The sequence below is a fragment of the Stenotrophomonas sp. PAMC25021 genome, from assembly GCF_004795795.1.
Lineage (GTDB): Bacteria > Pseudomonadota > Gammaproteobacteria > Xanthomonadales > Xanthomonadaceae > Stenotrophomonas > Stenotrophomonas muris.
The window spans coordinates 3,567,367-3,624,249 of sequence record NZ_CP039255.1 but is presented as its reverse complement, the minus strand read 5'-3'; the positions used below and the strand labels follow the sequence as shown (position 1 = coordinate 3,624,249).

Here is a 56,883-nt window from a genome sequence, read left to right as displayed (position 1 = left end):
AGCCAGCCCACCTCCAGCCTGACCGTGTGGGATGCCTCGTCCAGCCACCTGACCCTGTGGATCATGCTGCTGGCCACGGCGGTGTTCCTGCCGATCATCCTCGCCTACACCACCTGGGTGTACCGCGTGCTGAAGGGCAAGACCACCACCGAAGAGATGGGCAACAACCCGAACGCGTATTGATTGCTTGCACGTGTGCCGACCAACGGTCGGCACCTACCCGGAATGAAGGAGACTGATCATGTGGTATTTCGCCTGGATTCTCGGTGCCGGCCTCGCCTCGACGGTGGCCATCCTCAACGGCATGTGGTTCGAAGCCCGCGAGCAGAACCGCATCGAGAAAGAAAATCGTCGCTGAGCTGTAAAAAAACCTTGCCGCCTTGGCCTTCACACGGTATCTTAGGCGGCTCCTTCGGGGTGTAGCTCAGTCTGGTAGAGCGCTACGTTCGGGACGTAGAGGTCGCAGGTTCGAATCCTGTCTCCCCGACCACTTCGGTGGTCGCATTGAAGCCTGGTGAAGTCGTCCAGGCTTTTTTGTTCCCTGAAGTGGCACTGCTTCGGCAGTGTGAAGAAAACAGCATTCACCCCTTGCCGCCATCGGGGTGAATCGCTAGAATAGGCGGCTCCCTTCGGGGTGTAGCTCAGTCTGGTAGAGCGCTACGTTCGGGACGTAGAGGTCGCAGGTTCGAATCCTGTCTCCCCGACCACTTGGGTGGTCACCAAGAAGCCTGGAAGACATCACTGTCCTCCGGGTTTTTTTGTATCAGGCACCTGGCCGCCCGCATGACGGGACCTTGCCGGAGCCCGCACGTACAATGGCCGCGCTGCCGGCCCGCCAGCAGCCCCTCCCCCACCTGCCGCTTCGGCGTAGACCGATGCCGGCGCTGCATGCCATTGCCCCGGCGTGCGACACCTGCAAGGACCACCGATGAGTTCCTCCCCTTCCGATTCGCCGTCGCTGCTGCACGGCCGCGTCCTCGCATTCGCCGCGATCCTGCTGGCAGCGATCAACCTGCGCACCGCGGTCACCTCGATCACTCCGCTGCTGGACGTGCTCGGCCAGCAGTTCGGTTTCGGTACCACCATGACCGGCGTGCTGGGCATGCTGCCGACCGCGTCGTTCGCACTGTTCGGCGTGGCCACGCCGGCACTGGCGCGGCGCCTCGGGCTGGAGCGCACCACGCTGCTGGCGATGGTGATGGCGATGGCCGGCCTGCTGCTGCGTTCCAGCGCCGGCAACGTCGGCACGCTGCTGTTGGGTTCGGTGGTGGCACTGGCCGGCATGGGCATCGGCAACGTGGTGGTGCCGCCGCTGGTGAAGCGCTATTTCGCCAACAAGGTCGGCACCATGAGCACGCTCTACATCAGCGTGCTGCAGCTGGGCACGATGCTGCCGGCACTGCTGGCGGTGCCGGTGGCCAACGCCGCAGGCTGGCGCGTGTCGCTGGGCATGTGGGCGCTGCTGGCGCTGGCTGCCGCACTGCCGTGGCTGGTGCTGGCCACGCGCGCGCCGAAGCCGCAGTCCGACGTGTCCGATCCGACCGCGCAGCCGCACGGCAAGGTCTGGCGCACGTCACTGGGCTGGAGCATGACGCTGATGTTCGGCATGACCTCGCTGATGACCTACTCGATGTTCACCTGGCTGCCGCGCATCGTGGTCGAGGCCGGCGGCACGCCCGCGTTCGGTGGCGTGATGGTCGCCGTGTTCTCGGCGCTGGGCCTGCTGCCATCGCTGGTCATTCCGTCGATGGCGGTGCGCATGCAGAACCCGTTCCCGCTGGTGCTGATTGGCTTCTTCTCGTTCGTGATCGCCTTCACCGGCCTGCTGCTGGCACCGATGAAGGCCCCCCTGCTGTGGGCCTGCCTGCTCGGCGTCGGCCCATCCACCTTCCCGCTGGCACTGACCCTGATCAACCTGCGCACCCGCACCCCGACCGGCTCGGCGGCGCTGTCCGGCTTCATGCAGGGCGTGGGCTACAGCTTCAGCTGCCTGGGCCCGTTCCTGGTCGGCTGGCTGCACACGGTCAGCGATGGCTGGACCCTCCCGTTCAGCTTCCTGTTCGGCTGCGCCGCCCTGATGCTGTGCGCCTCGTGGGTGGCCTGCAAGCCGCGCAAGCTGGAAGATCTCTGGTAAGCCACGTGGGGCCCGCAACCGGGCCCACCTACCATTCGTCAGCCCGTCTGCGCATTTTGACGCCGGGCTGACAATTCCGGGCGGATAGTGCCCACGAATGCCCATCCTTGCCGCGTGCCGGCATCGGGCATGGGGGCGGCAGCGCCGCCCGGGCCACCACTCGGTGTGCGGGGGACTTCGTTTCAGACAAGACATCGCAGGTCGCTGTCCGGGTTGTATCCGTCTTCGCTGGGCGGGAATGCACGAAGGGAGTGACGCGGGCCACGGCCACGCCAAAAGCTGGCATGTGATGTGCGTCACATTTTTCAGGTTGTCTGGTTCGGAAGCCAAGGGGGTCCCCAATGGTTGTCCACCGCCGGCTGGCGCTCTGCGTCGGCCTTGCCTGCACCGCCCTGGCCTGGGCGAGCAGCGCTGCCCCGCCCGACCGCGAAGCAGCGTTGGCCGAGATCGGCCGCTATCGAGACCAGGCGCGTTGGCTGGACGCCCTGGGCGCGATCGAGCGCGCCAGCCAACAGCAACCCAACGACGACCTGCTGTTCAAGCTGCGCGTATTGACGCTGGGCGACATCGGCAACGCCTGGCGTGCGTGGGAGCTGTACCAGCAGCGCCCGCAACTGTTCGACGCTGCGCAGAAACAGCGCCTGGAAGGCGACTACCTGGCCAAGCTGGTGGTCTGGAGCCTGGCCTACAGCAGCAGCGAGGACAGCCGCCTGGAAGAAGCCGAATCGACCCTGGCCCGCATGCAGCGCTACCTCGGCGGCGAAGGCACCCCGCCCTCGCAGGCACCACTGCGGATCCGCATGGACCGGCTGATCCTGCTCAACCGGCTGGGCCGCCATGCACAGGTCCGCGAGGAAGCGCGGGCACTGCAGGCCGAAGGCCACACCCTGCCCGACTACGTGCTGCCCGCAGTGGGCGATTCGTTGATGGGCACCCTGCACCCGGAAGAAGCCATCCCGGTGCTGCAGGCGGCCGTCGCTGGCGACCCGACGCGCGACGCCTCGCATTCGGAACTGGCTTACGCCTACCTGGAAAGCGAGCAGCAGGAAAAGGCCATCGACCTGCTGCAGGCATGGCGCGACAAGGAGCCGGCGTGGCGCTGGAGCAACGGCAAGTCGCCGTACGCGAACTGGTCGCGCTACGAGGCCGATCTCAACCTGGCGATGGTGCGCGCCTACAGCGGCGACCTGCACACCGCGCAGCACGACCTGGAGTCGATGGTCGAGATCGCACCCGGCAACGGCGGGCTGCAGAGTGCGCTGGGCAGCGTCTACATGATGCGCGGCTGGCCACGCCGGGCGCTGCAGCGCCAGCAGATGGCACACGCGCTCGATCCGCGGGACATCGAACCGCGGCTGGGCATGGAAGAGGCCTATGTCGCCCTGCAGCGCGACGACCTGGCGCGGCCGCTGCACGATGACCTGGTCGCACGCTACCCCACCCAGCCGGCAGTCGAACGCATGGACCAGGCCTGGCGCGCGCATCGCGGCTGGCAGCTGAAGGCATGGACCGACATCGGCCGCAGCTCCGGGGGCGGTGGTACTTCGCCCCTGGGCAACAACGACCGCCACTACGGCGTGGACGTGGAGACGCCGGTCCTTGATGACCGCTGGCGGTTGTTCGCCCTCGCCGACCGTCGCGTGACCGACTTCCAGGACCAGCGCATCGATCCCCTGTGGCTGGGTGCGGGCGTGCGTTACCGCTTCGGGCAGCTGGATGCGGAAGCGGCGGTCCTGCGCGCCAATGATCACATCGGCGACACCGGCCTGCGCGTCGGCGTCGGCTGGCAGTTCAACGATTCCTGGCACGCCGGCGTGGTGGTCGCACGCAATGACCCGGAGGCCTCGATGCAGGCGCGCGCGGCCGGCATCACCGCCGACAGCGTGAGCGCACAAGTGGACTACCGGCGCAGCGAGCTCACCCACTGGACGTTCGGCGCGAGCCGCTTCCGCTATGACGACGGCAACCACCGCGAGCTGTTCGGCACCAGCGTCCAACAGCGCCTGCTGACCCGCCCACGCTGGCTGGTCGATGGCCTGGCCAGTGCCTACACCAGTCGCGGCAGCCGCGATGATGCGCCCTACTTCAACCCGAAGCGCGACCGCATGGTCGAGATCGGCCTGCGCATCGACCAGCAGCTGTGGCGGCACTACGAGCGCCACTTCCGGCACCGGCTGACCGTCTCGCTGGGCGACTACTGGCAGGACGGCTTCGGCAGCGCGTTGGTGCCGTCGGTGTCCTACATGCACGAGTGGCAGCTGGGCCCTGGCCGCGTGTTCGAGTATGGCGTGCGGTGGTCACGACCGGTCTACGACGGCCATCGCGAGCGCCATATCGGCTTCGAAGCCGCATTGCGCTGGGGAGACTGACATGGCCCGCTTCCTGCGACTGATCGTGCTCCTGCTGCTGGCCTGCGTGCCACCGGCGTTCGCGCAGCAGCCCCTGCATCTTGATGCGATCGACAACGGCCTGCTGATCCTCAGCTACCACGACATCCGCGACAAGGTGGCCGCCAAGGGTGATGCCGATTCCTATGCGGTGAGCACGCAGAACTTCGCCGCGCACCTGGACTGGCTGGGCGCGCACGGCTACCACCCGGTTTCGCTGTCGCAGCTGATCGAGGCCTCGCAGGGCCGCGCCACGCTGCCTCCCAAGCCGGTGCTGCTGACCTTCGACGATGGCCTGCGCAGCGTCTACGACAAGGCCTTCCCGCTGCTGCAGGCCTACCACTACCCGGCCCTGGTGGCGGTGATCACCGATTACGTGGACATGGCACCGGGCCGCACCATCGACTACGGCTACCGCCCGTTCGGCCACGATGACTTCGTGACCTGGGCGCAGCTGAAGCAGATGCACGACAGTGGCCTGATCGAAGTGGCCAGCCATACCGACGACCTGCACCACGGCGTGCTTGCCAATCCGCAGGGAAACTCCACGCCCGCCGTGGTCACCCGCATCTACACCCCGGCCACGCGCAGCTACGAGAGCGGGACACAGTATGAGCAGCGCCTGCGCACTGATCTTTCGCGCAGCGTGCAGCGCATCCAGCAGCACCTGGGCGTGCGCCCGCGCGCCATCGTCTGGCCATATGCCGCGTACAACCAGTTGAGCAACGACATCGCCGAGCAGCTGGGCATGCCGGTTTCGTTCGACCTGGAAGGCCGTAGCACGCCAGTGGCCCGCGACCTGCACGGGCTGGCACGATTGCTGGTGAGCAACAACCCGACCGTGGAAGGCCTGGCCTACGAACTGCGCCGAGACGTGGCGCTCGATGGCATCCGCGCCCTGCAGATCGATCTGGATGATATGTATGACCCGGATCCAGCCCAGCAGGCACGCAATCTCGATGCATTGATCGAGCGGGTCAAGCGCATCGCGCCGACCCATGTCTATCTGCAGGCCTTTGCCGACCCGGACGGCAACAACACCGCCGATGCGCTGTATTTCCCGAACCGGCACATGCCGATGCGGGCGGACCTGTTCAGCCGCGTCGCCTGGCAGCTGAAATCCCGCGCGGGCGTGAAGGTCTACGCGTGGTTGCCAGTGCTCGGCTTCGAACTGCCCGACCCGGAGCAGCGCAAGGTGCTGGCGATCCGCAATGGGGATGCCGACGGCATGTACCGGTTGGATTTCACCAACCCGAAGGCCAGGCAGATCATGCTCGACATCTACGAGGACCTGGCGGTCAATTCCTACTTCGAAGGCCTGCTGTTCCATGACGACGGCTACCTGCGCGACACCGAGCTGCCCGCCCTGGCGGCCGGCGAAGATGGCAGCGCACGTACCCAGGCACTGATCGACTTCACCCTGGCCCTGCGCAACAGCGCGCAGCGCTGGCGGCCGAAACTGGCAACGGTGCGCAACCTGTATGCCGAGCCGGTACTCCGCCCGCAGAGCGAAGCCTGGTTCGCGCAGCGCCTGGACCTGTTCAACAAGGCCTACGACCAGACGGCGCTGATGGCGATGCCGTGGATGGAAGGCAGCAGGCACCCCGAGCGCTGGCTCGACCAGTTGCTGGCCGCGGTACGCGCGCACGACCCGCAGCTTCAGCACACGCTGTTCGAGCTGCAGACCGTCGATTGGCGCAGCGGGCAGCCGATTCCCGCCGGGCGCCTGCGTGCGCAGATCCGCCAGTTGCAGGCGCAGGGCGTGCACCACTTCGCCTGGTACCCCGATGACTTCATCGCCGACCAGCCCTCCACCCGCGATGCCCGCGCGGCAATGTCCGCCGGCAACTTCCCGTACCCGGAGAAGTGACGTGGACATGCATCCGCTGCTGCAGGTCCTGTTCCAGTTCGCCTTCTACTACCCGATGGTGATGGCGTTCTTCTGGATGTCCGGTGGCCTGTACTACTACTTCCGGCGCGAGCGTCACTCACGTCCGCGCAACGATCCGCCCTTGATGATCGCCCCTCCCTTCGCGACCTTGCTGGTGCCCTGCCACAACGAAGCAGAAAACCTGGACGACACGCTCACTGCGGCGCTGGCCCAGCGCTACCCCGCCGATTACGAAGTGATCGCCATCGACGATGGCAGCAGCGATGACACCGGCGCACGGCTGGATGCGCTGGCGGCAAGGCATCCACGGCTTCGCGTGCTGCACCTGGACCGCAACCTGGGCAAGGCCAATGCGCTGCGCATGGGCGCACTGGCCGCACGCTCGGAGTACCTGGTGTGCATCGATGGCGATGCGATGCTGGAAGAGCATGCACTGCACTGGATGGTCTGGCACCTGGTCAGTGGCAACCGGGTCGGTGCGGTCACCGGCAACCCGCGCATCCGCAACCGCTCCACCCTGCTCGGACGCCTGCAGGTGGCGGAATTCTCCTCGATCATCGGCATGATCAAGCGGGCACAGCGCGTGTATGGCCGCATCTTCACCATCTCCGGCGTGATCGCCGGCTTCCGCCGCACTGCCCTGCACCAGGTCGGCTGGTGGTCGGATGACATGGTGACCGAGGACATCGACATCAGCTGGCGCCTGCAGCGCGCGCACTGGGACATCCGCTACGAACCCAATGCGCTGTGCTTCATCCTGATGCCGGAGACGCTCAAGGGCCTCTGGCGGCAGCGCCTGCGCTGGGCCCAGGGCGGCGTGGAAGTGATGCTGCGCCACGCGCGCTCGCTGCTGCACTGGAAAGAGCGGCGCATGTGGGGCGTGCTGCTGGAGTACGTGTTGAGCGTGGTCTGGGCCTACACGATGCTGTTCATCGTGCTGCTGTGGGCACTGGGCAAGTACATCGAGCTGCCGCCGCAGCTGCATATCGCCAGCCTGCTGCCGGAGTGGCATGGCGTGATCCTGGCGCTGGTCTGCCTGCTGCAGTTCGCCAGCAGCCTGATCATCGACCGGCGTTACGAAACACAGATTGGACGCAATTACTTCTGGGTCATCTGGTACCCGATGGCGTACTGGCTGATCAGCCTTTCCACCACCCTGGTGGCGCTGCCCAAGACGCTGCTGCGCCGTCGCAGCAAGCGCGCCACCTGGACCAGCCCTGACCGGGGGATCCGATGAACGCGCAACGCCCGTCCAACCGCTTCGACTCGCGGATGATCCGCAAGCCGCATCGCCAGCCACACTTCCAGCGCACGGCCTGGGGCTTCGTCACCCTGGCGTTCTGGGGCTTCTACTTCTATCTGTGGGCCCCCCTGGTGACCCTGCTCTCGTGGTTGATCGGTGGCCAGCTGGCCTGGCGGCAGCTCTACGAACGGCAGAACCAGTTCGACCCGTACGTGCTGGTCGCGCTGCCATTGATGCTGCTGTGCGCCAGCGTGCTGCTGATCGCCTGGGCCGAGTACAACCGCGCCCGCTTCCGTGGCCGCGAACGCCGCCTGCCGCGGCCCCTGGCCAGCCTCAACGAAGTGGCCGCCGATCTGGGCGCCAGCACCGGGCTGGCCGAACGCCTGATGGGCTGCAAGGCCGCCACGCTGCACATGGATGATCACGCACGGCCGGTCGGCATCCGCCGCGAGGTGGTGTAGCTGCCGACCTGGGTCGGCGCTTGGGCCTGGTGGGTGCCGACCTTGGTCGGCACCGGGGTTTGCCGCGAAGAGCATCTACGCGCGGCGTGGATCCACTTATGTACGCGTCTGCCCTTCGCCGCGCACGACAAATCGTTCAACGGTGAGGGCTTCCAAGCCCATCGGGCCGTAGGCGTGCAGGCGCGTGGTGGAAATACCGATCTCACTGCCCAGGCCCAGCTGGCCACCATCGGAGAAGCGCGACGAAGCGTTGACCATCACCACCGCCGAGCGCAGCGCGTTGACGAAGCGCTCGGCGTGGCCGGTGTCCTCGGTGGCGATCACTTCGGTGTGGTCGGAGGTATAGGTGCGGATGTGCGCGATGGCTGCATCAAGATCATCGACCACGCGCACCGCCAGCACCAGATCGAGGAACTCGGCGGCGTAATCCTCCTCGGTCGCCGCCGTGCTGCCCGGCAGCAACGGCTGCGCCTGCGCATCGGCGCGCAGCTGCACCCCACGCTCACCCAGCGCCTTCGCCACGCGCGGCAGGAACGCGTCAGCCACGGCGCGGTGCACCAGCAGCGTCTCCAGCGAATTGCACGCCGCCGGCCGGCTGCACTTGCCGTCCACCAGCAGGTCGATGGCCTTGCCGAGGTCGGCGCTGGCGTCCACGAACAGGTGGCACACCCCCTTGTAATGCTTGATCACCGGCACGCGCGCGTGCTCGGCCACGAAACGGATCAGGCCTTCGCCGCCACGCGGAATGGCCAGGTCGATCAGCTCATGCAGCTGCAGCAGTTCCAGCATCGCCTCGCGGCGCAGGTCGGTGAGCACGGTCACCGCCGCCGGCGGTACGCCGTTGGCCTTCAATGCACCGGCCAGCGCCTGGGCGATGGCGGTATTGGAGTGGATCGCTTCGGAACCACCGCGCAGGATCACGCCATTGCCGGCCTTCAGGCACAGCGCGGCGGCTTCGGCCGTCACGTTCGGGCGCGCCTCATAGATCATCGCGATCACGCCCAGCGGCACGCGCACCTTCTGCACGCGGATGCCGTTGGGACGTACGTCGTCGCGCGTCACCTGGCCGACCGGGTCAGGCAGCGCGGCCACCTCGCGCACCGCCTCGGCCATCGCGAACAGCCGCGGCGGGTCCAGTGCGAGGCGGTCGAGCATGGCACTGCCAACGCCCTTGTCGCGCGCGGCGGCGAGGTCGCGTGCGTTGCCGGCCAGGATCAGTCCGGCATTTACTTCCAGGGCCTGCGCCATCGCCAGCAGCAGCATGCGTCGCGCCGCACTGTCCAGGCCGGCAACGATCTGCGCTGCATCACGGCAGGCGCGCGCCTGGGCTTCGATTTCGCTCATCGGGGTGTCCTTCAAACCGGTCATGGCAGCACCAGGTCGTCACGATGGACGACGCTACCACCGTAGTTGTAGCCCAGCACGGCCTGGATGTCGCGCGAATGATGGCCGGCGATCCGGCGCACGTCGTCGGCCGCGTACTGGCTGACGCCGCGGGCGACACAGACACGCCCCTGCGGTGCGATCCAGCACACCTGCACCATGTCGCCGCGGCGGAATGCCCCCTCGGCAGCGGTGATGCCGCCGGGCAGCAGCGAGGCGCCCTTCTCCCGCATCGCCTGTGCCGCACCGGCATCGACGACGATCGCGCCCTCGGCCAGCGGCGCGTGCCGCAGCCAGTGCTTGCGGGCAGCCTCGCGGCTGCGTGCGGCGTGGATGCGGGTGCCGAACAGGCGGTCCTGCGCCAGCGCGCGCACCACATCGCTGCTGCGGCCGTTGAACAGGTAGGTCTCGATGCCGAGGCGGCCCGCCTTGGCCGCCGCCTCCAGCTTGGTACGCATGCCGCCGGTGCCGGCGCGCGAGCCGGCGCCGCCGGCCATCGCCAGCACATCGTCACTCAGTTCCGGCACGTCGTGCAGTGGCCGCGCGTCGGCCACGGTGCGCGGATCTGCGCTGTACAGGCCGTCGATGTCGGTGGCGATGAACAGTGCATCGGCATCGACCAGCGCGGCCACGGTCGCGGCCAGGTTGTCGTTGTCACCGAGCTTGAGCTCGTCCACCGATACGGTGTCGTTCTCGTTGACCACCGGCAGCGCACCCAGCCGCAGCAGTTCGCTCAGCGTGGCGCGTGCATTGAGGTAGCGGCGGCGGTTGCGCAGGTCGTCGTGGGTCAGCAGCACCTGCGCCACCGGGCGCTCGAAGAAGCGCTGCCAGAGCCCGATCAGCTGCGCCTGGCCGAGCGCGGCCAGGGCCTGCCGCGCCGCCATCGCCGCACCGGGTTCATCGGCCCGCGGCAGGATCGCGCGCCCCGCCGCAACCGCGCCGGAGGAGACGATCACCACCTCGCGCCCAGCCAGTACGTTGGCGGATACAAACTGGGCCAGGCCCAGCGCGTGGCGTGGCGACAGGCCGCCACCATCGGCCGCCAGCAGGCTGCTGCCAACCTTCAGCACCGCACGCCGCCATGGCGGCAGCGCCTGTTGCGGGAACGGCGAAGCGACGGTGGCGGCGTGCAGGGTCATCGGTCAGGGCCTCAGCGGGTATTCCATTCGTGCACGGTCAGCTCGGAAGCGTGCATCGTCACCAGGGGATCGGTGGCGACGATGGCCCGCGCCTGTTCCAGGCTCTCGACATTGCACAGCACATAGGCGCCACCGCTGCCATCGGCGAAACCACCGGTCAGCTGCAGCTTTCCCTGTGCCTGCAACGCCTCGAGGAAATCGCGGTGCGGCTGCACCGCCGCATCGTTGAAGTCCGGCCGGCGCATCGCCATCACCAGATAGACAGTGCCCGCCATCAGGACAGCGCCTGCCAGCGTGCGCGCAGTTCGTCCAGGCGCAGATCGGCAGCCGAGCCCGGCGATACACGCGCAGCCAGGCTGCCTTCCGGGGTACGTCCCTGCCCTGCGCTGTCGGCACCGGCTGCAGCGGCCTTGTAGGCCTCGCGGAACGGCACACCGGCCACCGCCGCTTCCACGGCGACGTCGGTGGCATACATGCCCGAATCGATCGCTGCGCGCAGCCTGTCGTCACGCCACTCCAGATTGGCCAGCAGCGCCGGCAGCAGTTCCAGCGCGGCCAGGCCACGGCCGAAGCCGTGGAAGATGGCGCCCTTGGACGACTGCAGGTCACGGTGATAACCCGAAGGCAGCGACAGCAGCTGCTCGATCTCGGTGCGCGCGGCGGCGACGCTGGCGTGGGTCGCACGCATCAGCTCGATCACGTCCGGGTTGCGCTTGTTGGGCATGATCGAACTGCCGGTGGTGTACTGCGCCGGCAGCGCGACGAAGCCGAACTCGGCGCTGGTGAACAGCGACAGGTCCCAGGCGATGCGGCGCAGGTCCAGCGTAGCGCCACCGAGTGCTTCCAGCGCGGCCAGCTCGAACTTGCCGCGCGACAGCTGTGCGTAGATCGGCGAGATCTGCATGCGCGCGAAACCGAGCGCGGCCGTGGTGTGCTCGCGGTCCAGCGGCAGGTTCACCCCGTAGCCGGCGGCGGTGCCGAGCGGATTGGCGTCGACCAGCGCATGGGTGTCACGGGCTCGGATGGCGTTGTCGATGAAGGCCTCGGCCCATCCGGCCCACCACATGCCGGCCGAAGAGACCACGGCGCGCTGGATATGGGTATAGCCGGGAATCGGCAGGTCCTTCTCGGCCTGCGCACGGTCCAGCGCGATCTTGGCCACGTCGGTGCTGAGCCCGGCCACGCGCAGCAGCTTCTCCTTCAGCCACAGGCGGGTGGCGACCAGGATCTGGTCATTGCGGCTGCGGCCGGTGTGGATCTTGCGGCCAGCGTCGCCGAGGCGTTCGGTCAAACGCGCTTCGATTGCTGAGTGACCGTCTTCGTACTGCGTATCCAGCACGAAGCGGCCTTCACGGAAATCCTGCGCCAGCACGTCGAGCTCGCGCAGCAGGCCTGCCAGCTCGTCGGCGCTGAGGATGCCGATGTGCTGCAGGCCCTGCGCATGCGCGGCGCTGGCAGCGATGTCATGCAGGAAGAACTCGCGGTCGAGGATCACGTCGTCGCCGGCGAGGAAGGTCTGGATCTGGGCGTCGACAGCGACGCCGGGCTTCTGCCAAAGAAGGTCTGCCATGGGGGCTCCGGAAGGCGTGTTCAGTGCGGGATCGACGTCAGTTCGTCGATGCCCAGCGCAAGGTTGAGGTTCTGCATGGCCTGGGTGGCCGCGCCCTTGAGCAGGTTGTCCAGGGTCGCCACCACCACCACCCGCTTGCCGCCCGGGGCCAGGGTGAAGCCACCGACCTGGGCACCGTGGCGGCCGGCGATGCGGCTGACCCACGGCGCTTCATCCACCACTTCGATCAGGGGTTCGCCGGCATAGGCCTGCTGGAAGCGCTCGACGATCTGTTCGCGGGTCTGCACGCGGTTCAGCCACAGGTTGGCGGTCAGCGTGATGCCGCGGAAATGCGGCGCGACGTGCGGCATGAACTCGACGGCCACGCCCAGCTGCACCGACACCTCGCGCTCGTGCACGTGGTTGGTCAGCGCATACGGCATCAGGTTGTCGGCCAGCAGTTCGACGTTGTTCTTGTCCGACGGCGTGGTACCGGCACCGGAGTAGCCGGAGACACCGAAGCACTGCGGCGGGCCGGCCAGCAGGTCCAGCAGCGGATGCACCGCCAGCTGCATCGCCGTGGCATAGCAGCCCGGGTTGCTGATGTGCTTCTGGCCGTTGTAGCGGCCGCGGGTCAGCTCCGGCAGGCCGTAATACCAGCTGTTGTCGAAGCGGTAGTCGGCCGAGAGATCGACGATGACGGTGTCCGGCTTGGCGGCTTCAAGCGCGGCCACGAACGGTGCGGCCAGGCCGTTGGGCAGGGCCAGGATCACCGCGTCCACGCCTTTGGCGGCCACCGCGTCGGCATCCAGGTTCTCGTACTGCAGCTCGCCCTGGAACTCCGGGTGGTGGTCGGACAGGCGCTGCCCGGCGCGCTCGCGCGAGGAGACGAAGGCCAGTTCCAGGCGCGGATGGGCGGCCACCAGCTTGATCAGCTCGGCGCCGGTATGGCCGCGGGCCCCGACGATGCCCAGGGTGAAAGTCGAATCGTTCATGCGTGGCTGTCCAGGCGGTACTGCAGGTGGCGCTTCACGCCCTGCCATTCCGCATCGATGATGGAGAAGATGACGGTGTCGCGCGGCGTGCCGTCGGCGTGCCGCTTGTGGTTGCGCAGCACGCCATCCTGCTTGGCGCCGAGGCGTGCGATGGCGGTGCGCGAAGTGAAGTTGAACCAGCTGGTCTCGAACACGACGCTCAGGCACTGCAACCGCTCGAACGCGTGGCTGAGCAGCATCAGCTTGGTCTCGGTGTTGACCCCGGTGCGTTGCGCAGACTCGCCATACCAGGTGTAACCGATACTCAGGCGCGGCACGTCCGCTTGCAGATCGTAGTAGCGGGTGGTGCCGACAATCTGGTCGTTGGCATCGAACACCACGAACGGCAGCACCCTGCCTTCGGCCTGCGCCTGCAGCGCTGCCTGCACGTAGCCGGCCATGGTCTTCGCATCGGGCACCTGGGTGTACCAGAGCCTGGACAACGCGCCATCGCCAAGCGCGCCGCGCAGGCCATCGATATGCCCCATCTGCAGCGGCTCCAGCCGCGCATGGGTGCCCGCCAGCGTAGGGACCTTGGTCCAGTCGGCATGGTTCATGTGTTCAGCCCTGCAGGCTCGGCGCGCGCCGGGCGCAATGGTCGACATAGGTCTTGATCCGGTCGATGCCGTCGGCGCCGAACCAGAACACCTTCCAGTGGTCCTGCTTGTAGCAGCCGTCGGATTCAGCGTAATAGAAGTGGTTGATCGGATTGCCATGGCGCGAACGCCAGAACAGCTGCGGGGTTTCCTCCAGCATCACGTTCCAGACCGCACGGCCCAGGCCCTCGCCCTGCGCATCGTCGAGCACGGCGAACTTGTCCAGGTACACGCCCTCGGCCTCGTCGGTGAGGATCACCGCGGTGCGGTAGTTCTCGCTGACGTAGGCGCGCAGCAGCTTCGTCTTTTCGAAGTACTCCGGCACCAGGGTGCGGCCGAAGCTGGATTCGATCAGGCCCTTCAGGCGCGGCAGGTCCAGCGCGGTCCAGGCGGTGGCGCGCAGCACCTTCTCGCCCTTGCGCACCAGCGTCCCCGACCCCTTGTGGGTGAACAGTTCCTTGGCCAGATCGGCCGGGCGCGTGATCGACACCGACGATTCCAGCGGCAGGCGATCGAGCAGATCCTTGATCTGTTCGATCTTCACCTTCATGCCGCCGTGGATCCACGGCTGCGCGATCAGGTGGTCGTACTCGGTGGACAGGTTGATCGAATCGATCACGTTGCCCTGCTCGTCCAGCAGGCCGCCAGTGCCGGTCAGGAAGATGATCTTGTATGGCTGCAGTTCCTGCACCAGCTCGTTGGCGGCGAAGTCGGCGTTGACGTTGAGGATCTGGCCGCCAGCGGTCTCGCCCAGGCTGGTGATGACCGGGATCGACCCGGCACGCAGGCTGGCCTCGATCGGTGCCAGGTTGACCTTCTTCACCTCGCCGACCAGGCCGTAGGTGTCCACGTCCAGGTACTCGGCCTCGAACACGCCGCCGGTGATCGAGGTGGCGCGCGCTCCGTTCTGCTGCAGCGCCTCGACCAGGCGCAGGTTGGACTGCTGGAACACCCGGCGCACGATCGCCAGCGCTTCCGGCGACGTCACGCGCAGGCCGTTGACGGTCTGCTTCTCGATGCCGGCGGCCGACAGTTCGGCATCCAGCTGCGGGCCGGCACCGTGCAGCACGATCGGGGTCAGCCCGACTTCCTGCAGGAACGACAGCGAAGAGGTCAGCGCGTCGAGGTCGTCGCGCAGCACCGCGCCGCCGACCTTGACCACGGCGAAGCGCTTGGCGTCCAGCTGCGAGAAGCGCTTGAGGTACTGGCTGATCTCCTTCGCGCTGGCCATGCTGGAAAGCAGGCGCACGATGGTCTGGCGGGTCTGGCGGTGGGGCTGGAGGGCAGGAGACATTTCGGTTTCGTCACAGGCGGCGGTCGCCGCGTTGCAGTTCCACCCGGCCAGGGCCGGGCGGCGTTGTAGGGTCGATCAGGCGCCGGCGGCGATGATGCGATGCACGGCGTCGGTGTAGCGCTGCAGCTGCTCCAGCGTCACGAACTCATCAGCGGTGTGGGCCTGGGCGATGTCGCCCGGGCCGAACACCAGCGTGGTGTAGCCACCGGCGGAGAACAGCGAGGCCTCGGTCCAGAAGTCCACCGCGTTGCCGATCGGCAGCTCCAGCGCATCGGCCACATCGCGCGCCAGCAGGCGGCGGTTCTCGGCCTCGGCGATGTCACCGGCCGGCAGGCTGGGGCCACGGAACGTTTCGGTGAAAACGGCGGCTTCCGGTTCGGCGAAACCGGCGAAGGTCGCCAGCAGGCCATCGATGTCCATCGACGGCAGCGGGCGGAACCCGAAGCGCACCTCAGCAGCCGGTGCGATCATGTTGGCCTTGATCCCGCCTTCGACGCGACCGATGTTGAAGCGCAGCCCGGTCAGCCCGCCGAAGCGGGCCGAGGCCAGCGATTCCACATGGTCCAGTGCACGGTTGCCCCAGCGCATGGCCTGGTGCAGCGCGCTGGCGGCCGCGTCCTGCTTGCCGGACGCATGGCCGGCGCGGCCGGCGAACTGCATCAGCACCGAGCTGATGCCACGATGCGCCAGCACCGCTTCACTCATGGTCGGCTCGGCCACCAGCACCGCTTCATACGGCAGGCCACGGGCCAGGAACGCGGCGATACAGCGCGGATCGTTGGCTTCCTCGTCGCTGGAGAACAGGAAGGCGGCATCGCCATCGCTGGCATTGGCCGCCGCCACCAGCGCAGCGGCGGCGCCCTTGATGTCACACACGCCCAGGCCGACCACGCGGTCGTCCAGGCGGCGCATCACATGCGGGTCGGCACTCCAGTGCGGCGAGTCCGGCACGGTGTCCAGGTGCACGTTGAACAGATACTTCGGCGTGCCTCGCACGGCGTACAGGCTGACTGCGCCCGCGCCATGGTCGATCACCTCGACGTTGAAGCCGGGCAGGTTGTCGCGCAGGTAATCGAAGATGCCACCGGTGGTGATCGCACGCGGCGGGTTGCGGGTGTCGAAGGACACCAGGGCCTGCAGGTGATCGAGCGTCTGTTCAAGCATGTGTCTGAATATCCGTAGGGTTCGAAATCGGTAGTGCCGGCCGCTGGCCGGCTCCGCAATGATCCAGCCGTGCCACGAGCCGGCCAGCGGCCGGCACTACCCTCCATCGACGTTGCGAGGCGCCGGCCAGCGGCCGGCACCCCGTCACAGGTCAACCGCGATTGACCTGCGCATAGACAGTGGAGCTCATCCCGAACAGCTTGATGAAGCCTTCAGCCTCCTCCACGCCCCAGTCGGCCGACTGCGCGTAGGTGGCGCCCTTGGTGTTGAGCAGGTGCGGCGACTTCACGGCCACCGCATCGACGCGGCCACCACGGGTTTCCAGCACCACTTCGCCGTTGACCTTGGCCTGCGAGGACTTCAGGAAGGCTTCGATGTCGGTCTTCAGCGGGTCGTGGTAGAAGCCTTCGTACACCAGCTCCACCCACTTGCGTGCCACGTGCGGCTTGAAGCGGTTCTGCTGCTTGGTCAGCACCGCATCTTCCAGCGCACGGTGTGCGGCCAGCAGCGAAACCAGGCCCGGGGCCTCGAACACGATGCGGCCCTTCAGGCCGATCACGGTGTCGCCGGTGTAGACGCCGCGGCCCACGCCGTACGGGGCGAACAGCTTGTTGAGCTGGGCCAGGATCTGGTCGCCCGGCAGCGCCTTGCCGTCCAGTTCGACGGCTTCGCCTTCAACGAACTTCAGGGTCACGGTCAGGGCCTGCTCCGGCCACTCGCTGCGCGGTGCGCACCAGCCACGCGCGCCCTCGCCCGGAGCTTCCCACCGGTCGATCTCGCCGCCGGACATGGTCAGGCCCAGCAGGTTCTCGTTGATGGTGTAGGCCTGCTGCTTGGCGCGCACGCCGAAGCCACGCTCTTCCAGGTACTTCTGCTCGTAGGCGCGGGTCTGGGTGTGTTCCTTCTGGATCTCGCGGATCGGCGCGATGATCTGGTAGTCGCCCAGCGCCTTCACGGCCAGGTCGAAGCGGACCTGGTCGTTGCCCATGCCGGTGCAACCGTGGGCGATGGTGTTGGTGCCCAGCTCGGCAGCACGCTTCAGCGCGGCATCGACGATCAGGTAGCGGTCCGAGACCAGCAGCGGGTACTGGCCCTGGTAGCCTTCGCCGGCCCACACGAACGGCTTGACGAAGCCTTCCCAGATGGCCGGGCCACCGTTGACGGTGAGGTGGCTCGCCACGCCCAGTTCGGCGGCGCGCTTCTCGATGAAGTCACGCTCTTCATCATCGACGCCGCCGGTGTCGGCGAACACGGTGTGCACGTTGTAGCCGCGCTCCTGCAGGTACGGCACGCAGAAGCTGGTATCCAGGCCGCCGGAGAAGGCGAGAACGACGTCTTTGTTGCTCATGGGGGTCAGGTCCACTTGGGGGATGGGAATTCGGTAGAGCCGACCGTTGGTCGGCTGGAATATTGGATGCGCCGCTGCGGGAGCAGCCGACCAACGGTCGGCTCTACCCCTTGTTCGATCTAGCGCCCGGCAACCGCCGCCATGATCGCCTTCTGCACGTGCAGGCGGTTCTCGGCTTCGTTGATGGCGATGCACTGCGGCGAATCCATCACCGCGTCGGTGGCCTTCACGTTGCGGCGCAGCGGCAGGCAGTGGCTGAACACACCATTGTTGGTCAGCGCCATCTTCCGCTCGTCCACGATGAAGTGCTTGAACTGGTCGCGGATCGGCTTCTCCGGTTCCCAGTTGCCGAAGAACGGCAGCGCGCCCCAGCTCTTGGCGTAGACCACGTCGGCGCCGGCGTAGGCGCTGTCGATGTCATGGCTGATCTTCAGCGAGCCGCCGCTCTCGGCCACGTTCTGCTCGGCCCAGCCCATGTAACGCTCGTCGAGGATGTAGTCGGCGGTCGGGCACAGCAGGGTCACGTCCATGCCCATGCGGGTGGCGATGGTCAGCGCCGAATTGGCAACGGCGGTGTTCAGCGGCTTGGGGTGGTAGGTCCAGGTCAGCACGTACTTCTTGCCACGCAGGTCCTGGGTGCCGAAGTGCTCCTGCAGGGCCATGATGTGGGCCAGCTCCTGGCACGGGTGGGTGATGGTCTCCATGTTGATGACCGGCACCGGCGAGTACCTGGCGAAGCTGTTGAGGACGATGTCCTGGCGGTCGTAGGCCCAGTCGATGAACTTGGGGAACGCACGCACGGCGATGATGTCGCAGTAACGACCCAGCACCTTGGCCACTTCAGCGATGTGCTCTTCGGTATCGCCGTCCATCACCGTGCCGAGGTTGAACTCGATCGGCCACGCATCCTTGCCCGGCTGCAGCACCACCGCGTGGGCACCGAGCTGGAACGCGCCCAGTTCGAAGCTGGTGCGGGTGCGCATGGACGGGTTGAAGAACACCAGCGCGATCGACTTGCCCTTGAGCTGGTCGCCGAGCTTGTTGCGCTTGAACAGCGCCGCCTGGGTCAACAGCGCGTCGAGATCGCTGCGGCTCCAGTCCTGGGTGTTCAGGAAGTGCTTGGGGGACATCATCTTTCCTTGCGTGGCGGCGCCGGTTTCGACGCGGTGGAAGGGAAAACAGGAATCAAAGGTGGAGCGGGAAGATTGCAGTTGCAGCTTTCAGAAGATGCACTTTTGAAGCGCGGAAACGAAAAAACCCAGCCGGCGGGCTGGGTTTTTTCGGACGAACAGCAAAAAGCTCCGGTTACCCAGCGAGGATGTGGGGTTCCGGTCGACGCGCACGCGAGGTCATGCCCGACGCCTGTCGGGCTGCGCTGCTGTCGTGCTGGAAGTCGGTGAGCTTCATGGTCAACCATCTTTGCATGCGGCCGAGGCCGGCGCAAGGGCCGGGGTCCCAGAATCAGGGATTGCTGGCCGTGCCCTGCTCCGGGCCGACCCAGGGCGTGATCGACACCCGGATCTTGAGCCGGTTGCCGGGGTCTTCCGGCAGCCGCGAACGGTACTTGGTGCCCTTGTAGACGTAATCCACGTCGTAGGCGATGGGCCGGCGGAATTCACGCCCCACCGGCACGATGCGGCAGTCGCGGGTCAGCATCGGGCCAGTGTTGGCCGGTGCCGGGGCCGGCGTCTCGGCTCCGGGCTCCTCAACGGCCTCTTCGTCGCTGCGCTTGAACATCGAGCGCACCGAGTCCCAGAAGCGGCTGATCCGGCCCTTGTCCTCGACCGGCTCCTCGCCGGTCACGTTCACCGGGGCCAGGGTCCGGGTCGACACCGGCTCGCAGTGCTCCTCGGTGCGGGTCGCGCGCAGGGTCTGGAACACCGGCTCCACGTTCAGCACCTGGGCGTAGTCGAACTTCACGTTCTCAACGATCACCACCCGGTTGCGGGGCTCGGCCTCCTGCGCCAGCACCACGGCGGGCAGCGCCGACAGGCAGGCCAGGGTCAGCAACGCGGTGGATTTCATTGGCGACGGGAGCAAGGACACGGCAATAGTGTAGGCAGTGGCGAGCGCAAGGGGCTGAACATTACCCGTCCACGCCGCTCCTGCCCACCCCACCCCGGGTGGCCCCGGCGTCCACCGGTGGCAACGGGTGCCCCCAAAGGGGGCCGACACGTTCTAAAATCACAGGCTTGTCCCCCAGCCACAGCCCCATGACCCTGCGCCTGCACAACAACCTGACTCGCCAGCTCGAACCGTTCACCCCGCTCGATCCGGCCTGTCCGACCCTGTATGTGTGCGGCCCGACGGTCTACAACTACGTGCACATCGGCAACGCCCGTGGCCCGGTGGTGTTCGGGGTGCTGGCCGACCTGCTGCGGCGCCGTTTCGGTGGCCTGCGCTACGCGCGCAACATCACCGACGTGGACGACAAGATCAACACCGCCGCGCGCGAGCAGGGCGTACCGATCAGCACCATCACCGACAGGTTCGCCGCCGCCTACCGTGAGGACATGGCCGCGCTGGGCGTGGTGCCGCCGGACATCGAGCCGGAGGTGACCGCGCACATTCCGCAGATCATCACCATGATCGAGCAGCTGATCGCCAACGGGCATGCCTACGCTGCCGAAGGCCACGTGCTGTTCGCGGTGGCCAGCTTCGATGGCTACGGCAAGCTCTCGCGCCGCGATCCGGACGAAATGCTGGCCGGCGCCCGTGTCGACGTGGCCCCGTACAAGCGTGATCCGGGTGATTTCGTGCTGTGGAAGCCGTCCAGCGACGACCTGCCCGGCTGGGCGTCGCCCTGGGGCCGTGGCCGCCCGGGCTGGCACATCGAGTGCTCGGCAATGGCCGCCGCCCACCTGGGCGAGACCATCGACATCCATGCCGGCGGCGTCGACCTGCAGTTCCCGCACCACGAGAACGAGCTTGCGCAGAGCGAGTGCGCCCACGGCGGCAAGATCTTCGCCCGCTTCTGGCTGCACAACGGCATGCTCAACTTCGGCGGCGCCAAGATGAGCAAGTCGCTGGGCAACATCGAGCGCGTGCACGACCTGGTGCGCCAGCACCCGCCGGAAGCACTGCGCCTGGCCCTGCTGTCGGCCCACTACCGGCAACCGCTGGACTGGTCCGATGGCCTGATCGAACAGTCGGTGCGCACCCTGGACCGCCTGTACGGCACCTTGCGCGAACTGGCGTCAGTCGAGGCGGTCGTTGCGATCCCGGCCACGGTCGAAGCGACCCTGGATGACGATCTGAACACCCCGCAGGCACTGGCCGAAGTGGCCCGCATCGCCGCCGATGCGCGTCGTGCCACCGATCCGGCCGAGCAGGCGCGCCTGAAGGGTGAACTGCTCGGCGCCGGACTGGCACTGGGCCTGCTGCAGGCCGATCCAGCGCAGTGGTTCGGCACTGCGGCCAGCGACGGCGGCGACGATGCCCGCATCCAGGGCCTGATCGATGAGCGTGCCGCTGCCAAGAAGGCGCGCGACTTCGCCCGTTCCGACGCCATCCGCGACCAGCTGGCCGCCGAAGGCATCGTGCTGGAAGACACCCCGCAGGGCGTGCGCTGGTCGCGCAAGCGCGGCTGACCCGCCCTGCCCCGTGGCCGGTACGCCGGCCACGCCCCCACCGTAGAGACTGTTGTGATCGACTCCCCGTTCCCGCTTGAACCCACCGCCGCCGAGGCACAGGCCGCCATCGCCGAGGAATTCGGCTTCTTCGGCGACTGGTCCGAGCGTTACCAGTACCTGATCGACCTCGGCCGCAAGCTGCCGGCCTTCCCGGAAGAATGGAAGACCGAAGAGCATCGCCTGCTCGGCTGCCAGTCGATGGTCTGGATCGTGCCCGAAGGCAACGCGCAGTCGCTGCGCTTCCATGCCATCAGTGATTCGGCGATTGTCTCCGGCCTGATCTTCCTGGCCCTGCGTGTGTACTCCGGGCGCTCGGCGCAGGAGATCCTGGCCACCGAGCCGAGCTACATCCAGGACATCGGCCTGGCCCGCCACCTCTCGCCGACCCGCAGCAACGGCGTGGCGGCGATGCTGGCCTTCATCCGCGAGACCGCGCAGGCCCAGCTGCAGCGCGACCCGTCGTGAGCGAGCCTGCCACAGCCGAAGACAGCGCGCTGGGCCTGCTGTCCCGGCCCGGTTTCGCCAGGCTGCTGGCGTACCGCATCTTCGCGATGCTGTCCTACCAGGTGGTCGCGGTCACCGTCGGCTGGCACATCTACGAAGTCACCCGCAATCCGTTCTCGCTGGGCCTGATCGGCCTGGCCGAGGTGCTGCCGTTCTTCTGCGTGGCGCCGTTCGCCGGTTACCTGGTGGATCACCTGCCGCGCCGCCGCCTGGGCATGGTCGCCTGTTGCGGACTGATCGCCACCGCACTGGTATTGACCAGCGTGGCCATGGGCTGGCTGCCGATCGACGGCGTGTGGCCGATCTACGCAGCCATTGCGCTGACCGGCATGGTCCGCGCCTTCCTGTCGCCGATCTACAACGCCCTGTTCGCCCGCGTACTGGCCCGTGACCAGTTCGCGCGTGGCGCCGGCCTGGGCGCGGTGGTATTCCAGGCCGGCATGATCGCCGGCCCGGCACTGGGCGGCGTGCTGGTCGGCTTCGGTGGCAAGGGCCTGTCCTACGCGGTGGCCACCGCCTTCGCGCTGGTGGCGATGGCCTGTCTGGCCACGCTGAAAGTGGAGGAGCCGGTGCACACCGGCCCTGCCGCGCCGATCTTCAAGAGCATCGCCGAAGGCGCGCGCTTCGTGGTCGGCAACCGGATCATGGTCGGCGCGATGGCGCTGGACATGTTCTCGGTGCTGCTGGGCGGCGTGGTGGCGATGCTGCCGGCGTTCCTGCACGAAATCCTGCACCACGGCCCGGAAGGCCTGGGCATCCTGCGCGCGATGCCGGCGCTTGGCTCGGTGTGCGTGGGCCTGTGGCTGGCCCGCCACCCGCTGCACCGCAATGCCGGCCGCGTGCTGCTGTTCGCGGTGGCCGGCTTCGGCCTGTGCGTGATCAGCTTCGGGCTGTCGCAGCACTTCTGGCTGTCGGCGCTGATCCTGCTGTTCTACGGCGCCTTCGATGGCGTCTCGGTGGTGATCCGCTCGACCATCCTGCAGCTGGCCACGCCGGAAGAAATGCGCGGTCGCGTATCGTCGATCAACGGCATCTTCATCAGTTCGTCCAACGAGCTGGGCGCGTTCTATGCCGGCACGATGGCGAAGCTGCTCGGCCTGGTACCGGCCGTGGTGCTGGGCGGGTTCGCGGTGCTGAGCGTGGCCGGGATCACCGCGTGGAAGAACCCGACGCTGCGGAAGTTGAATCTTCGCGACCTGCAGTGAGCCTGTAGAGCCGAGCCCATGCTCGGCTGCGTATTTCCGTGCGCCCACGCGCCGGGCCATGCCCGGCGGGCTCTTTCCGCGACCGCGGTGGGGTGTCACGTTTCTTTTCGCGCGAAAAGAAAAGTAACCAAAGAAACACGCCGCCATCCGCGAGCCGGCGCTGCGCGCCGGTGCCCTGTGCTCCTCGGTGAATCAGGGGACGACGCGGAGAGCCAGCCGACCAGCAGTCGGCTCTACAGGATAGAGCCGCCTCTTCGCCCCTGATTCCCCTGCGGTGCTCGGCTCGCTACAAGGCGGACTCAACAGCCGCGAGCGCACGCATGACCGTTCCTGATAGAGCCAAGCCATGCTTGGCTGCCTTTGCTTTTGCTTTTGCTCTTCCTTGCCCTCCGGCTTCGGCCTGAGCCGAGCGTGGGCTCGGCTCTACATCGGACCCACCCGCAGGCTCCACCCGATACCCGGAAGGCGCTCTACACAGCCAACTCGAACCCAACAAAAAACCCGGCCGAAGCCGGGTTTTCTGCATGACCAGACAACGATCAGGAATCAGTCGCCCTGCTGCTTCTGCAGATGCTCCCAACGCTCCTGGGCATCGATGGTGCGCTCGGCGGTCAGGCGCGCCTCCAGGCGCTCCAGGCCGATTTCTTCGCCGGTGTCGACGCAGTAACCGTAGTCGCCCGCTTCCAGGCGCTTCAGGGTGCTGTCGATCTTGCCGATCAGCTTGCGGTAGCGGTCGCGGGTACGCAGTTCCAGCGAGTTCTCGGTTTCGCGGGTCGCGCGCTCGGCTTCGTCGCCGATGTCACGCACTTCCTCGCGCAGGTTCTCGATGGTCTGCTTGGACTCTTCCACCAGGTCCGCGCGCCAGTTCTGCAGGCGCTGGCGGAAATACTCCTGCTGCAGCGGGCTCATGTATTCCTCTTCCGAGGACGGCTTGTAGCCAGCCGGCAGGATCGGGCGGCCGGTGGCCTCGTCGGTCTTGTATTCGACCACCTTGTACTTGCTGCGCGGGGCCGGTGCTGCCGAGCGGGCGGCGACGGCCACGGCAACCTTGCCGACAGGGCGCGACACGGTCTTCGGGGCGGAATCGGATTTCACGGCGGTTTTGGCAGGCGATTTCGAAACGGGCACGGGATTCTTGGATTGCGGGGCCTTCGAAGCGGCAAGAGCGGCGGCCGGGGCCGGCTTGGGGGCCGGTTGGGCTGCTGCCACTGCCACGGTCTTGGCCGGGACAGGCTTGGCCGGAGCCGGCTTGGCAGCAGGCTTCGGTGCGGACTTCACTACTGGGGCCGGGGCCGGCTTTACGGCCGGTGCGGCAACATTCTTGGCAACCTTCTTTGCAGCGGCAGGCGTGGCGACCGGCTTGGCCGCAGCGACCTTCTTTGCCGCCGGCTTGGCGACCGGCTTGGCGACCGGCTTGGCTGCAGCCTTCTTCACCACCGCCTTCGGCGCCGGCTTGGCTGCTGCCTTCTTGACCACCGGCTTGGCGACGGTCTTCTTCACCGGCGCAGCCTTGCTGACGGCCTTTTTCACCGGCGCCTTCTTGCTGGCAGCGGCTGGCTTGGCCTTGGCGGGCGCAGCGGCCTTCTTCGCCACCGGCTTGGTTGCCTTGACAGGCGTTTTCTTTGCGGTGGCCTTCCTGGCCGCCGGTTGCGAGGACGCTGCCTTGGTCGCCGGCTTGCTCGCCGGCTTCTTGGCAACGGGCTTTGCCGCCAACTTCTTCACAACAGGCTTGGCGGTTTTCTTGGCGGCCGTTGCGGCCTTCTTTGCAGTTTTTTTAGCAGCCACGAAACGCTCTTCCTTGGATTCCCCGGGGCCCGGGAAAGCGGGCCTTTATAGCCTACCCGACCCGCAGCAGCAACCTCGGCACCCTGCTCCATTCAGTCCTGGAGCCAAGGCGCCCAATGGGCAGTCCGACGAACACGGACCGCCTTGCGCGGTACGGAACCTGGTCAGCACCCGACGGTGCTGGTACCGGTCGCAGGCCATCGGCGACATGCGACCAACGGCCCATCCTGCACAAATGCGGCCTTCATGCCAACTGGCATAAGATGACTGGGTGATCTCGCGCCTGCTCATCGCCCTGCTGCGCTTCTACAAGCGCTTCATCAGCCCCTTGCTGGGGCCCCGCTGCCGTTTCGTGCCGAGCTGTTCTGAATACGCGATGGACGCGATCTCGCGGCACGGCCCGCTGCGCGGCAGCTGGCTGGCTGCGCGCAGGCTGGGCCGCTGCCACCCGTTCCATCCCGGCGGCTTCGACCCCGTGCCCGAGTCCCCCAACGCCCCCTCTTGCCGTTGCACAGGAAAACATTGACATGTCCTCCACCCTCATCACCAATGCCCGCATGGTCAACGAAGGCCGCACCTTCGACGGCGACCTGCGCATCGAGAACGGCCGCATCGCGCAGATCGGCAACGGGCTGGCGCCGCGCGACGGCGAGCAGGTGGTGGACGCGGCCGGGCGCTGGCTGCTCCCGGGCATGATCGATGACCAGGTGCACTTCCGCGAACCGGGCCTGACCCACAAGGGCGACATCGCCAGCGAATCGGCGGCGGCCGTGGCCGGTGGCCTGACCAGCTTCATGGACATGCCCAACACCAACCCGCCGACGCTGGATTCGACCATCCTGGAAGCCAAGTACGAGCTCGCGCGCGGCCGCGCCTGGGCCAACTACGGCTTCTACCACGGCGCCAGCAATGACAACCTGGACGCCATCCGTGCGCTGGACCCGAAGAAGGCGCCGGGCGTGAAGGTGTTCATGGGTGCTTCGACCGGCAACATGCTGGTCGACAACCCCGAAACGCTGGACGCGATCTTCCGCGAATGCCCGACCCCGATCATCACGCACTGCGAAGACACGCCGATGATCGATGCCAACCTGAAGGCCTTCCAGGAAAAGTACGGCGATGCGCTGACCCCGGACATGCACCCGGACATCCGCTCGCGCGAAGCCTGCATCAAGTCGACCCGCCTGGCGATGTCGCTGGCGCGCAAACACGGCACCCGCCTGCACGTGCTGCACATCTCCACCGCCGATGAACTGGCGCTGTTCGAGAAGGGCCCGCTGATCCGCGCCGATGGCAGCCGCAAGCAGATCACCGCTGAAACCTGCGTGCACTTCCTGCACTTCGCGCGCCCGGACTATGCGACCAAGGGCAACCTGATCAAGTGCAACCCAGCCATCAAGGAAGTGTCCGACCGCGAGGCGATCACCGCTGCGCTGGCCGACGACGTGCTGGACGTGCTGGCTACCGACCACGCGCCGCACACCTGGGAAGAGAAGCAGAAGCCCTACGCGCAGGCCCCCTCCGGCCTGCCACTGGTGCAGTACGCGCTGGTGGCCGCGCTGGAGCGCGTGCACGAAGGCAAGCTGACCCGCGAGCAGGTGGTGCAGAAGTTCGCCCACGCCCCGGCGCAGCTGTTCGACGTGGAAGAACGTGGTTTCCTGCGCGAAGGCTACTTCGCCGATCTGGTCCTGGTCGAAGACGTGCCGTTCACGGTCAAGCGCGAGGACGTGCTGTCCAAGTGCGGCTGGTCGCCGTTTGAGGGCACCACCTTCCGTTCGCGCGTCGCCTCCACCTGGGTCAACGGCCAGTTGGTGTGGGACGGCAGCAACCTGGTGGGCGAACCCGCCGGCCAGCGCATGACCTACGACCGCTGATGCGCTCGGCACTTCTGATCGGGTCGCTGCTGGCCGCGCCCCTGTTTTCCGTACCCGCGGCGCAGGCGCAGGATGGCATTGGCAGCCTGATCGACAGCCGCGTGGTGTTCCCGACCAGTGCGTCGCAGGGCGCACTGGTGATCGGCAAGGTTCCCGCCGGCAGCCGCGTGCAGTACGCCGGTCGCCAGCTGCGGGTGAGCGGCTACGGCAGCGTGGTGTTCGGCATCGGCCGTGACGAGAAGGGCCCGCTGCGCGTGCAGGTGCAGCGCCCCGATGGTGGCAGCGAGACCGCGACCATTGCGGTGACGCCGCGCGACTGGCCCACAGAGCGGGTCAATGGCGTGCCGCCGAAGACGGTCAACCCGCCGCCGGCGATTGCCGAGCGGATCAAGCGCGAACAGGCGCAGGTGACCGCCGCACGCGCCCGCGATGACGACCGTACCGACTTCACCCAGACCTTCATCTGGCCGGTGCAGGGCCGCATCAGCGGCCGCTTCGGCAATGCCCGCGTGTACAACGGCCAGCCCGGTGCCGGTCATTCCGGCATGGACATCGCGGTGCCGACCGGCACGCCGGTGAAAGCACCGGCCGCCGGCATCGTCACCTTCGCCGGCCCGGACCTGTACCTGACCGGCGGCACGTTGCTGCTCGACCACGGCTTCGGGGTCAGCTCCAACTTCCTGCACCTCTCGCGCATCGACGTAAAGGTCGGCGACCGGGTTGAACAGGGCCAGGTGATCGCTGCGGTCGGCGCCACCGGCCGTGCCACCGGCCCGCACCTGCACTGGGGCATGAACTGGTTCGAGACCCGTATCGACCCGCTACTGGTGCTGGAGCGCAAGTAACGGTAGTGCCGGCCGCTGGCCGGCAACCTCATCCTCTTCCGCGCCCTGCTGGATGCCGGCCAGCGGCCGGCACTACCAGGTACGTTGGATCAACCGCGCGCGGCCCACCACACGCGCAGCAGGGTGCGCACCGGGGTGGCCTCGATCGGCTTGCCTGCGGCCTGTGCCGCCAACCGCGCACGCGCCAGGCTGGACCACACACGGCGCGGGCGCGGGCCGGGCACGCGGGTGCCCCACCCCTTCAACAGATGCTGCGCCCAGCGCTGTGCGGCATTGCTGGCGTCCTCGTCCAGCAGGCTGCGCGGCACACCCGCCACGCCAGCGTCCTGCAGGCGCTGCGCCAGGGTCTGCAGCTGCACCGCACGACCGGCGCCGGTGCGCGGCTTGTCAGCGAACAAGGCCGCCTCCACCGCGGCTACGGCCTCGGCGTAGTTCGCCAGCGCGCGCTCGGCGCCGGCCGCATCCAGCGCGACCGTGCGCGCTTCAACCAGATCTGGAAGTGCTTCGGCCAACTGGGCCCACGGTGCACGCACCGGCTCCAGCAGCCTGCCCAGCGGATGGCGCGAGCGATGTCCCGCCCAGCTGCGCAGCTCCTCGCCCCACCACGCCAGCTTGGCGTCGGCCGGCAGCGGATCGCCGCTGGTGTTGAGCATGTCGTCGAACTCCTGCAGCAGCGCGAACCACGCCACTGCAAGCTCGCGTTGCGATTCGGCCACGAACGGGGCGGCCACCGACCATTCCGGCCAACGGCTGCGCCACTTGTCGAGGAAACTGTCCAGCGCGGTACTGCTCACTACACCATTCCTTACGGCTGGGCCGGGGCTGCCGGCCGGGTCGGCCAGAGACTGGCCAGTTGCAGAAGTTCAGCGTTCTCGACCAGCACGTCGGCCTGCCAGGCCAGCGGATCGTCGCTGTGCAGGCGGTAGCCCCACAGGGCTGCCACCGACGGCATGGCCGCGGCCCGCGCGGCGATGATGTCGCGCTCGTCGTCACCCACGTACACGCAGTCTTCGGCGGCAACGCCAATGGCCTGCGCAGCGTGCAGCAGCGGCAGCGGGTGAGGTTTGCGCTCGGCCAGGCTGTCACCGCCGACCAGCACTGCGCAGCGCTGCTGCCAGCCGTGCTGCGGCAGGATCAGCCGCGCCAGGTACTCGGGCTTGTTGGTGACGATGCCCCATACGGTGCCGGCGTCATCCAGCGCGGCAAGCATGCCGGCCACGCCATCGAACAGCACCGCGTGTTGGCCGATCAGCGCTTCGTAGCGCTGCAGGAATTCCGGAATCAGTGCATCTCGCGCAGCGGCATCCAGGTCCGGGAAAGCGGCCCCGACCATCGCGCGCGAGCCCTTGGATACCACCGGGCGCAGCACCGCCGGATCGATCGGCGCACGACCACGCTCGGCCAGCATCGCGTTGCAGGTGGCGACGAAGTCCGGCGCGCTGTCCAGCAGGGTGCCGTCCAGGTCGAACAGCACCGCACGCGGGAAGCGGGCGGCGGTCATGCCGGCTTGACCGCGTAGGCCAGGTAGTTGATGTCGGTGCGGCTGCTCAGGCGGGCATGGTTGCGCCACGGCTCGTAGGCCATGCCGCTGACATCCACCAGCTGCAGGTCGGCCTCGCGCAGCCAGCGCGCCAGCTCGGCCGGCTTGATGAATTCCTGGTAGTGGTGCGTGCCCTTGGGCAGCAGGCGCGCCACGTACTCGGCGCCGACGATCGCCACCGCGAACGCGGCGGCGGTGCGGTTGATGGTCGACAGGAACAGGTGGCCGCCCGGCTTCAGCAGGCGCTTGCAGGCCTCGATGATCGCGCCCGGGTCCGGCACGTGCTCCAGCATTTCCATGCAGGTGACCACGTCGAAGCTGCCCGGCTGCTCGGCGGCCAGATCCTCGGCCGCCTGCACCCGGTAATCGACCTGGGCGCCGCTTTCCAGCGCATGCAGGCGCGCGACCTTGACCAGCTCCGGGGCCAGGTCGATGGCGGTGACGTCAGCACCGGCCTGGGCCAGCGCTTCGCTCAACAGGCCGCCACCGCAGCCGATGTCGAGCACGCGGGCGCCGCGCAGCGGCACGCGGTCAGCCACGTACTGCAGGCGCACCGGATTCAGCGCATGCAGCGGCTTCTGCGGGCCGTCAGCGTCCCACCAGCGGTTGGCCAGCGCAGCGAACTTGTCCAGCTCGGCCTGATCGAAATTTGAGGAAGCGTGGGGGGCAGTCATGGGGGATGTCCTTGCGGCGCCAGGGTTCAGGCGCGGATATGGCGGATGCGCTCGCGCCACTGGCGCGCGTTGGCGATGATGCCCGGCAGGTCCATGCCGACCAGCTCGCGCTGCACCAGCTTCGGCTTGCCGGCGATCCAGACATCGCTGACCTGCTGGCGGCCGGTGGCGTACACCAGCTGCGACAGCACGTTGTGCAGCGGCTGTGTTTCCAGCGCGGACAGATCAACGCAGACCAGGTCGGCCTGCTTGCCGACTTCGATCGAGCCGATGCGGTCGCCGAAGCCCAGCGCGCGTGCGCCACCCAGCGTGGACGCGCGCAGCGTGGTTGCCGCGTCCAGTGCAGTGGCGTCGTCGGCCACGGCCTTGGCCAGGATCGCCGCGGTGCGGTTCTCGCTGAACATGTCCAGGTCGTTGTTGCTGGCGCAGCCATCGGTACCGATCGCCAGGTTCACGCCTGCGCGCTGCAGGGCGCAGGCCGGGCAGAAACCGGAGGCCAGCTTCAGGTTGGATTCCGGGCAATGCACCACGCTGACGCCACGTTCGGCGCACAGGTGGATTTCCGCATCGGTCAGCTGGGTCATGTGCACCGCGATCAGGCGGTCGTTGACCAGGCCGAGCCGATCCAGCCGCGCCAGCGGGCGCTGGCCGTGCAGCCTGATCGAATCGTTGATTTCCTGCGCGGTCTCGTGGGTGTGCAGGTGCACCTGCATGTCGAGCTGGTCGGACAGCATCCGCACCCGCTCGAAGTTGGCATCATTGACCGTGTAAGGCGCATGCGGCGCGAACGCGGTGCCGATCAGCGGATCGTTGCGCCACTGGTCGTGCAGTTCACCGGCCTTGGCGAAGTACTCGTCGTCGCTCTTGGCCCAGGCGGTGGGGAAATCGATGATGACCGCGCCCACCAGCGCGCGGAAACCGTGTTTCTTGTAGACCGCGGCCTGCACGTCGCCGAAGAAGTAGTTCTCGTTGGCGCAGGTGGTGCCGCCGCGCAGCATCTCGGCGATGGCCAGGGTGGTACCGTCGGCAACGAATTCGGGGCCGATCACCGCCGCTTCCACCGGCCAGATGTGCTGCTGCAGCCAGGTCATCAGCGGCAGGTCGTCGGCAACGCCGCGCAGCAGGGTCATCGGGTTGTGCGTGTGCGCGTTGACCAGGCCCGGCATCAGCGCAGCCTCGGGTCGGCTCACCACCTGGGTGGCGCGGAAGCGTGCGCGCGCCTCGGCACGCGGCAGGATGGCCACGATCTCGCTGCCACGCACGGCAACGGCATGGTCTTCCAGCACCACCGCATGCGGCTCGATCGGAACGACGTAACCGGCTTCGATGAGCAGGTCGCAGGCTTCGGGGAGGTGCGGGCTATCGCTCATGCGGGCTCACTGGCTGTGGGGGCGGCGAGATACTTCTGGGGACACGCCCCTGAGTAAGGGGCTGCCGCGAAGCGGCGGGGTCTGGAGACCCGTGAAGCGGGGCCCATGATCTGCCGAAGCAGATCATGGGAGCGCCAGCGCGAATGTGCTGGCGCGTACCCGGCCAGCGGCCGGCATTACCGCAAGGTCGGCCTATGGCCGGAACCTTACTTGACGCGTGCGGAGTATTCGCCCGAACGGGTGTCGACGCGGATCACTTCGTCCTGGTTGACGAACAGCGGCACGCGGACCACGGCGCCGGTTTCCAGGGTGGCCGGCTTGCCGCCGCCGCCCGAGGTGTCGCCACGGACGCCCGGATCGGTTTCGGTGATCTTCAGTTCGACGAAGTTCGGCGGCTGCACGAAGATCGGCTCACCGTTCCACAGGGTGACCACGCAGGACTCTTCGCCCTTCAGCCACTTTTCGGCGCCGCCCATGCCGGCCTTGGTGGCCTGGACCTGCTCGAAGGATTCCGGGTCCATGAAGTGCCAGTACTCACCGTCGCTGTACATGAAGTTCATGTCGGTATCGACGACGTCGGCTGCATCCAGCGAGTCGGTCGACTTCATGGTCACTTCCTGGGTACGGCCGTCCTTGATCAGGCGGTACTTCACGCGGGTGAAGGCCTGGCCCTTGCCCGGCTTGACGTATTCGGTGTCGATGATGACGGCCGGTTGGTTGTTGACCAGGATCTTCATCCCGTTCTTGACGTCGTTCATGCCGTAGCTGGCCATGCGTAAACTCCTGAGTGGCAAAAACGCCGCGGGTGCGGCGAGCCGTTAGAATGGAAAGCCCACCGGGTGCCGGTGGGCGACTGTTTTTCTGCCCCCATGATAACCGCAGGCCCCCTCTCCATGCAGCTTTCCGCCTTCCCCCGGCCCCAGTCGCCAGGCGCGCCCGCGCGCTGGCAGCAGCTCTGGCGCCAGGCGCTGCGCGACCCGCACGCCCTGCTGGCCCGGCTGCAGCTGGACCCGGCCGCGCTGGGTGTCTCGGAGGCGGCCATTGCCCAGTTCGCGCTGCGCGTGCCGGAGGGCTTCGTGGCGCGCATGCGCGTGGGCGACGCGGCCGACCCGCTGCTGCGCCAGGTGCTCCCCGTCGACGAGGAAATGCGCCCGGCACCCGGGTTCAGTTTCGATGCGGTGGGTGATGGTGCCGCCAGGAAGGCCACCGGCGTCATCCAGAAGTACCGTGGACGCGCCCTGCTGGTCGCCACCGGCAGTTGCGCGATCAACTGCCGCTACTGCTTCCGCCGCCACTTCGACTATGCCGCGGAAAACGCCGCCAAGGGCGGCTGGCAGGAGGCCGTAGCGGCCATCGCGGCCGACCCGGACATCGACGAGGTCATCCTGTCCGGCGGCGACCCGCTGTCACTGGCCACGCACAAGCTGGCCGAGCTGACCGATGCGCTGCGCGCGATCCCGCACATCCGCCGCCTGCGCATCCACACCCGGCTGCCGATCGTGCTGCCGGAGCGCGTGGACGAGGAGCTGCTGGCCTGGCTGGGCAGCCTGCCGTGGCCGCTGGCGATCGTGGTCCACGCCAACCATGCCAATGAGTTCGACGCCAGCGTGGACGCTGCGATGAGCCGCCTGCGCGGCGTCGGCGCCCAGCTGCTTAACCAGGCCGTCCTGCTGCGCGGGGTCAACGACAGCGTGCAGGCCCTGCAGGACCTGAGCGAGCGCAGCTTCGCCGCCGGCGTGCTGCCCTATTACCTGCACCAGCTGGACCGGGTCGAGGGCGTGGCCCACTTCGAAGTGGACGACAGCCAGGCCAAGGCGCTGATTGCCGGCCTGACCGCACGCCTGTCCGGCTACCTGATCCCCAAGCTGGTGCGCGAACTGCCCGGCGACCCGAGCAAGCGCCCGCTGTAATTCCGCAGGGGGTCAGATCCCTTTTTCCTGCGGAAAAGGGATCTGACCCCGACACAACAACCGTCGGTCAGAGGCCCGATTCGATCATCCGCACCACTTCGGTGGCGGTCACCGGGTGGCTCAGCCAGTAGCCCTGGCCAAGATCGCAGCCGCGCTGCACCAGCAGTTCGAACTGCGCCTGCTGCTCGATGCCTTCGGCCACCACCGTGATGCCCAGCGCGTGGGCCATGGCGATGATGGCCGTGGTCAGTGCCAGATCGTCGGGATCGCGCTGCATGTCGGCCACGAAACTCTTGTCGATCTTCACGCCGTCCACCGGCACCTGGCGCAGGTGGCTGAGACCGGAGAAGCCCGTTCCGAAATCATCCAGCCAGACCTTCACGCCGGTGCGGTGCAGCTTGTCCAGCAGCTGCGCGGCAACCATCTCGTCGCCGATCACTGCGGTTTCGGTCAGCTCCAGGTGCAGGCGCGAGGCCGGTAGCCCGGACTCATGCAGGCACTGTGCAACCAGCGCCGGCAGCTCGCCGCCGCGCAGCTGCCGCGGTGATACGTTCACCGACACGAACAGATCGTCGCCGCCCGCACCCCGTGGCCACTGCGAGGCTTCCATGCAGGCCGCACGCAGCACCTTCGGGCCGATGATCTCGATCAGCCCGCTCTGCTCGGCCACTTCGATGAACACCGACGGCGGAATCGTACCCAGGGTCGGATGCTGCCAGCGCAGCAGCACTTCGACGCCGACCATGCGGCGGTCGCGCATGCGGAAGATCGGCTGGTAGGCCAGGCGCAGCTCGCCGCGCTCCCAGGCCCCGCGCAGTTCCTGCTCCATGTGCACGCGGCGCTCGACCGCATGGTCCATCGCCCGGCTGTAATGGCGGTAGCAGTTCTTGCCGGCCATCTTCGCCTGGTACATGGCGATGTCGCCGTTCTTCAGCAGCGTGGTCGCATCGGCAGCATCGTCCGGGAACAGGGTCACGCCGATCGAGGTCCCCAGGAACAGCTCCCTGCCCTGTACCACCAGCGGCTTGCCCAGTTCGCGCACCAGCACCTCGGCCAGCAGCCGGGCGTTCGCGGCCACGTCGCCATCGCCGACCAGGATCACGAACTCGTCGCCGCCGAAGCGGGCCAGCAGCGCCTCATCGCCTCCCGCTTCGGCAACCGCGCGCCCGATGCGCTGTGCGAACTGCAACAGCGCTTCGTCACCGGCCTCATGGCCAAGGGTATCGTTGACGCGCTTGAAGTCGTCGATATCGGCGAACAGCAGGCCCAGCCGATGATTGGATGCGCGCGCCGCCATCAGGCGATGGTCCAGTGCTTCCCGGAACGCCAGCCGGTTGGTCAACCCGGTCAGCGCATCGGTATAGGCCATGCGCCGCACCTCGCGGTCATGGCGGGCGATGGAATCGCGCATCCGGGCAAAGCCGCGCACCAGCTCGCCGACCTCGTCATTGCGGGTGTTCTCGGCCAGCGGCGCCTGGTAGTCGCCAGCCTCGATGCGGCGTGCCGCAGCGGCCAGGTCCCGGATCGGCGCCACCAGGGTGCGCTGCACGTACAGGATCACCGCCACGCCGATCACCACCAGCAGGCCCAGCATCAGCAGCAGCCAGCCCAGGTGGCGGCTGCCGACCTGCTGCAGGCGCTCGCCGAGCGTGGCATTGGCTGCCTGTTCGCGCTGCTGCACCTCGTCCAGCGCCATGCCGACGCGGACGCCGCCGATGCGCTGGTTGCCGACCATGATCGGCATGGTGTTGTCGAGCACCTTGGGCGATTCCTGCACCACCAGCGCCTGCGCCACCGCGGCCTTGGGAGCGAGCGGGTCGGCCATCGGCTGGCCGAAGCCGGACACCTCGATCGAGCCGTCATGCACCAGCCGGCCACGGTCGTCGAACACCAGCACATAGCGCACGACCGGCTGCCGTGCGGTGCTGCGCACCAGCGCACCGACCTGGTCCAGGTCGCGGTAGTACAACGGGTTGGCCAGCGCGTCGGACAGCTCGCGCGCCATCGCTTCGCCGCGGCTGCGCACGCTGCGGTCGAACAGTTCATGGATGACGCCACCACTGAGGTTGCGCACCTCGCCCTGCATCGCCGCCTGCCGCCCCAGCAACACTGCCAGGATCGCCACCACCACGACCATCGCCCCGCCCATCGCGAGCAGGAACCGGGCCTGCATTCCCGAGCCGAGCCACTTCATTCCACTTCCATCCGCACGCGCGTCAATCCTTGTTTCAATTCATCCAGCCGCTGCTGCGCATGCGCATCGACACGGTGGAAACCGGAAGTACCGAAAAACCGATGCAACGCCCCCTGCGCCTGCGGGTCACTGGCCGCCTGCAGCAGGACGTCCTGCAGCCGGTCACGCACCCGCGGGTCGAGGTCGGCGCGCACCATCTCCACCGCCCGCGGGTAGGGCCTGGTGCGCAGCAGCTCGCGGAAGTCGCGCCGGAATGCCGCCGGCATCCGTCGCTCGTCGTTCCAGTCCACGCTGCTCACCGCCCCCACGTCAACCACGCCCTTGTGCACGAACGTAGCGATGTTCAACTCGCTGCGCGCGAACACATACCCCACACTGTCCCGGCCCGGCATGTCCCACACGCCGGCCAGGATCTGCGGCGCCAGCCCCTCCTGCAGCAGCGTCATCACCGGCACCAGGTAGGCACTGGTGGACGCCGTGTTCTGCAACGCCAGGCGATGCCCACGCATATCCTGGATGCGCTGGACCGGACTGTCGCGGCGCACGAAGAACACGGTCTGGTACTCACGCACACCATTGCGCTCGGTCAGCAACAACGGCCGCGCGCCACTGCGCTGGCCGAGTGCCACCGCCGTACCCGACGTTTCCGTGACCCAGTCGACCCGCCCCCGCCGCAGATAGCTGGCCATCTGCTGCGGGTCGCGCGCCATCAGGATCCGCCCCTCCTTGATGCCGACGTCATGCATGCGTGCCACCACATAGTCCAGCAACGGCTGCAGCTGCTCGTAATGGGCCTTGGGATCATCGCTGATCCGGCCCAGCACCAGCACCGGGTCCGGTGCTGCATGCACCGTCCCGGCCAGCAGGATCATGACCAGGCTCAGCAGTCCCCTCTGCACTGCCCTTCGCAGACCCGACACAGGCTTCATCCCCCCTGGGTATCCGGACAGACTACCCGAAAAAATGAGAACGTCGTCAGCTGTCCTTGTTGCCCGCTTGTGCCAGTCGCGCCATGCGCTGGGTGTCGGCCAGGATGCCGCGCAACAGGCGCACTTCCTGCTCGCTCGGCTCGCTGCGCAGGAACAGGCGGCGCAACTTGCGCATCGCTGATTCCGGTGCGCGGCCCTTGTGGAAATCGATCTCGTCCAAGGTGTCGCCGAGCTGGGCGAAGAAGCTCTCCATCTGCTCATGGCTGGCGGCCTGTTCGCGGAAACCCGGCTCGGCGTCGGCGGCCGGCTGCGCGCCCAGCAGCTGCATGCGCGTTTCATAGGCCAGCACCTGCACCGCGGCTGCCAGGTTGAGCGAGCTGAACGCCGGGTCGGATGGAATATGCACCGCCGCATGGCAGAGCTGCAGTTCCTCGTTGGTCAGCCCGGTGCGCTCGCGACCGAACACCAGCGCCACCTCGGCGCCCTCGCCCGCCTTGGCCACCGCACGGGCGGCGGCATCGGCCGGCAGGTACTCCTCCAGCTGGACGCGGCGGGCACGGGCGGTGCAGCCCAGCACCAGTCGGCAATCGGCCACGGCCTCGGCCAGGGTGGCCACCACCGGGGCGTCCCCCAGCACGTCTTCGGCACCGGCCGAGCGGCGGAAAGCCTCCTCGTCCAGCGGTTTTTCGGGGGCGACCAGCACCAGGCGGGCCAGGCCCATGGTCTTCAGGGCACGGGCGGCAGCGCCCATGTTGCCGGGGTGCTGGGTACCGACCAGGACGAATCGGAGGCGGGTGGCGGCGGGAAACTGGGACATGAACAGGGAAAAGGTCGAGCTGGACGATGACCAATGGTAAACTGTGCGGCCGGCCACTGCGCCGGACCCGCTCTTTTCCCCCGCCAGTCCATCTCTTCTGCCTTTCCGGGAGCCCACGCCATGCAGAAACCCGCCGTCACCGTCATGGTCAAGGCCGCCCGCCTCGCCGGCAACGTCCTGTTGCGCAACATCAACAAGCTCGAGGCACTGAACGTAGTGCAGAAGGGCCGGATGGACTACGCCAGCGAAGTGGATGCGGACGCGGAAAAGGTCATCGTCAAGGAACTCAAGCGCGCTTACCCGGACTACGGCATCTTCGGCGAAGAAGGTGGCGTGCAGGGCGAGCGCCGCCAGATGTGGGTCATCGACCCGCTGGACGGCACCAGCAATTACCTGCGCGGCGTGCCGCACTACTGCGTGTCGATCGCCCTGGTCGAGAATGGCGAACCGACCGATGCGGTCATCTTCGACCCGCTGCGCAATGAACTGTTCACCGCAAGCCGTGGCGCTGGCGCCGTGCTGAACGACCGCCGCATCCGCGTGGCCGATCGCAAGGACCTGGAAGGCACGATGATCCACACCGGCTTCGCACCGCGCGAGCGCAGCCGTGCCAGCGCCCAGCTGAAGGCGGTTGACGCCCTGCTGGTGCACGGCGAGGACATCCGCCGCACCGGCTCGGCCGCACTGGACCTGGCCTACGTGGCCTGCGGCCGCGCCGACGCCTACTTCGAAGCCGGCGTGAAGGCGTGGGACATCGCCGCCGGCCTGCTGCTGGTCCGCGAGGCGGGTGGCAAGGTCTGCGACTTCAAGGGCGCGACCCTGGGCCGCATGGACAACCGTGGCCCGGAGACCCACCAGATCGTGGCCGGCAACCTGAAGGTGGCCGAGTCGCTGCAGAAGGTGCTGGTCAACACCGGCTATGCGGCGGAGTTCGACGCGAAGTTCTGAGGTTTCGCGTAATGCGGTTCATGGAGACGGCACCTGCGAGGGTGCCGTTTTCGTTTGTGCGCACGGAGAGTCGTTTCCGCGACCGCGGAGGGGTGTCACTTTCTTTGCGCGCAAAGAAGGTAACCAAAGAAACGCTCCGCCGGCCGCGAGCCGTCGCTACGCGACGGTTCCCTGCGCTTCTCGGAGAATCAGGGGACGGCGCCGAACTCGCTGCGCTCAGACACCGGCGCCTCTTCGCCCCTGATTCCCCTGCGATGCTCGGCTCGCTCAAGGCGGACTGGAAGGTCAAGATCAAGAACAACAGCAGCCACGCATCGCGAAGATGTACTGGGTGCAGCTGTGGCATTTGACCTTGGGTCCGCCTTGAGCGAGCCGAGCACCGCAGGTCCGGCGAGGGCGAAGAGGTGCGGGTGTCTGAGCGCAGCGAGTTCCCGCACCGTCCCTCGACGGGCCGAGGAGCGCAGGGTACCGGCGTGCGCAGCACGTCGGCTCGCGCCCCGGCGGCGTGTTTCTTTGGTTACTTTCTTTGCACGAGCAAAGAAAGTGACACCTCCCCGCAGGCGCGGAAACGATCCGCCGGGCACGATCCGGCATCAGCAATGCATCGCGCAAACAAAAACGCCCGGCGCGAAGCCAGGCGTTCCTGCACTACCGTGGAGCGGTGGCTTACGCCGCCGTCGACGCCCGCAGCGCGGCGATGCGCTCTTCCAGCGGCGGGTGGCTCATGAACAGCTTCTTGGCCGTCGAACCGGAAATGCCGAAGGCGGCAATCTGGGTCGGCAGCGTGCTCTGGCCGTGGTTCAGCTGCAGGCGCTCCAGCGCGGCGATCATCTTCTGGCGGCCCGCCAGCGAGGCACCACCCGCATCGGCACGGAACTCGCGGTGGCGCGAGAACCACATCGAGATCATCGTGGCGAACAGGCCGAACACCATCTCCAGCACGAACACGATGATGTAGTAGGCGAAGCCGCGGCCGCCGCCTTCGCGGTTGCCCGACAGCGCGCTGTCGATGATGCCGCCGACCACGCGGGCCAGCACGATCACGAAGGTGTTCAACACGCCCTGCAGCAGTGCCATGGTGATCATGTCACCGTTGGCGACGTGGGCGATCTCGTGGCCCAGCACCGCTTCGGCCTCGTCTTCACTCATGTTGTGCAGCAGGCCGGTGGACACCGCCACCAGCGCGTTGTTGCGGTTGGCACCGGTGGCGAAGGCATTGATCTCCGGGCCGTCATAGACCGCCACTTCGGGCATGCCGATGCCGGCCGCCTTGGCCTGCCGCTCGACGGTGGCCAGCAGCCAGCGCTCGGTCTGGTTGCGCGGCTCGGTGATCACCACCGCACCGGTGGAGCGCTTGGCCATCCACTTGGACAGCAGCAGCGAGATGAAGGAGCCACCGAAGCCGAAGATCGCGGCCATGACCAGCAGGCCACTCATCTGGCTCGGATTGACCCCCAGCAACGACATCACGATGCTGGCGAGGATCAGGACCGCGAAGTTGGTCGCCAGGAACAGGGCAATGCGGGTAAACATGGGAAAATCCGGCTCGGAAGGGGTCGATACCAGTCAATTTGCGGTGTGGTCAGCTTGAATTCAAGCGCCAACCTGACCGACGATTCAGCCAGCATGACCTCCCCCATTTCCTGCGGCCGCTTCGCGCCCTCGCCGACCGGCCTGCTCCACCCCGGATCCCTGCTTGCCGCCTTCGGCAGCTGGCTGCTCGCCCGCCATCACGGCGGCCTGTGGCGGCTGCGCATTGAAGACGTCGATCCGCCGCGCACGGTGCCTGGCGCCGCGGAGGCACAACTGCAGGCGCTGGCCGCCTTCGGCCTCACCCATGACGGCCCGGTCCTGTGGCAGAGCGCGCGCGGGGAGGCCTACCAGGCCGCGCTCGACGTGCTGCTGGCCAGCGATCTGGCCTTTGTCTGCCACTGCAGCCGCAGCGAACTGGCCGCCAGCGGCGGCATCCACCACCGCTGCGTTGCGCGACAGCCACGACCGGACCCTGCCGTCCGCTTCCGCGTGCCACGCGGCAGCATCGTGCACTTCAATGATGGCCTGCGCGGGCCGCAGCACCAGGACGTGCATGCCGAGGTTGGCGACTTCGTGCTGCGCCGTGCAGATGGCTGCTGGGCCTACCAGTTGGCCGTGGTGGTCGATGACGCCGAACAGGGCGTGACCGAAGTGGTGCGCGGCGCCGACCTGCTCGATTCCACCGCGCGGCAGATCCTGCTGCAGCAGGCGCTGGGCCTGGCCGTGCCACGCTACTGGCACCTGCCGCTGCTGCTCGATGCACCGGGGCACAAACTGTCCAAGTCGCTGGCGTCGCTGCCGGTGGACAGCACGCGGCCGGTGCCGGTATTGCGCGCGCTCTGGCAGCTGCTGGGCCAGGCGCCTGCCGCACTGGACGGCGCCGATGAGCGGGATGCGCTGCTGGAGGCTGCGCAACGGGCGTTCGACCCGGCGCGGCTGCCGCGGACCGACATCCTGTTGCCGGCCGGCGCACTTTCCGCGCCGATGTTGCAGAATCCCCCTTCCCCCACCTGATACCCGGACAGCACTCCATGACATCTCGCGTCGCACTGGTCACCGGCGGAACCGGCGGCATCGGTACCGCCATCTGCCAACGCCTGGCCGACCAGGGCCACCGGGTCGCCACCAACTACCGCGACGAGGCCAAGGCCCGCGCCTGGCAGCAGGCGATGACCGAGCGCGGCTACCACGTGGCGATCTTCCCGGGCGATGTCTCCGATCCGGACAGCGCCGAAGCACTCGTGCGCGCCGTCGAGGCCGAGCTGGGCCCGGTCGAGATCCTGGTCAACAACGCCGGCATCACCCGTGACACCACCTTCCACCGCATGCGCGCGGACCAGTGGCACGATGTGATCAACACCAATCTCAACTCGGTGTTCAACGTCACCCGGCCGGTCATCGAGGGCATGCGCCGCCGCGGCTGGGGCCGGGTCATCCAGATCAGCTCGATCAACGGCCTGAAGGGCCAGTACGGCCAGGCCAACTACGCTGCGGCCAAGGCCGGCATGCACGGCTTCACCATCTCGCTGGCCCGCGAGAACGCCGGCTTCGGCATCACTGTCAACACCATTTCGCCCGGCTACGTCGCCACCGACATGGTGATGGCGGTTCCGGAGGACGTGCGCGCCAAGATCATCGCCGACATCCCGACCGGACGCCTCGGCAAGCCGGAAGAAATCGCCTATGGCGTGTCCTTCCTGGTGGCCGAGGAAGCCTCGTGGATCACCGGCAGCAACCTGGACATCAACGGCGGACACCACATGGGCTGGTGAGCCGCGCAGGGGGCGCCGCGGCATGCACCGGCGGCCCCTGCCGATGGTCATGCTGCGCAGCACGCAAACCCTTGTTGCGCAACATGATCGCCCCTGAAAGCCAAGCCTGGCGGGGGCTGGGGCGGTTGCAACCGCTGCTGCACTGCGCCATGCTGCGCGTCTACTGTGACGAGTACCGCTTCATGGCTGCGACCCGCATCATCAAGAAGTATCCGAACCGCCGTCTCTACGACACCGAGATCTCCAGCTACATCACCATCGAGGACGTGCGCCAGCTGATCCTGGATGGTGAAGACTTCGAAGTCCGCGACGCCAAGAGCGGCGACGACCTCACTCGATCGGTCCTGCTGCAGATCATCGCCGACCAGGAACAGGACGGCGAGCCGATGCTGTCCACCCAGCTGCTGAGCCAGCTGATCCGCTTCTACGGCGATTCCCTGCAGGGCTTCATGGGCAACTATCTGGAGCGCAGCATGCAGGTCTTCCTCGACCAGCAGCAGCAGTTCCGCCAGCAGATGGGCAACCTGCTGGGCCAGACCCCGTGGGCGATGATGAACCAGCTGACCGAGCGCAACCTGGAGTTGTGGCAGGAATTCCAGCGCAGCATGGGCAGCGGTTTCGGTGGCCCGCGCCCCGGCGGTACCGGAACGGGAACCGGCACCGGCAACAAGCCCGGCGAACCGGGCACCGGCACCGGCGGCAAGACCCGCCGCTGAACGGCAGCTACGGCTGATACGAAAACGGCGCGCCCCTGGCGCGCCGTTCTGTTTGGCATCGCGCCAACGATGCGTCAGCGTTTCGCCTTGCACCCCGTGCACACGCGCTCGACCTTGTAGCCCTTGGCCTTCAGCTTCTCGACCACGCCATCACTGCCCAGCAGGTGCAGCGTGCCGACCACCACCAGCGTACCGCCCTGCCCGGCCTGCAGGTACGGCTGCAGCTTCGGCACCCAGGCATCGTTGCGCCCGGTGTTGATGCGCTGGTACAGCTGCGGATACTGCTGGCGCATCTCCGCCGCCATCTTGGTCCACAGCAGGCGCTCGTCGCCGCGACGCCATGCATCATGCAGCAGCCGCGCCTGCTCATCGGCCTTGCCGGCCTGGTCCAGCGCTTCGGCCAGCATCTGCCGCTGCTCCTGCACCGTCATCCCGTCAAGCATGCCGATCTGGGTATCGATGTCCTCCAGGCCCGCCGTCTTGCGGCCGGTCTTCTGCGCACGCTCCATGAAGTGGCGGTCCAGGCCCAGCGCCGGGTCCAGGCCCAGTTTCTGCATCTGCCCGACCGAAATGCTCAGGCCGACAAACCAGGCCTTCATGCCCTGCATCTGCGCCAGCGGCAGCTGGTTCTGGGCAGCAAAGGCCTGCAGCTTCTGCCAGGTCGGCGCATCCAGATCACGCTTCAGCTCGCTGCCATCGGTGCGGGTCGCGGCCTGCACCATGCGGCTGGCCAGCTGCGGCGACTGCATGTCTTCCGGCGACAGCTCGAACACCACCCGCTGCGAGGCCTCGAACGCCTGCTCGACATCGGGCGACAGCGGGTAGTCCTGCGGCTTCAGCAGGTGGAACGACCCCAGCAGGTACACGCGTGCATCGCCCGGGCCGGTGACTTTCCACAACAGCGGTACGGGCGGCTTGGCCGCCGCCGCGGTCGCGGCCGCAGCCGTGGTGCCCGGCGCATCGCGGGCAGTGGCCAGGGGTGCCATCGCGCACGCCGCCATCAGCAGCGCGGCACGGAACAGGTGTTTGATCGGCATGGTCAGCCTTCTCCTTCAGGCAGGTGGTACGCCTTCTCGCCCGCTTCCACGTGCAGGTCCAGCCGGTTTTCCGGTGGCGCCAGCGGACAGGTGGCGTAGGCGGTGAACGCGCACGGCGGGTTGTAGGCATGGTTGAAATCGATGCGCACGGTGCCGTCTGCGGCGGGCGCATCGGTATCCAGGTAGCGACCGGCCGGATAGCTGCCGCGGCCGCTGGTGCGGTCGGCGAAGATCAGGAACAGCGGCTGCCCGGGCGCACCGATCGCTTCCAGCCGCCAGCTGCGACCATCGCGTTCGAACTCGACCGCGCCGGCATTGGGCATCTCGGTGGTCAGGCCGGTGATGTCGACGATCGGCAGGGTCTTGCCCGGCGGGTGCGCGATGAAGCGCGCCTGCACCTGCCAGTCCACGCCGCCCGGCCAGTACTGCAGGCCGGCAAAGTCACGCCGCGCAGGCGCATCGGCATGCTTGACCCGCAGCGCGTCCCGCGGCCCCCGGCGGATGATGCTGAGCTGGCCCTTGCCGCCATCGAAGGCCAGCAGCGTCGGTTGCGCGTCCTTGTCGGTGTCAACGCGGATGCGGCCGCGCACCGGCAGGCCATCATGACTGACATCGACACCGGCTTCAGGCGTGAACCACCACTGCGTCCCTTCGCGACGCAGCAGGCCCAGCTTGTCCGGGCCAACCGTCAGGCGGATGCCGTTGGTAGCGCCGCTGCCAACGAAATGCGATTTGTTCTGCAGCCAGTGCAGGCCCACCAGCGCCGTCCAGCCATCGGGCCGGGTCAGGTCCTGGTAGCGCGCTACACGCCATTGTTGCTGCGCGGCCGCGTAGGCCGGATCTTCAGCGGCCGTCGGCACCGGCGGTGTTGCCGGGCTGCAGGCGGCCAACACCACGGCGGCCAGCAGGCCCGCCATTCCCCGATAACGCATCGATGCTCCCCTCAACGTCCGCGCAGGAACCAGCGGTCGATCTCCGCCAGCGAAAAACGGGCCCAGGTCGGTCGGCCGTGGTTGCACTGGCCGGACCGTTCGGTGATTTCCATGTCGCGCAGCAGCGCGTTCATTTCCGGCAGGGTCAAGCGCCGGTTGGCACGCACCGCGCCGTGGCAGGCCATGGTCGAAAGCAGTTCGTCGCGTGCACTGGCCACGCGGCGGCTCTGGCCATGCTCGCGCAGGTCGGTCAGCACGTCGCGCAGCAGCCCTTCCGGTTCGGCATGCGCCAACAATGCCGGAATACTGCGCACGTGCAGCGAACCGGGGCCGGCACGGGTCACCTCGAAGCCGAGCGCCGCCAGGGTTTCAGCTTCGCTCTCGGCGGTGTCGGCCTCGCGCTCGCCCACTGCCAGCGTGATCGGCACCAGCAACGGCTGCGACTGCAGGCCGATGCCATCGTGCGCGTTCTTCAGGCGCTCGTAGCCGATGCGTTCGTGGGCCGCATGCATGTCGACCACGATCAGGCCTTCGGCGTTCTCGGCCAGGATGTAGATGCCATGCAGCTGCGCGATCGCATAGCCCAGCGGCGGCACGCCTGCGTCGGCACTGGTGACCGGCAGTCCGTTCTCGGTCGGCATCGGCGGCAGCGCAGCACCGCGCTCGGCGCCGGCCGGTGCGGCATACAGCGCGGCATAGGCAGCCGGTGCATCGGCCACCTGCAGGCCCAGCGGCTGCTGCGGGCGCCATCCGGAGAATCCGCCACCACCACCTCCCGAGCCGGCACCCGGCGCGGGCCCACGCACCAGCCCGAATCCCGACGCGCCTGCGCTCGATGCCATCGGCATGGCCGTGGCATCCACCGGCTGCGCAGCACCGGCACCGATCTCCTGCGCCGACATGCCGGCGCGGGTATCGGCCAGCGCATCCTTCAGCGTGCGGTAGACGAAATCATGGACCAGCCGCGAATCACGGAAGCGCACTTCGTGCTTGGCAGGGTGCACGTTGACGTCGACGCGGGTCGGATCCAGTTCCAGGAACAGCACATAGGCCGGCTGGCGGCCGTGGTACAGCACATCGCCGTAGGCCATCTTCACTGCGTGGGCGACGCTGCGGTCACGCACCGAGCGACCGTTGACGTACAGGTACTGCTGGTCGGCGCTCGCGCGCGAATAATGCGGCTGCGCGATCCAGCCATGCAGGCGCAGTCCGGCACCGCTGTGGTCCACGCGCACGGCCTGGTTGGCGAAATCCTCGCCCAGCGTTTCGGCAAGGCGTGTATCGGAATACAGATCGCCCGGCTTGTAACGACGCGAGGCCTTGCCGTTGTGCGACACGCGCAGCTCGACATCCGGCCGTGCCAGCGCCAGCGAACGCAGCCACTCTTCGATATGGCCCAGTTCGGTGCGCTCGGCGCGCAGGAACTTGCGCCGCGCCGGCACGTTGTAGAACAGCTCGCGCACTTCCACCGTGGTGCCCGGCGCGTGCGCGCGCGGGGTCACCTCGCCGATCTTGCCGCCTTCGATCTGCAACGCCGAACCGTGCTCGTCATGCGCGCGGCGCGAGGCCAGGGTGAAGCGGCTGACCGAGGCGATCGAAGGCAGCGCTTCACCGCGGAACCCCAGCGTTGCCACCGATTCCAGATCGTCCAGGTCGGCGATCTTGCTGGTGGCGTGGCGCGATACCGCCAGCGGCAGCTGCTCCGGTGCGATGCCGCTGCCATTGTCACGGATGCGGATCAGGCGCACACCGCCCTCTTCCAGATCGATGTCGACGCGGCTGGCGCCGGCATCGATCGCGTTCTCGACCAGTTCCTTGACCACCGACGCGGGCCGTTCGACCACTTCGCCAGCGGCGATCTGGTTGATGAGGATCTCCGGCAACGGCCGGATCGGGCGCGGACCGGGCGCGCTCATGGGAGGTGATGGGCAGCAGACTTCATGGGTCGATGATAGCGGAGCTGCCGAGGATAGAGTCGAGCCATGCTCGACTGCGGGCTACCGACAAGGCCCAGTCGAGCGCGGCTCGACTCTACGGAAAGCAGCAACCCGCCTTCGGCGGCTTACTTGCTGCCGCCGGCCATGGTGCCGGCCGCGTCGATCTCGGCCTGGGCGCGGGCCGCATACAACGTCCCCGGCGGCGGCTGGCGGCTGAAGAAGGTGTGCACGCCGTCCAGCACGGCGCCAGCGATCTTGCGCTGGTACGCCGGGTCCATCAGGCGGCGTTCTTCATCCGGATTGGAGATGAACGCGGTTTCCACCAGCATCGCCGGCATGTCCGAGGTGCGCAGCACCGCGAAGTTGGCGCGCTCGATGTTCGGCTTGTGGTTGTTGCCGATCCGCTTCAGGCCGCCCAGCACGTGGCCGGCCGCGTCTTCGGACGCCTTCATGTAGCCGCTCTGCGCCAGGTCCAGCAGCACGTTGGCCAGGGTGCCTTCGGTCTGCTGCAGGCGCACGCCACCGACCAGGTCGGCCGCGTTTTCCTTGTCCGCCAGCCAGCGGGCGCGCTGCGAAGAGGCGCCCTTGGTCGACAGCACGTAGACCGATGAGCCCGTGGCCGAGCGGTTTTCGGCCGCGTCGGCATGGATCGAGATGAAGATGTCCGCCTTGTTCGCACGCGCCTTCTGCGCACGCATCGGCAGCGGAATGAACACGTCGCTGTCGCGCGTCAGGTAGGCCTTCAGGCCCGGCGTGGCGTTGACCTGGCGGGCCAGCTCGCGCGCCACTGCCAGAGTGACATCCTTCTCGCGCTTGCCGGTCGGGCCGATCGCACCCGGGTCCTGGCCGCCGTGTCCGGGATCGATCGCCACCACCAGGTGGCGCATGCCGGCCTGCATGCGGATACGCGACGCATCGCTGGGCATGACAGGACGCGGCGGTTCCACCGGCGTCGGTGCCGGTGTAGGCACGGTGGCCGGCGGCGTGGTCACCACCGCTGCGGTGCGCTGGCCGGCGAGGATCGCGGCCGGCGAGGACGACGGCGTGCTGCTGGCGGTGACACCGGCCGCAGCAACCTGGGCCGGCGCGGTGGTCGGTGCCGGGGTCGGCGTGGCCGGTGCGGCGGCAGTGGCGCTGGCCTGCTGCTGTACCTGTGCGGTCAGCAGGGCCGTGGCACGCGCGGCATCGGTGCGCGACTGCGCGCTCTCGGCCGGAGTCGGTACTGGTGCAGCTCCCGCCGCGGGCGCCTGCGGCTGCACGGCTGGCGTCGCCGCCGGGCGGCTGCTGGCCAAGGCCGCGCCATCGCCCGGCCATTCGATCACCAGCTTGGATTCATTGCCCTCGCGCTGCATCTGCGGGCGGAACGGCGCCACCGATTCGGCGAGGTCGAAAACGACGCGGAACGTGCCCGGGACCGGCTGTCCGGTACGCACCGCCGTGACCACGCCCTGCGCGGCCGGCATCTTCAGGTTGCGTATGGCGCTGGAGTCGGGGAAATCGACCACCAGGCGGTTCGGGCCGGCCAGCGACAGGGTCTTGTAGCCGCCACTGCCGACCAGCGAGATCTCGGCACGGGTGCCGGTAGCGCCGGTGTTCAGCAGGACCTGTCGGACTTCACCCGCCCACGTACTGACGCTCGCCAGACCCAGTCCGACGGCGGCACAGATGGCGATGAGACGGTTCCCCGGGCGCATGGCTCAGGATTCAATCACCGCGCTGAACGGAATGCAACACTTTTTTCCTTAATAATCCGTAACCTGCCGGTCTTTGTTCTCGTCAGCCGACAGAAATGGCCTGCAAGTCGCCCCCTTGCGGCAACCGTTCCAGCCATTCATGTCCTACGTCGCTGGCCCCAGTGAGACGGACGCGTCGTCCCTGCCCCTCGATCTCCAGCGCCACCACCAGGTCGGTCGGCGGCAGCGCGCCGGCGCCCCGTTCCGGCCATTCGACCAGCCACAGCACCGCGCTGCCCTCGTCCAGGCCGAGGAAATCCAGCTCACCGGCCTGGCCGATGCGATACAGGTCCAGGTGCCACGCCTCGCCGCCACTGGCCAGCGGATAGCGCTCGACCAGGGTGTAGGTGGGGCTGCGGATCGCGCCCTGCACGCCCAGCGCGCGCAGCAGCGCGCGGGCCGTGGTGGACTTGCCGGCACCCAGGTCGCCGCGCAGTTCGATCAGCGCCTGCGGCGGCCGGGTGGCCGCCAGCCACTGCCCGAGCAGTTCGGTGGCGTCGCTGTCGGCAAGGAAGAATTCGGTCATGGGGAGAGGTCCGGGTTGGCCAGTCGCCGCAGCGGCGCCAGCAGATCAGTAGGAAGCAGGCCGCGCGCGCCATCGGCGGCAGCTGCATCGCCCGCCAGCGCATGCAGCAGCGCGCCCGCGGCCGCGGCATCGAAGGCCGCAAGGCCCTGCGCGCGCAGGCTGGCGATGATGCCGGTGAGCAGGTCGCCCATGCCTCCCGCGGCCATCCCTGGGTTACCGGCAGCGATCAACCGGGGCGTTTGCCCAGGCGCTGCCACGATGCTGCCAGCGCCCTTCAGCACCACCACGGCATGGAAGCGCTCGGCCAGCATGTGCGCACAGGTGTAGCGGTCGGCCTGGATTTCAGCCGTGCTGCAGCCGAGCAGGCGCGCGGCCTCGCCCGGGTGCGGTGTGAGAATGGCATCGGGCAACGCGCGGGGATCCTGCGCCAGCAGGTTCAGGGCGTCAGCATCGACCACCAATGGCTTGTTGCTGGCCAGCACCCGCGCAAACAAGGCGCGTGCCCATTCGTCCTGGCCCAGACCGGGCCCGATCGCCACCACCTTCGCCTTGTCCAGCAGCGCCGGCAGCACATCGCCATCTTCCAGTGCATGGGTCATGGCCTCGGGCAACCGGGCCAGCAGTGGACCGACGTGGTCGCGGCGGGTGCCCAGGCTCAACAGCCCCGCACCCGCGCGCAAGGCGGCTTCGGCCGCCATCGCGATGGCACCGCCGCTGCCGTGGTTGCCGCCGACGCACAGCACGTGCCCGGATTCGCCCTTGTGGGTATTGGCGCGGCGCGGTGGCAACAGGGCCCGCAACCTCACCTGCGTCCAGTGCTCCGCAGCGGGTACCACGCCTTGCCAGGCCGCCGCGGGCAACAGCAGGGGCGCCAGGACCTTGTGCCCGCAATGATCCAGCGCATCGCCGGAATACAGCCCGCGATGCGCCACGATGAACTGCAGGGTCAGTGCAGCGCGCACTGCTACGCCCGGCACCGCCCCACGGTCGGCATCGACGCCACTGGGAACATCCAGCGCCAGCACCGGCGCAGTCTGCGCGTTGAGCGCGGTAATCAACGCCTGCGCCGTACCCTCCGGCGCGCGATCAAAGCCCAGCCCGAACAGGGCATCGACCCAGACGTCGGCCTCGGGCAGCATGCCGTCGAAATCGGTGATGGTGCCGCCGCCGGACCTGAATTCAGATGCTGCACGCTGTGCCAGCGCGGTCGAGGGCGGCCTGCCCGGCAGGGCGATCACTGTCACCTCGCGCCCGGCCTGCAGCGCGTGACGGGCCAGCACATGGCCATCGCCCCCATTGTTGCCAGCGCCGACCACCACGCCGATCCGCCGCGCCTGCGGCCAATGCTGCAGCAGGCACTGCCAGGCGGCCTGGCCGGCCTGCGCCATCAGGCCCCAGCCGCCGTCGGCGGCCAACGCCGAGGCCTGCGCATCAAGCGCACGCGCGGCAGCGGAATCGAACAGATCGGCAAGGTTGGCCATGCAGGGATTTTATACTGGTGCACATGTCCCCCGCCCCCACCCCTGTCGATCCGGTCCAGGCCGTGCAGCGCATCCGCGAACTGGCGCGTGCGCATGGCTTCCAGCGCTGCGGCATCGCTGGTATCGAACTGGGCGAGGATGAAGCGCACCTGGCCGACTGGCTGGGCCAGGGCCTGTACGGCACGATGGACTGGATGGCGCGCCACGGCACCTTGCGCGCGCGACCGGCCGAGCTGCTGCCCGGCACCGTGCGCGTGATTTCAGTGGGCATGGACTACAGCCACAAGGACGACACCGAAGCCTGGGCGACCCTGGCCGACCCGGGCCGCGCCTACGTGGCGCGCTACGCGCTGGGCCGCGACTATCACAAGCTGATGCGCAACCGCCTGCAGAAGCTGGCGACGCAGATCAACGATGAAGTAGCGCCACTGGGCTACCGCGTGTTCGTCGATTCCGCCCCCGTGCTGGAACGCGCACTGGCGCGCAACGCCGGCCTCGGCTGGATCGGCAAGCACACCTGCCTGATCGACCGCCATGGCGGTTCATGGTTCTTCATCGGCGAGATCTACATCGACATCCCGTTGCCGATCGACACGCCGGCCACGGCGCACTGCGGCACCTGCACGCGTTGCATCGATGTCTGCCCGACCCAGGCCATCACCGGCCCGCAGCGGCTGGACGCGCGGCGCTGCATTTCCTACCTCACCATCGAGCACGACGGCGCCATTCCCGAAGACATGCGTCCGTTGATCGGCAACCGCATCTACGGCTGCGACGACTGCCAGCTGGTCTGCCCCTGGAACAAGTTCGCCAAGCGCACCGACGAAGCCGATTTCCGCGCGCGCAACAACCTCGATACCGCGCGCCTGGACCAGCTGTTCGCCTGGGACGAGGCCGAGTTCCTGCGCCGCACCGAGGGCAGCCCGATCCGCCGCAGCGGGCACGAGCGCTGGCTGCGCAACATCGCCGTGGCACTGGGCAACGCACCGTCCTCGGCCGAAGCATTGGCCGCGTTGCAGACCCGCGTCGATGATCCCTCGCCGCTGGTGCGTGAACACGTGCAGTGGGCGCTGGGCCAGCACACGGCGCGCTGACGTGCGATCCTGAGCCCCCGCTCCACCCGCAGCACGCCGTTCCCATGCAGCCACGCAACAACGACATTTTCACCCCCAGCCAGCTCAACACCCTGGCCCGCGACCTGCTGGAAGGCAGTTTCCCGGCGATCTGGGTCGAGGCCGAACTGGGCAGCGTGGCGCGTCCTGCCTCCGGTCACCTGTATTTCACCCTGAAGGACGCGCGTGCGCAGCTGCGCGCCGCAATGTTCCGGATGAAGGCGCAGTACCTGAAGTTCGTGCCGCGCGAAGGCATGCGCGTGCTGGTGCGCGGCAAGGTGACCCTGTACGACGCCCGTGGCGAGTACCAGATGGTGCTGGACCACATGGAGGAGGCGGGCGAAGGCGCACTGCGCCGCGCCTTCGAGGAACTGAAGGCACGGCTGGAGGCCGAGGGCCTGTTCGACCCGGCGCGCAAACGGCCACTGCCGGCGCATGTACAACGTCTGGCAGTGATCACCTCGCCGACCGGCGCCGCCGTGCGCGATGTGCTGAGCGTGCTCGGCCGCCGTTTCCCGCTGCTGGAAGTCGACCTGCTGCCGACCCTGGTGCAGGGCAGCAGCGCCGCCGCGCAGATCACCCGCCTGCTGCAGGCGGCCGATGCCAGTGGTCGCTACGACGTGATCCTGCTGACCCGCGGCGGCGGTTCGCTGGAAGACCTGTGGGCCTTCAATGACGAAGCCCTGGCCCGTGCGATCGCCGCCAGCCACACCCCAGTGGTTTCGGCGGTCGGCCACGAAACCGACTTCAGCCTCAGCGACTTCGCCGCCGACCTGCGTGCGCCGACGCCTTCGGTGGCAGCTGAACTGCTGGTACCCGACCAGCGCGAACTGGCCCTGCGCCTGCGCCGCACGGCCGCGCGCATGGTGCAGCTGCAACGGCATGCGATGCAGCAGGCGATGCAGCGCGCCGACCGCGCCCTGCTGCGCCTGAACGCCCAGAGCCCGCAGGCGCGGCTGGACTTGTTGCGCCGACGCCAGCTGGATCTGGGCCGGCGCCTGCATGCGGCGTTCAACCAGCAGCAGGAGCGTCGCGCCGCGCGCCTGCGTCATGCGGCGGCAGTGCTGCGCGGGCACCATCCGCAGCGCCAGCTCGATGCGATGCAGCGCCGTCTGGCTGCCCTGCGCGGGCGGCCGCAGGCCGCGATGCAGCGCCTGCTGGAGCGCGATGCACTGCGACTGCGCGGACTGGCGCGTTCACTTGAAGCAGTCAGCCCGCTGGCGACCGTGGCGCGTGGCTACAGCATCCTGACCCGCAGCGATGATGGCACCCTGGTGCGGAAGGTTGATCAGGTACAGCCCGGTGACGCCCTGCGGGCCCGCGTCGGCGACGGCGTGATCGACGTGCAGGTCAAGTAAAGGGGTTCGGCAGGGCTGCGCCCTGCACCTGCCGAAGCGTTCAAGCAACAGCCGAAGCAACAGCCAAAGCTGGCATTCCGCGGGATGGCGGGGCGGTGTGGCTGTGCAGGACGCGCCGTAAACCCCGCTGCGCGGTCCGGCCCAGCCGCCGGCGGCTGTGCGTTCGGGCGCTTGCGAAGCAGTGCTTCGCAAGCAAAGCGCCCTCACCCTTGGGGGCTCGATGGCACCAACGGTCCTGCACAGCCACACCGCCCCCCCCGACAGTTTCCCGGCGACGGATCGGTAGATCCACGCCATGCGTGGATGAATCTCTGTCAGATATCGAATCAATTCGGGGTCAGATCCGTTTTCCGTAGGAAAACGGATCTGACCCCACGCCATTCCGACAGATCGCGAGAATCTGTCGAAGGCGGGGTGGGTCCGGTTGCGGGAGTGTCCGCGGCATGGATGCCGCGGCCAAGCCCCCATGGATGGGTTTACGGCGTCTCCCGCAACTGGCCCCACCCCGCCTACCCACAGGAAACCCGCTTCTGCTTCGGCTGTTGCTGTTGCCTTGGTTCGCAGCGGGTGCAGGGCTGCAAGCCCTGCCGCCTCCCCTACTTTGCCTGCTCGCAGAACTTCTGCCGGTACTCGAGCGCCTTCGGCATCAGCGCCTGCAGGTTCTGGATGCGGGTACCCGAGTTCGGGTGGGTGGAGGCGAACTCCGGCGGCGCCTGGCCGCCACTGGCCTGGCCCATGCGCTGCCACAGCGGCACCGCCTCGCGGGGATCGAAGCAGGCCGCTGCGGCCAGCATCAGCCCCACTTCATCGGCCTGCGTCTCGTGGCTGCGCGCATAGGGCAGCAGGTAGCCGTAGCCCATCGCCGACATCATCATCTGTTGCTGCTGCGCATCCATGCCGCTGGCGGCACCAGCCATCTGCCCGATCTGGGTCAGCTTCTGCTGCGCCATCCGCTGTGCACCATGGCGTAGAAGCGCATGGGCGATCTCATGGCCCATCACCACCGCCATCGCGTCACGCGTACGCGCCACCGGCACCAGGCCGGTGTAGACCGCCATCTTGCCACCCGGCAGGCAGAACGCATTGGCCTGCTCGGACGGGATCACATTCACTTCCCACTGGAAATCCCGCGCGAAATGCGCCGGCTGCACGCCGTGCTCCTGTGCCAGCGCGGTCTCCACCACGTCCACCTTGGCGATCAGGCGCTGGGCGATGTCGCGCACATCACGCGCGATCGGCGCATTCGGATCCATCGGCCGTTCCTGCGACAGGATCTGCTGGTAGGCCTGCAGCCCGAGCGCGGTCTCCTGGCGCGCATCCAGGCTGCTGTCGATCATCACCTTCTCGCCGGTGTAGGGATCGACCGTGCGATTGGAGAACCAGTAGAACACCGCATAGCCCGCCGCCAGCAGCAGCACCCACCAGCGGATGTTGCCGAACAGGCCGCGCCGCTGCGGGCCTTGCGGCGAGCGGGAAAAGGGATCGTTGCGCATCGGTGTCTTCCAGCAGGCCCCGCCGGCCGGCGGGCACGGCGCAATCTTAGTGCGCGGACGCCAGCAGCGGGTGAAGCCCGATGCTCAGATGCCCCGCACCAGACGGAAGCCGATGCGCGCGTTGGTGGTGTCCGAGTCCTGCGATTGCCGCCAGGCCGCACGGGTCTGCTCGGGCGCATTGGCCCAGTTGCCGCCCCGGATCACCCGCGACCGGCAGCCCGGGTTGAACCAGGCGACACCATCGGACGGCGCACGCCGGTAGCTGGCATGCCAGCAGTCGGCCACCCACTCGCTGAGATTGCCGGCCATGTCGTGCAGGCCGAAGGCATTGGCTTGGAAACTGGCCACCGGCGCGGGCCCCCACCAGCCATCGCCATAGCCGACGAAGGCGTTGTGCCAGTGCCGCCCCGAGGGCGAGACATCCTTGCTGCCGGTGAAGTTGCCAGCGCCGGGCGGCGGCGTGCCGGCGTCGCCCCACGGATAACGGCCACTGCTGCCGGCACGCAGCGCGTACTCGAATTCGGCCTCGCTGGGCAGCCGGTAGCTGCGTCCTGTCTGCTCGGACAGCCACGCCGCGTAGTTTTCGGCATCACGCACGCTCACATGCATCACCGGCGAATTGCCCAGTGCGCGCGCGCCATCGTAATCGGAACGCCAGTCCACACCGCTGCGGCGGATGAAATTGCCGCTGCGCTCGTCATAGACCACCGAGTGGCCGCGCCGGGTCGCACGCGGCCGCGCATTGGTCGACTTCACATAGCGCTCGAAATCACTGACCGTGATCTCGGTGATCGCCATCGCAAACCCGCGGTCGAAGCGCACATAATGCGAGGGCCGCTCGGCATCACTGGCACCGGGCTCGGCATCACCCGCGCCCATCTGGAAGCCACCATGCGGCACCACGATCATCTGCGGGCCGCGCCCGCCATCGCGCATGGCGTCGCTGAACACCTGCCCGGGACGGAAGCTGCCGTAATGGGTGGCCAGGTCGATGCGTTCGCGCAACTGGGCCACCACCGCATCCCCTGGCAAGGCGATGCGCAGGGCCTCGGCCAGCTTCTCGCGCGCCGGCTTCAGGCCCTGTGGCGTCGCCAGTTCGCGAAGGCCATCATCGCGCAGCTGCAGCAGTGCCGCCGCGCGGATCTGTTCGATACGTTCGAAGGCATCGGCAATGGCCGGTGATGAGTCACGGACCTTGCTGGCTTCGGCCAGCCAGGTGCCGGCGCTGGCAAAGTCACGCACCCGCGCCGCGTCCTCGGCACGGCGGATCAGGCCACTCTCGGCCGCCGCCAGGCCCTGCCGTGCCCGGCTGTTGTGTTCATCCAGGGCCAGCGCTTCACGGAAGTTGCCGATCGCTCCGTCACCGTCCTCACCGATCCGCCCCGAACGCAGGTCTTCCTCGCCGGCACGGTTGTAGGCCACCACGCGCTGGGCGAGCTCCACCCGTCCCTGCAGCGCGCGAACCTTCTCATCCTTCGGCGCCAGGGTCAGCAGCACCAGTGCCTGGCGGCTGGCCTCGGCCAGCGCCTCGCGCTGCTGCAGCGGCCGGACCAGCAGGGCATCGGCCTGCTGCTGAAGGCGCTGGCGGGCGCGCTGCAGGCCGTTGCGGGCCTGGCGGTCATCCGGGTCTTCTTCCTGCACCGCCAGCCACAGCGGAACCGCCGCGTCGGCGTCCTCGTACAGGCGCCCTTCGGCGAACGCCTTCTCGGCCGCGCGACGCAGCTGGGCCAGGCTGCGCCCCTGCCGATCGACCCGCGGTGGCGTCCACCGCTGCACATCCTCGGCGGCATCCTCACCGGCGATGGTGACGCTGCCCTGCGCCGCCTCCGGCGTCGCGTCCGCCTGCATGCCTTGCTGCGGCCGTGCGTCTTCGCCAGCAGCCGGTCCCGGCTCCGGTGTCGCCGAGGGCGACGGCGTGCAGCCGGCCAGGGCCAGGGCGGTGCACAGCACGGACGACAGCGGAAAACGCAAGCAGGATCTCCTTCGGCACGGATGCGGACCGACGTTAGGCTATTCTCCCCTGCCTGAGCAAACCCGAGTAGTAGGCCCTGACCCGTGGCAATCTGGATCACCACCCCCGCCGAGCTGGATCCGTACTTCCAGCAGCGTCCGGCCCGCATCGGCCTGGACACCGAATTCATCCGTGAACGCACCTTCTGGCCGCAGTTGGCCCTGGTGCAGATGGCGGTCGGGCAGGACATCCTGCTGATCGACCCCCTGATTCCCGGCATGACCGAAGCGCTGGCGCCGTGGCTGGCCGATGAATCGATCGTCAAGGTGATGCACAGCGCCAGCGAAGACCTGGTCGCCTTCAAGTGGGCCTGCGGCGTGTTGCCACGTCCGCTGTTCGACACCCAGATCGGCGCCTCGCTGGCCGGCATCGGTGGCGGTATGGGCTACCAGAAGCTGGTCGCGGAAATCACCGGCGTGGCGCTGGCCAAGGGCGAGACCCGTTCGGACTGGATGCGCCGCCCGTTGTCCGACTCGCAGCTGCAGTACGCCGCCGACGATGTCGAGCACCTGTTCGCGCTGCATGACGCCATCGATGCCAGGTTGCAGGCGCTGGGCCGCCAGCAGTGGCTGCACGACGACGGCGAGCGCCTGCTGGCCAGCGTCGCCAATGACGAAGACCGTTGGCCGCACCTGGCGATGCGCTCGGCGCAGTTCCTCGACACGGCCGCACAGCATCGGCTGCTGCGTCTGCTGCGCTGGCGCGATGTGCAGGCACGCAGCAGCGACCGCCCGCGCAGCTGGATCCTGGACAACGAACTGGCCGCCACGCTGGCACGCACGCCACCGGCCGATGCCGCCGCACTGGGCAAGCTGTTCGAACAGTTCCCGAAGGCACCGCGCAAGCTCGCGGGCGCTGTGTGGCAGGCGCTGGATACGCCGCTGGCCGATGAGGCCGAAGCACCGCTGGCGCTGCCGGCCAACGACAGCAACAAGCAGGCACTGAAGAAGCTGCAGGACGCGGTTGCCGAGCGCAGCCGCGAACTGGGCCTGCCGGATGGCGTATTGGCCTCACGCAAGCACCTGGAAAGCTATCTGGAACGCCGCCAGTGGCCGGCCGCACTGGCCGGCTGGCGCCAGCAAGAGCTGGAAGCGCGGCTGCAGGCGCTGCTGCCGGCACGCTGAAGCACCGGGCGCCGGACCACGCCGGCGCCATGCACCTTGAGCCTGCAGGGGCCGTGCTAGGGTTTACCGGTACTGACAAGGAGACGTCGATGCAGACCCTCAAGATCGCGACCGCCTGCGCACTGCTGCTAACCACGTTGGGCCTGGCATGCTCTGGGCAGGCCGCACCGCTTTCCTATGCACAGGAAAAGGAGAACACAGCCAAGCTGGTGGACATCATTGACGGCGCCACCCGCGACGGTCTGGTTGCCGTGCTGGTGCCGGCCCC

51 protein-coding genes and 2 tRNA genes (2 of these 53 cut by a window edge) are annotated in these 56,883 nt (G+C 67.9%); 24 read left to right on the top strand and 29 right to left on the bottom strand.

Features of this window, described 5'->3' with window-relative positions; genetic code table 11:
* The 9 genes from cydB to pgaD form a co-directional block, all read left to right on the top strand.
* A protein-coding gene (gene cydB, locus E5790_RS16770; RefSeq protein ID WP_014647773.1) for a cytochrome d ubiquinol oxidase subunit II crosses the window boundary here: on the top strand, positions 1-183 show its 3' end. Its footprint begins 969 nt before the window's first position; 183 of the gene's 1,152 nt are visible here — the last part of the coding sequence; its start codon lies beyond the left edge, outside the window; its stop codon occupies positions 181-183.
* Between the two features lie 58 nt (positions 184-241).
* On the top strand, positions 242-358 hold the full coding sequence (cydX, locus tag E5790_RS16765) for a cytochrome bd-I oxidase subunit CydX (protein WP_005410354.1): 117 nt from the start codon (positions 242-244) through the stop codon (positions 356-358).
* Between the two features lie 55 nt (positions 359-413).
* Positions 414-490 (top strand) — tRNA-Pro (locus tag E5790_RS16760).
* A 140-nt stretch (positions 491-630) separates the two neighbouring features.
* Positions 631-707, top strand: a tRNA-Pro gene (locus tag E5790_RS16755).
* A 221-nt stretch (positions 708-928) separates the two neighbouring features.
* Positions 929-2,134 carry an MFS transporter gene (locus tag E5790_RS16750; RefSeq protein ID WP_032956113.1) on the top strand — a complete coding sequence of 402 codons (1,206 nt, stop codon included), beginning with the start codon at positions 929-931 and terminating at the stop codon, positions 2,132-2,134.
* Between the two features lie 341 nt (positions 2,135-2,475).
* Positions 2,476-4,503, top strand: coding sequence for a poly-beta-1,6 N-acetyl-D-glucosamine export porin PgaA (gene pgaA / locus E5790_RS16745; protein ID WP_032956114.1), 2,028 nt, complete (start codon positions 2,476-2,478; stop codon positions 4,501-4,503).
* 1 nt (position 4,504) lies between these two features.
* On the top strand, positions 4,505-6,391 hold the full coding sequence (gene pgaB, locus E5790_RS16740) for a poly-beta-1,6-N-acetyl-D-glucosamine N-deacetylase PgaB (protein WP_014647776.1): 1,887 nt from the start codon (positions 4,505-4,507) through the stop codon (positions 6,389-6,391).
* A gap of 7 nt (positions 6,392-6,398) precedes the next feature.
* Entirely contained in the window at positions 6,399-7,649 is a 1,251-nt protein-coding gene (pgaC, locus tag E5790_RS16735; protein ID WP_181454188.1) for a poly-beta-1,6-N-acetyl-D-glucosamine synthase, read from the top strand.
* A complete protein-coding gene (gene pgaD, locus E5790_RS16730) occupies positions 7,646-8,116 on the top strand; it encodes a poly-beta-1,6-N-acetyl-D-glucosamine biosynthesis protein PgaD (RefSeq protein WP_014647778.1) in 471 nt (156 codons plus the stop codon). The genes pgaC and pgaD overlap by 4 nt, the downstream gene beginning before the upstream one ends.
* A gap of 96 nt (positions 8,117-8,212) precedes the next feature.
* On the opposite strand, the gene E5790_RS16725 is transcribed toward pgaD, so the two are convergent.
* The 11 genes from E5790_RS16725 to E5790_RS16675 all read right to left on the bottom strand — a co-directional run bounded on the left by E5790_RS16725 (position 8,213) and on the right by E5790_RS16675 (position 19,648).
* Positions 8,213-9,484, bottom strand: coding sequence for a glutamate-5-semialdehyde dehydrogenase (locus E5790_RS16725; RefSeq protein WP_049442413.1), 1,272 nt, complete (start codon positions 9,482-9,484; stop codon positions 8,213-8,215).
* Positions 9,481-10,638: a glutamate 5-kinase gene (gene proB / locus E5790_RS16720; RefSeq protein WP_014647780.1), complete on the bottom strand. Its 1,158-nt coding sequence runs from the start codon at positions 10,636-10,638 to the stop codon at positions 9,481-9,483. Before proB ends, E5790_RS16725 begins: the two co-directional genes overlap by 4 nt.
* 11 nt (positions 10,639-10,649) lie before the next feature.
* A complete protein-coding gene (locus E5790_RS16715; RefSeq protein ID WP_014647781.1) occupies positions 10,650-10,913 on the bottom strand; it encodes a YciI family protein in 264 nt (87 codons plus the stop codon).
* Positions 10,913-12,208, bottom strand: a complete 1,296-nt coding sequence (argH, locus tag E5790_RS16710; RefSeq protein WP_014647782.1) for an argininosuccinate lyase — start codon at positions 12,206-12,208, stop codon at positions 10,913-10,915. The genes E5790_RS16715 and argH overlap by 1 nt, the downstream gene beginning before the upstream one ends.
* Positions 12,209-12,228: 20 nt before the next feature.
* On the bottom strand, positions 12,229-13,182 hold the full coding sequence (gene argC, locus E5790_RS16705; RefSeq protein WP_014647783.1) for an N-acetyl-gamma-glutamyl-phosphate reductase: 954 nt from the start codon (positions 13,180-13,182) through the stop codon (positions 12,229-12,231).
* Positions 13,179-13,778 carry a GNAT family protein gene (locus E5790_RS16700; RefSeq protein ID WP_014647784.1) on the bottom strand — a complete coding sequence of 200 codons (600 nt, stop codon included), beginning with the start codon at positions 13,776-13,778 and terminating at the stop codon, positions 13,179-13,181. Before E5790_RS16700 ends, argC begins: the two co-directional genes overlap by 4 nt.
* A 4-nt stretch (positions 13,779-13,782) precedes the next feature.
* Entirely contained in the window at positions 13,783-15,111 is a 1,329-nt protein-coding gene (locus tag E5790_RS16695) for an acetylglutamate kinase (RefSeq protein WP_111205994.1), read from the bottom strand.
* 75 nt (positions 15,112-15,186) lie between these two features.
* Entirely contained in the window at positions 15,187-16,275 is a 1,089-nt protein-coding gene (locus E5790_RS16690) for an acetylornithine deacetylase (protein WP_014647786.1), read from the bottom strand.
* A gap of 151 nt (positions 16,276-16,426) precedes the next feature.
* Complete coding sequence (locus tag E5790_RS16685) at positions 16,427-17,623, bottom strand: argininosuccinate synthase (RefSeq protein WP_111205993.1); 1,197 nt, start codon at positions 17,621-17,623, stop codon at positions 16,427-16,429.
* A 119-nt stretch (positions 17,624-17,742) separates the two neighbouring features.
* Positions 17,743-18,753 carry an N-acetylornithine carbamoyltransferase gene (locus E5790_RS16680; protein ID WP_014647788.1) on the bottom strand — a complete coding sequence of 337 codons (1,011 nt, stop codon included), beginning with the start codon at positions 18,751-18,753 and terminating at the stop codon, positions 17,743-17,745.
* 331 nt (positions 18,754-19,084) lie between these two features.
* Positions 19,085-19,648, bottom strand: coding sequence for a hypothetical protein (locus E5790_RS16675; protein ID WP_014647790.1), 564 nt, complete (start codon positions 19,646-19,648; stop codon positions 19,085-19,087).
* A 188-nt stretch (positions 19,649-19,836) separates the two neighbouring features.
* Between E5790_RS16675 and cysS the strand changes: the two genes are divergently transcribed.
* From cysS to E5790_RS16660, 3 genes are read left to right on the top strand one after another with little or no spacing between them, the layout of a single operon-like run.
* Positions 19,837-21,213: a cysteine--tRNA ligase gene (gene cysS, locus E5790_RS16670; protein ID WP_014647791.1), complete on the top strand. Its 1,377-nt coding sequence runs from the start codon at positions 19,837-19,839 to the stop codon at positions 21,211-21,213.
* A gap of 54 nt (positions 21,214-21,267) precedes the next feature.
* Entirely contained in the window at positions 21,268-21,720 is a 453-nt protein-coding gene (locus tag E5790_RS16665) for a SufE family protein (RefSeq protein WP_032956126.1), read from the top strand.
* Positions 21,717-22,964 carry an MFS transporter gene (locus E5790_RS16660; protein WP_032956128.1) on the top strand — a complete coding sequence of 416 codons (1,248 nt, stop codon included), beginning with the start codon at positions 21,717-21,719 and terminating at the stop codon, positions 22,962-22,964. The genes E5790_RS16665 and E5790_RS16660 overlap by 4 nt, the downstream gene beginning before the upstream one ends.
* A gap of 546 nt (positions 22,965-23,510) precedes the next feature.
* Here E5790_RS16660 and dksA read toward each other — a convergent pair.
* Positions 23,511-24,749: an RNA polymerase-binding protein DksA gene (dksA, locus tag E5790_RS16655; RefSeq protein ID WP_111205992.1), complete on the bottom strand. Its 1,239-nt coding sequence runs from the start codon at positions 24,747-24,749 to the stop codon at positions 23,511-23,513.
* A gap of 271 nt (positions 24,750-25,020) precedes the next feature.
* Here dksA and yidD point away from each other — a divergent pair, with 271 nt between their 5' ends.
* The 3 genes from yidD to E5790_RS16640 are packed head-to-tail and all read left to right on the top strand — an operon-like array spanning position 25,021 to position 27,468.
* Complete coding sequence (gene yidD, locus E5790_RS16650; RefSeq protein WP_014037867.1) at positions 25,021-25,275, top strand: membrane protein insertion efficiency factor YidD; 255 nt, start codon at positions 25,021-25,023, stop codon at positions 25,273-25,275.
* A 1-nt stretch (position 25,276) separates the two neighbouring features.
* Complete coding sequence (locus E5790_RS16645) at positions 25,277-26,623, top strand: dihydroorotase (RefSeq protein ID WP_014647796.1); 1,347 nt, start codon at positions 25,277-25,279, stop codon at positions 26,621-26,623.
* Positions 26,623-27,468, top strand: a complete 846-nt coding sequence (locus E5790_RS16640; protein WP_153643659.1) for a M23 family metallopeptidase — start codon at positions 26,623-26,625, stop codon at positions 27,466-27,468. The genes E5790_RS16645 and E5790_RS16640 overlap by 1 nt, the downstream gene beginning before the upstream one ends.
* Before the next feature lie 89 nt (positions 27,469-27,557).
* Here the strand turns inward: E5790_RS16640 and E5790_RS16635 are convergent, their stop codons facing one another.
* From E5790_RS16635 to efp, 5 genes are all read right to left on the bottom strand, one after another.
* Positions 27,558-28,262, bottom strand: coding sequence for a squalene/phytoene synthase family protein (locus E5790_RS16635; RefSeq protein WP_111205991.1), 705 nt, complete (start codon positions 28,260-28,262; stop codon positions 27,558-27,560).
* A gap of 11 nt (positions 28,263-28,273) precedes the next feature.
* The gene (locus tag E5790_RS16630; RefSeq protein WP_014647799.1) at positions 28,274-28,969 is read right to left on the bottom strand and encodes a phosphoglycolate phosphatase; all 696 of its coding nucleotides are present in this window, start codon (positions 28,967-28,969) and stop codon (positions 28,274-28,276) included.
* Positions 28,966-29,682 carry a bifunctional 2-polyprenyl-6-hydroxyphenol methylase/3-demethylubiquinol 3-O-methyltransferase UbiG gene (gene ubiG / locus E5790_RS16625; protein ID WP_014647800.1) on the bottom strand — a complete coding sequence of 239 codons (717 nt, stop codon included), beginning with the start codon at positions 29,680-29,682 and terminating at the stop codon, positions 28,966-28,968. Before ubiG ends, E5790_RS16630 begins: the two co-directional genes overlap by 4 nt.
* Positions 29,683-29,708: 26 nt before the next feature.
* Positions 29,709-31,052, bottom strand: coding sequence for a TRZ/ATZ family hydrolase (locus tag E5790_RS16620; RefSeq protein WP_111205990.1), 1,344 nt, complete (start codon positions 31,050-31,052; stop codon positions 29,709-29,711).
* A gap of 206 nt (positions 31,053-31,258) precedes the next feature.
* On the bottom strand, positions 31,259-31,825 hold the full coding sequence (gene efp, locus E5790_RS16615; protein ID WP_005410381.1) for an elongation factor P: 567 nt from the start codon (positions 31,823-31,825) through the stop codon (positions 31,259-31,261).
* 96 nt (positions 31,826-31,921) lie between these two features.
* Between efp and epmB the strand changes: the two genes are divergently transcribed.
* Positions 31,922-32,962 (top strand): EF-P beta-lysylation protein EpmB, encoded by a 1,041-nt coding sequence (gene epmB, locus E5790_RS16610; protein ID WP_087948696.1) that lies wholly within the window; start codon positions 31,922-31,924, stop codon positions 32,960-32,962.
* A 67-nt stretch (positions 32,963-33,029) separates the two neighbouring features.
* Here the strand turns inward: epmB and E5790_RS16605 are convergent, their stop codons facing one another.
* The 3 genes from E5790_RS16605 to E5790_RS16595 form a co-directional block, all read right to left on the bottom strand.
* Positions 33,030-35,156, bottom strand: coding sequence for an EAL domain-containing protein (locus E5790_RS16605; RefSeq protein WP_014647803.1), 2,127 nt, complete (start codon positions 35,154-35,156; stop codon positions 33,030-33,032).
* On the bottom strand, positions 35,153-36,028 hold the full coding sequence (locus tag E5790_RS16600) for a phosphate/phosphite/phosphonate ABC transporter substrate-binding protein (protein ID WP_227864238.1): 876 nt from the start codon (positions 36,026-36,028) through the stop codon (positions 35,153-35,155). The genes E5790_RS16605 and E5790_RS16600 overlap by 4 nt, the downstream gene beginning before the upstream one ends.
* A gap of 103 nt (positions 36,029-36,131) precedes the next feature.
* Positions 36,132-36,902, bottom strand: a complete 771-nt coding sequence (locus tag E5790_RS16595) for an RNA methyltransferase (RefSeq protein WP_032956141.1) — start codon at positions 36,900-36,902, stop codon at positions 36,132-36,134.
* Between the two features lie 120 nt (positions 36,903-37,022).
* Here E5790_RS16595 and E5790_RS16590 point away from each other — a divergent pair, with 120 nt between their 5' ends.
* Entirely contained in the window at positions 37,023-37,850 is an 828-nt protein-coding gene (locus tag E5790_RS16590) for an inositol monophosphatase family protein (protein WP_005417749.1), read from the top strand.
* A gap of 666 nt (positions 37,851-38,516) precedes the next feature.
* Here E5790_RS16590 and htpX read toward each other — a convergent pair.
* On the bottom strand, positions 38,517-39,383 hold the full coding sequence (htpX, locus tag E5790_RS16585; protein ID WP_014647806.1) for a protease HtpX: 867 nt from the start codon (positions 39,381-39,383) through the stop codon (positions 38,517-38,519).
* A 93-nt stretch (positions 39,384-39,476) separates the two neighbouring features.
* Between htpX and gluQRS the strand changes: the two genes are divergently transcribed.
* From gluQRS to phaR, 3 genes are all read left to right on the top strand, one after another.
* The gene (gene gluQRS / locus E5790_RS16580) at positions 39,477-40,397 is read left to right on the top strand and encodes a tRNA glutamyl-Q(34) synthetase GluQRS (protein WP_111205989.1); all 921 of its coding nucleotides are present in this window, start codon (positions 39,477-39,479) and stop codon (positions 40,395-40,397) included.
* A gap of 17 nt (positions 40,398-40,414) precedes the next feature.
* Positions 40,415-41,155 carry a beta-ketoacyl-ACP reductase gene (locus E5790_RS16575; RefSeq protein ID WP_014647808.1) on the top strand — a complete coding sequence of 247 codons (741 nt, stop codon included), beginning with the start codon at positions 40,415-40,417 and terminating at the stop codon, positions 41,153-41,155.
* Positions 41,156-41,337: 182 nt separating this feature from the next.
* On the top strand, positions 41,338-41,871 hold the full coding sequence (gene phaR / locus E5790_RS16570) for a polyhydroxyalkanoate synthesis repressor PhaR (RefSeq protein ID WP_041864232.1): 534 nt from the start codon (positions 41,338-41,340) through the stop codon (positions 41,869-41,871).
* A gap of 74 nt (positions 41,872-41,945) precedes the next feature.
* Here the strand turns inward: phaR and E5790_RS16565 are convergent, their stop codons facing one another.
* From E5790_RS16565 to E5790_RS16540, 6 genes are all read right to left on the bottom strand, one after another.
* Positions 41,946-42,908, bottom strand: a complete 963-nt coding sequence (locus E5790_RS16565) for a TraB/GumN family protein (RefSeq protein WP_049405938.1) — start codon at positions 42,906-42,908, stop codon at positions 41,946-41,948.
* A gap of 2 nt (positions 42,909-42,910) precedes the next feature.
* Positions 42,911-43,840: a DUF1684 domain-containing protein gene (locus tag E5790_RS16560; protein WP_049442406.1), complete on the bottom strand. Its 930-nt coding sequence runs from the start codon at positions 43,838-43,840 to the stop codon at positions 42,911-42,913.
* Between the two features lie 11 nt (positions 43,841-43,851).
* Positions 43,852-45,756: a DNA mismatch repair endonuclease MutL gene (gene mutL, locus E5790_RS16555; RefSeq protein ID WP_049442405.1), complete on the bottom strand. Its 1,905-nt coding sequence runs from the start codon at positions 45,754-45,756 to the stop codon at positions 43,852-43,854.
* A gap of 146 nt (positions 45,757-45,902) precedes the next feature.
* Positions 45,903-47,471, bottom strand: a complete 1,569-nt coding sequence (locus E5790_RS16550) for an N-acetylmuramoyl-L-alanine amidase (protein ID WP_136191778.1) — start codon at positions 47,469-47,471, stop codon at positions 45,903-45,905.
* 82 nt (positions 47,472-47,553) lie between these two features.
* Entirely contained in the window at positions 47,554-48,036 is a 483-nt protein-coding gene (tsaE, locus tag E5790_RS16545) for a tRNA (adenosine(37)-N6)-threonylcarbamoyltransferase complex ATPase subunit type 1 TsaE (RefSeq protein WP_049405932.1), read from the bottom strand.
* Entirely contained in the window at positions 48,033-49,517 is a 1,485-nt protein-coding gene (locus tag E5790_RS16540) for an NAD(P)H-hydrate dehydratase (protein WP_111205987.1), read from the bottom strand. Before E5790_RS16540 ends, tsaE begins: the two co-directional genes overlap by 4 nt.
* A gap of 23 nt (positions 49,518-49,540) precedes the next feature.
* Here E5790_RS16540 and queG point away from each other — a divergent pair, with 23 nt between their 5' ends.
* Both queG and xseA read left to right on the top strand, forming a co-directional pair.
* Positions 49,541-50,611 (top strand): tRNA epoxyqueuosine(34) reductase QueG, encoded by a 1,071-nt coding sequence (gene queG, locus E5790_RS16535; protein WP_032956157.1) that lies wholly within the window; start codon positions 49,541-49,543, stop codon positions 50,609-50,611.
* 44 nt (positions 50,612-50,655) lie between these two features.
* Complete coding sequence (gene xseA, locus E5790_RS16530) at positions 50,656-51,987, top strand: exodeoxyribonuclease VII large subunit (protein ID WP_111205986.1); 1,332 nt, start codon at positions 50,656-50,658, stop codon at positions 51,985-51,987.
* A 596-nt stretch (positions 51,988-52,583) separates the two neighbouring features.
* Here xseA and E5790_RS16525 read toward each other — a convergent pair.
* Both E5790_RS16525 and E5790_RS16520 read right to left on the bottom strand, forming a co-directional pair.
* Positions 52,584-53,480, bottom strand: coding sequence for a M48 family metallopeptidase (locus E5790_RS16525; protein ID WP_136191777.1), 897 nt, complete (start codon positions 53,478-53,480; stop codon positions 52,584-52,586).
* A gap of 84 nt (positions 53,481-53,564) precedes the next feature.
* On the bottom strand, positions 53,565-55,451 hold the full coding sequence (locus E5790_RS16520; protein WP_014647818.1) for a formylglycine-generating enzyme family protein: 1,887 nt from the start codon (positions 55,449-55,451) through the stop codon (positions 53,565-53,567).
* 84 nt (positions 55,452-55,535) lie between these two features.
* On the opposite strand from E5790_RS16520, the gene rnd reads away from it, so the two are divergent.
* A complete protein-coding gene (gene rnd / locus E5790_RS16515; protein ID WP_134809115.1) occupies positions 55,536-56,615 on the top strand; it encodes a ribonuclease D in 1,080 nt (359 codons plus the stop codon).
* 89 nt (positions 56,616-56,704) lie between these two features.
* Positions 56,705-56,883, top strand: the start of a protein-coding gene (locus tag E5790_RS16510; protein ID WP_111205475.1) for a hypothetical protein. The gene runs 895 nt beyond the window's last position; the window shows 179 of its 1,074 coding nt (coding positions 1-179); the start codon lies at positions 56,705-56,707; its stop codon lies beyond the right edge, outside the window.

Coding starts and splice junctions, on each gene's coding strand:
- ubiG (WP_014647800.1), bottom strand. CDS start 29,682: ATGACTGCCCCCCACGCTTCCTCAAATTTCGATCAGGCCGAGCTGGAC.
- epmB (WP_087948696.1), top strand. CDS start 31,922: ATGATAACCGCAGGCCCCCTCTCCATGCAGCTTTCCGCCTTCCCCCGG.
- E5790_RS16695 (WP_111205994.1), bottom strand. CDS start 15,111: ATGTCTCCTGCCCTCCAGCCCCACCGCCAGACCCGCCAGACCATCGTG.
- E5790_RS16540 (WP_111205987.1), bottom strand. CDS start 49,517: ATGGCCAACCTTGCCGATCTGTTCGATTCCGCTGCCGCGCGTGCGCTT.
- mutL (WP_049442405.1), bottom strand. CDS start 45,756: ATGAGCGCGCCCGGTCCGCGCCCGATCCGGCCGTTGCCGGAGATCCTC.
- E5790_RS16630 (WP_014647799.1), bottom strand. CDS start 28,969: ATGACCGCCGCCCGCTTCCCGCGTGCGGTGCTGTTCGACCTGGACGGC.
- argC (WP_014647783.1), bottom strand. CDS start 13,182: ATGAACGATTCGACTTTCACCCTGGGCATCGTCGGGGCCCGCGGCCAT.
- E5790_RS16685 (WP_111205993.1), bottom strand. CDS start 17,623: ATGAGCAACAAAGACGTCGTTCTCGCCTTCTCCGGCGGCCTGGATACC.
- E5790_RS16575 (WP_014647808.1), top strand. CDS start 40,415: ATGACATCTCGCGTCGCACTGGTCACCGGCGGAACCGGCGGCATCGGT.
- efp (WP_005410381.1), bottom strand. CDS start 31,825: ATGGCCAGCTACGGCATGAACGACGTCAAGAACGGGATGAAGATCCTG.
- E5790_RS16750 (WP_032956113.1), top strand. CDS start 929: ATGAGTTCCTCCCCTTCCGATTCGCCGTCGCTGCTGCACGGCCGCGTC.
- E5790_RS16645 (WP_014647796.1), top strand. CDS start 25,277: ATGTCCTCCACCCTCATCACCAATGCCCGCATGGTCAACGAAGGCCGC.
- pgaD (WP_014647778.1), top strand. CDS start 7,646: ATGAACGCGCAACGCCCGTCCAACCGCTTCGACTCGCGGATGATCCGC.
- cysS (WP_014647791.1), top strand. CDS start 19,837: ATGACCCTGCGCCTGCACAACAACCTGACTCGCCAGCTCGAACCGTTC.
- E5790_RS16620 (WP_111205990.1), bottom strand. CDS start 31,052: ATGAGCGATAGCCCGCACCTCCCCGAAGCCTGCGACCTGCTCATCGAA.
- E5790_RS16560 (WP_049442406.1), bottom strand. CDS start 43,840: ATGCGTTATCGGGGAATGGCGGGCCTGCTGGCCGCCGTGGTGTTGGCC.
- E5790_RS16640 (WP_153643659.1), top strand. CDS start 26,623: ATGCGCTCGGCACTTCTGATCGGGTCGCTGCTGGCCGCGCCCCTGTTT.
- proB (WP_014647780.1), bottom strand. CDS start 10,638: ATGACCCTGCACGCCGCCACCGTCGCTTCGCCGTTCCCGCAACAGGCG.
- pgaA (WP_032956114.1), top strand. CDS start 2,476: ATGGTTGTCCACCGCCGGCTGGCGCTCTGCGTCGGCCTTGCCTGCACC.
- E5790_RS16675 (WP_014647790.1), bottom strand. CDS start 19,648: ATGAAATCCACCGCGTTGCTGACCCTGGCCTGCCTGTCGGCGCTGCCC.
- E5790_RS16600 (WP_227864238.1), bottom strand. CDS start 36,028: ATGATCCTGCTGGCCGGGACGGTGCATGCAGCACCGGACCCGGTGCTG.
- E5790_RS16550 (WP_136191778.1), bottom strand. CDS start 47,471: ATGCGCCCGGGGAACCGTCTCATCGCCATCTGTGCCGCCGTCGGACTG.
- cydX (WP_005410354.1), top strand. CDS start 242: ATGTGGTATTTCGCCTGGATTCTCGGTGCCGGCCTCGCCTCGACGGTG.
- E5790_RS16595 (WP_032956141.1), bottom strand. CDS start 36,902: ATGTCCCAGTTTCCCGCCGCCACCCGCCTCCGATTCGTCCTGGTCGGT.
- queG (WP_032956157.1), top strand. CDS start 49,541: ATGTCCCCCGCCCCCACCCCTGTCGATCCGGTCCAGGCCGTGCAGCGC.
- xseA (WP_111205986.1), top strand. CDS start 50,656: ATGCAGCCACGCAACAACGACATTTTCACCCCCAGCCAGCTCAACACC.
- htpX (WP_014647806.1), bottom strand. CDS start 39,383: ATGTTTACCCGCATTGCCCTGTTCCTGGCGACCAACTTCGCGGTCCTG.
- pgaB (WP_014647776.1), top strand. CDS start 4,505: ATGGCCCGCTTCCTGCGACTGATCGTGCTCCTGCTGCTGGCCTGCGTG.
- E5790_RS16680 (WP_014647788.1), bottom strand. CDS start 18,753: ATGTCCCCCAAGCACTTCCTGAACACCCAGGACTGGAGCCGCAGCGAT.
- E5790_RS16700 (WP_014647784.1), bottom strand. CDS start 13,778: ATGAACCATGCCGACTGGACCAAGGTCCCTACGCTGGCGGGCACCCAT.
- phaR (WP_041864232.1), top strand. CDS start 41,338: ATGGCTGCGACCCGCATCATCAAGAAGTATCCGAACCGCCGTCTCTAC.
- pgaC (WP_181454188.1), top strand. CDS start 6,399: ATGCATCCGCTGCTGCAGGTCCTGTTCCAGTTCGCCTTCTACTACCCG.
- E5790_RS16590 (WP_005417749.1), top strand. CDS start 37,023: ATGCAGAAACCCGCCGTCACCGTCATGGTCAAGGCCGCCCGCCTCGCC.
- E5790_RS16725 (WP_049442413.1), bottom strand. CDS start 9,484: ATGACCGGTTTGAAGGACACCCCGATGAGCGAAATCGAAGCCCAGGCG.
- E5790_RS16605 (WP_014647803.1), bottom strand. CDS start 35,156: ATGAAGTGGCTCGGCTCGGGAATGCAGGCCCGGTTCCTGCTCGCGATG.
- argH (WP_014647782.1), bottom strand. CDS start 12,208: ATGGCAGACCTTCTTTGGCAGAAGCCCGGCGTCGCTGTCGACGCCCAG.
- E5790_RS16715 (WP_014647781.1), bottom strand. CDS start 10,913: ATGGCGGGCACTGTCTATCTGGTGATGGCGATGCGCCGGCCGGACTTC.
- E5790_RS16690 (WP_014647786.1), bottom strand. CDS start 16,275: ATGCTTGAACAGACGCTCGATCACCTGCAGGCCCTGGTGTCCTTCGAC.
- tsaE (WP_049405932.1), bottom strand. CDS start 48,036: ATGACCGAATTCTTCCTTGCCGACAGCGACGCCACCGAACTGCTCGGG.
- gluQRS (WP_111205989.1), top strand. CDS start 39,477: ATGACCTCCCCCATTTCCTGCGGCCGCTTCGCGCCCTCGCCGACCGGC.
- E5790_RS16565 (WP_049405938.1), bottom strand. CDS start 42,908: ATGCCGATCAAACACCTGTTCCGTGCCGCGCTGCTGATGGCGGCGTGC.
- E5790_RS16525 (WP_136191777.1), bottom strand. CDS start 53,480: ATGCGCAACGATCCCTTTTCCCGCTCGCCGCAAGGCCCGCAGCGGCGC.